At 63.9% G+C, this 55,387-nt stretch carries 48 protein-coding genes, 1 other RNA gene and 3 pseudogenes (1 of these 52 running past the window's edge); 27 read left to right on the plus strand and 25 right to left on the minus strand.

Annotated features, from left to right (window positions below):
* Positions 1–1,163 carry the 5' portion of a lytic murein transglycosylase gene (locus BRA1417_RS0108585; RefSeq protein ID WP_198034794.1) on the minus strand. The gene continues 235 nt to the left of window position 1, outside the view, so 1,163 of the gene's 1,398 nt are visible here — the first part of the coding sequence; it begins with the start codon at positions 1,161–1,163; its stop codon lies off the left edge, out of view.
* Positions 1,164–1,366: 203 nt separating this feature from the next.
* On the opposite strand from BRA1417_RS0108585, the gene BRA1417_RS0108590 reads away from it, so the two are divergent.
* The gene (locus BRA1417_RS0108590) at positions 1,367–2,242 is read left to right on the plus strand and encodes a UTP--glucose-1-phosphate uridylyltransferase (protein ID WP_027515491.1); all 876 of its coding nucleotides are present in this window, start codon (positions 1,367–1,369) and stop codon (positions 2,240–2,242) included.
* A gap of 30 nt (positions 2,243–2,272) precedes the next feature.
* On the opposite strand, the gene BRA1417_RS0108595 is transcribed toward BRA1417_RS0108590, so the two are convergent.
* On the minus strand, positions 2,273–3,769 hold the full coding sequence (locus tag BRA1417_RS0108595; protein ID WP_027515492.1) for a sensor domain-containing diguanylate cyclase: 1,497 nt from the start codon (positions 3,767–3,769) through the stop codon (positions 2,273–2,275).
* 144 nt (positions 3,770–3,913) lie between these two features.
* Here BRA1417_RS0108595 and BRA1417_RS0108600 point away from each other — a divergent pair, with 144 nt between their 5' ends.
* Positions 3,914–4,177 carry a hypothetical protein gene (locus BRA1417_RS0108600; RefSeq protein ID WP_027515493.1) on the plus strand — a complete coding sequence of 88 codons (264 nt, stop codon included), beginning with the start codon at positions 3,914–3,916 and terminating at the stop codon, positions 4,175–4,177.
* Positions 4,178–4,344: 167 nt separating this feature from the next.
* Here BRA1417_RS0108600 and BRA1417_RS0108605 read toward each other — a convergent pair whose 3' ends face one another.
* Both BRA1417_RS0108605 and BRA1417_RS0108610 read right to left on the minus strand, forming a co-directional pair.
* Entirely contained in the window at positions 4,345–7,221 is a 2,877-nt protein-coding gene (locus BRA1417_RS0108605; RefSeq protein ID WP_026232774.1) for an EAL domain-containing protein, read from the minus strand.
* Between the two features lie 154 nt (positions 7,222–7,375).
* A complete protein-coding gene (locus BRA1417_RS0108610) occupies positions 7,376–8,374 on the minus strand; it encodes an NAD(P)H-quinone oxidoreductase (RefSeq protein WP_027515494.1) in 999 nt (332 codons plus the stop codon).
* Between the two features lie 111 nt (positions 8,375–8,485).
* On the opposite strand from BRA1417_RS0108610, the gene BRA1417_RS0108615 reads away from it, so the two are divergent.
* Entirely contained in the window at positions 8,486–8,677 is a 192-nt protein-coding gene (locus tag BRA1417_RS0108615) for a DUF1192 domain-containing protein (RefSeq protein ID WP_027515495.1), read from the plus strand.
* 537 nt (positions 8,678–9,214) lie between these two features.
* The gene (locus tag BRA1417_RS0108620; RefSeq protein WP_027515496.1) at positions 9,215–9,724 is read left to right on the plus strand and encodes a DUF1465 family protein; all 510 of its coding nucleotides are present in this window, start codon (positions 9,215–9,217) and stop codon (positions 9,722–9,724) included.
* Positions 9,725–9,888: 164 nt separating this feature from the next.
* Here BRA1417_RS0108620 and rpmE read toward each other — a convergent pair whose 3' ends face one another.
* Positions 9,889–10,116, minus strand: coding sequence for a 50S ribosomal protein L31 (rpmE, locus tag BRA1417_RS0108625; RefSeq protein ID WP_007599895.1), 228 nt, complete (start codon positions 10,114–10,116; stop codon positions 9,889–9,891).
* Positions 10,117–10,360: 244 nt separating this feature from the next.
* Between rpmE and BRA1417_RS0108630 the strand changes: the two genes are divergently transcribed.
* Both BRA1417_RS0108630 and BRA1417_RS0108640 read left to right on the plus strand, forming a co-directional pair.
* Complete coding sequence (locus BRA1417_RS0108630) at positions 10,361–12,187, plus strand: ABC transporter ATP-binding protein/permease (protein WP_027515497.1); 1,827 nt, start codon at positions 10,361–10,363, stop codon at positions 12,185–12,187.
* A gap of 409 nt (positions 12,188–12,596) precedes the next feature.
* Entirely contained in the window at positions 12,597–12,968 is a 372-nt protein-coding gene (locus BRA1417_RS0108640; RefSeq protein ID WP_027515498.1) for a nuclear transport factor 2 family protein, read from the plus strand.
* Between the two features lie 118 nt (positions 12,969–13,086).
* Here BRA1417_RS0108640 and BRA1417_RS0108645 read toward each other — a convergent pair whose 3' ends face one another.
* On the minus strand, positions 13,087–13,506 hold the full coding sequence (locus tag BRA1417_RS0108645) for a nuclear transport factor 2 family protein (RefSeq protein ID WP_027515499.1): 420 nt from the start codon (positions 13,504–13,506) through the stop codon (positions 13,087–13,089).
* A 129-nt stretch (positions 13,507–13,635) separates the two neighbouring features.
* On the opposite strand from BRA1417_RS0108645, the gene BRA1417_RS0108650 reads away from it, so the two are divergent.
* Complete coding sequence (locus BRA1417_RS0108650; protein WP_027515500.1) at positions 13,636–14,205, plus strand: bifunctional transcriptional activator/DNA repair enzyme AdaA; 570 nt, start codon at positions 13,636–13,638, stop codon at positions 14,203–14,205.
* Between the two features lie 403 nt (positions 14,206–14,608).
* Here the strand turns inward: BRA1417_RS0108650 and BRA1417_RS0108660 are convergent, their stop codons facing one another.
* The 4 genes from BRA1417_RS0108660 to BRA1417_RS0108675 form a co-directional block, all read right to left on the minus strand.
* Entirely contained in the window at positions 14,609–14,830 is a 222-nt protein-coding gene (locus tag BRA1417_RS0108660) for a hypothetical protein (RefSeq protein WP_027515501.1), read from the minus strand.
* A gap of 111 nt (positions 14,831–14,941) precedes the next feature.
* Positions 14,942–15,391 (minus strand): GNAT family N-acetyltransferase, encoded by a 450-nt coding sequence (locus BRA1417_RS0108665; RefSeq protein WP_027515502.1) that lies wholly within the window; start codon positions 15,389–15,391, stop codon positions 14,942–14,944.
* A complete protein-coding gene (locus tag BRA1417_RS0108670) occupies positions 15,391–16,419 on the minus strand; it encodes a peptidoglycan -binding protein (protein WP_027515503.1) in 1,029 nt (342 codons plus the stop codon). The genes BRA1417_RS0108665 and BRA1417_RS0108670 overlap by 1 nt, the downstream gene beginning before the upstream one ends.
* A gap of 4 nt (positions 16,420–16,423) precedes the next feature.
* Positions 16,424–17,449: a flagellar motor protein MotA gene (locus BRA1417_RS0108675; RefSeq protein WP_027515504.1), complete on the minus strand. Its 1,026-nt coding sequence runs from the start codon at positions 17,447–17,449 to the stop codon at positions 16,424–16,426.
* Positions 17,450–17,668: 219 nt separating this feature from the next.
* On the opposite strand from BRA1417_RS0108675, the gene BRA1417_RS0108680 reads away from it, so the two are divergent.
* The 4 genes from BRA1417_RS0108680 (at position 17,669) to BRA1417_RS0108695 (ending at position 24,942) form a co-directional block, all read left to right on the plus strand.
* Positions 17,669–18,688, plus strand: coding sequence for a cyclopropane-fatty-acyl-phospholipid synthase family protein (locus BRA1417_RS0108680; protein ID WP_027515505.1), 1,020 nt, complete (start codon positions 17,669–17,671; stop codon positions 18,686–18,688).
* 228 nt (positions 18,689–18,916) lie between these two features.
* Complete coding sequence (locus BRA1417_RS0108685; protein WP_156948642.1) at positions 18,917–20,110, plus strand: efflux RND transporter periplasmic adaptor subunit; 1,194 nt, start codon at positions 18,917–18,919, stop codon at positions 20,108–20,110.
* 162 nt (positions 20,111–20,272) lie between these two features.
* Entirely contained in the window at positions 20,273–23,431 is a 3,159-nt protein-coding gene (locus tag BRA1417_RS0108690) for an efflux RND transporter permease subunit (protein WP_027515507.1), read from the plus strand.
* Positions 23,432–23,808: 377 nt separating this feature from the next.
* Positions 23,809–24,942 (plus strand): AAA family ATPase, encoded by a 1,134-nt coding sequence (locus BRA1417_RS0108695; RefSeq protein ID WP_027515508.1) that lies wholly within the window; start codon positions 23,809–23,811, stop codon positions 24,940–24,942.
* Between the two features lie 33 nt (positions 24,943–24,975).
* Here the strand turns inward: BRA1417_RS0108695 and BRA1417_RS0108700 are convergent, their stop codons facing one another.
* The 8 genes from BRA1417_RS0108700 to tkt all read right to left on the minus strand — a co-directional run bounded on the left by BRA1417_RS0108700 (position 24,976) and on the right by tkt (position 34,465).
* Positions 24,976–25,761, minus strand: a complete 786-nt coding sequence (locus BRA1417_RS0108700; protein WP_027515509.1) for an inositol monophosphatase family protein — start codon at positions 25,759–25,761, stop codon at positions 24,976–24,978.
* Between the two features lie 85 nt (positions 25,762–25,846).
* On the minus strand, positions 25,847–26,941 hold the full coding sequence (locus BRA1417_RS0108705; RefSeq protein WP_027515510.1) for a tetratricopeptide repeat protein: 1,095 nt from the start codon (positions 26,939–26,941) through the stop codon (positions 25,847–25,849).
* Positions 26,942–26,949: 8 nt separating this feature from the next.
* The gene (locus BRA1417_RS0108710; RefSeq protein ID WP_027515511.1) at positions 26,950–27,612 is read right to left on the minus strand and encodes a thiamine phosphate synthase; all 663 of its coding nucleotides are present in this window, start codon (positions 27,610–27,612) and stop codon (positions 26,950–26,952) included.
* A 3-nt stretch (positions 27,613–27,615) separates the two neighbouring features.
* Positions 27,616–28,656 (minus strand): class I fructose-bisphosphate aldolase, encoded by a 1,041-nt coding sequence (locus BRA1417_RS0108715; RefSeq protein WP_027515512.1) that lies wholly within the window; start codon positions 28,654–28,656, stop codon positions 27,616–27,618.
* 213 nt (positions 28,657–28,869) lie between these two features.
* Positions 28,870–29,937 carry a class II fructose-bisphosphate aldolase gene (gene fba / locus BRA1417_RS0108720; protein WP_027515513.1) on the minus strand — a complete coding sequence of 356 codons (1,068 nt, stop codon included), beginning with the start codon at positions 29,935–29,937 and terminating at the stop codon, positions 28,870–28,872.
* A 66-nt stretch (positions 29,938–30,003) separates the two neighbouring features.
* Positions 30,004–31,200 (minus strand): phosphoglycerate kinase, encoded by a 1,197-nt coding sequence (pgk, locus tag BRA1417_RS0108725; RefSeq protein WP_027515514.1) that lies wholly within the window; start codon positions 31,198–31,200, stop codon positions 30,004–30,006.
* Positions 31,201–31,325: 125 nt separating this feature from the next.
* Entirely contained in the window at positions 31,326–32,333 is a 1,008-nt protein-coding gene (gene gap, locus BRA1417_RS0108730; protein ID WP_027515515.1) for a type I glyceraldehyde-3-phosphate dehydrogenase, read from the minus strand.
* A gap of 146 nt (positions 32,334–32,479) precedes the next feature.
* A complete protein-coding gene (gene tkt / locus BRA1417_RS0108735; protein ID WP_027515516.1) occupies positions 32,480–34,465 on the minus strand; it encodes a transketolase in 1,986 nt (661 codons plus the stop codon).
* 402 nt (positions 34,466–34,867) lie between these two features.
* Between tkt and BRA1417_RS0108745 the strand changes: the two genes are divergently transcribed.
* The 5 genes from BRA1417_RS0108745 (at position 34,868) to BRA1417_RS0108760 (ending at position 37,545) form a co-directional block, all read left to right on the plus strand.
* Complete coding sequence (locus BRA1417_RS0108745; RefSeq protein ID WP_026232773.1) at positions 34,868–35,188, plus strand: DUF4164 domain-containing protein; 321 nt, start codon at positions 34,868–34,870, stop codon at positions 35,186–35,188.
* Positions 35,185–35,568: a cell division protein ZapA gene (locus tag BRA1417_RS0108750; protein ID WP_007599950.1), complete on the plus strand. Its 384-nt coding sequence runs from the start codon at positions 35,185–35,187 to the stop codon at positions 35,566–35,568. The genes BRA1417_RS0108745 and BRA1417_RS0108750 overlap by 4 nt, the downstream gene beginning before the upstream one ends.
* Positions 35,569–35,794: 226 nt before the next feature.
* Positions 35,795–35,954: non-coding RNA, 6S RNA (gene ssrS, locus BRA1417_RS42015), on the plus strand.
* A 192-nt stretch (positions 35,955–36,146) separates the two neighbouring features.
* On the plus strand, positions 36,147–36,743 hold the full coding sequence (locus BRA1417_RS0108755; protein WP_027515517.1) for a 5-formyltetrahydrofolate cyclo-ligase: 597 nt from the start codon (positions 36,147–36,149) through the stop codon (positions 36,741–36,743).
* Complete coding sequence (locus tag BRA1417_RS0108760; RefSeq protein ID WP_027515518.1) at positions 36,721–37,545, plus strand: TIGR00282 family metallophosphoesterase; 825 nt, start codon at positions 36,721–36,723, stop codon at positions 37,543–37,545. The genes BRA1417_RS0108755 and BRA1417_RS0108760 overlap by 23 nt, the downstream gene beginning before the upstream one ends.
* 190 nt (positions 37,546–37,735) lie before the next feature.
* On the opposite strand, the pseudogene BRA1417_RS46125 reads toward BRA1417_RS0108760, so the two are convergent.
* The 3 genes and pseudogenes from BRA1417_RS46125 to BRA1417_RS42205 all read right to left on the minus strand — a co-directional run.
* Positions 37,736–37,881, minus strand: a pseudogene (locus BRA1417_RS46125) (cytochrome c); the annotation flags it as partial.
* A gap of 173 nt (positions 37,882–38,054) precedes the next feature.
* A complete protein-coding gene (locus BRA1417_RS0108770; RefSeq protein ID WP_027515519.1) occupies positions 38,055–39,944 on the minus strand; it encodes an ATP-binding protein in 1,890 nt (629 codons plus the stop codon).
* A gap of 678 nt (positions 39,945–40,622) precedes the next feature.
* Positions 40,623–40,958: a hypothetical protein gene (locus BRA1417_RS42205; protein ID WP_245286150.1), complete on the minus strand. Its 336-nt coding sequence runs from the start codon at positions 40,956–40,958 to the stop codon at positions 40,623–40,625.
* A 178-nt stretch (positions 40,959–41,136) separates the two neighbouring features.
* On the opposite strand from BRA1417_RS42205, the gene BRA1417_RS45305 reads away from it, so the two are divergent.
* Positions 41,137–41,400 carry a hypothetical protein gene (locus BRA1417_RS45305; RefSeq protein WP_084462134.1) on the plus strand — a complete coding sequence of 88 codons (264 nt, stop codon included), beginning with the start codon at positions 41,137–41,139 and terminating at the stop codon, positions 41,398–41,400.
* Between the two features lie 1,104 nt (positions 41,401–42,504).
* On the opposite strand, the gene BRA1417_RS0108780 is transcribed toward BRA1417_RS45305, so the two are convergent.
* Both BRA1417_RS0108780 and BRA1417_RS0108785 read right to left on the minus strand, forming a co-directional pair.
* Entirely contained in the window at positions 42,505–43,929 is a 1,425-nt protein-coding gene (locus tag BRA1417_RS0108780; RefSeq protein WP_027515521.1) for a methyl-accepting chemotaxis protein, read from the minus strand.
* 109 nt (positions 43,930–44,038) lie between these two features.
* Positions 44,039–45,787 (minus strand): methyl-accepting chemotaxis protein, encoded by a 1,749-nt coding sequence (locus BRA1417_RS0108785; protein WP_027515522.1) that lies wholly within the window; start codon positions 45,785–45,787, stop codon positions 44,039–44,041.
* 206 nt (positions 45,788–45,993) lie between these two features.
* On the opposite strand from BRA1417_RS0108785, the gene BRA1417_RS0108790 reads away from it, so the two are divergent.
* The 7 genes and pseudogenes from BRA1417_RS0108790 to BRA1417_RS45310 all read left to right on the plus strand — a co-directional run.
* The gene (locus BRA1417_RS0108790; protein WP_027515523.1) at positions 45,994–46,740 is read left to right on the plus strand and encodes a YebC/PmpR family DNA-binding transcriptional regulator; all 747 of its coding nucleotides are present in this window, start codon (positions 45,994–45,996) and stop codon (positions 46,738–46,740) included.
* A gap of 71 nt (positions 46,741–46,811) precedes the next feature.
* The gene (gene ruvC / locus BRA1417_RS0108795; protein WP_007599969.1) at positions 46,812–47,339 is read left to right on the plus strand and encodes a crossover junction endodeoxyribonuclease RuvC; all 528 of its coding nucleotides are present in this window, start codon (positions 46,812–46,814) and stop codon (positions 47,337–47,339) included.
* Complete coding sequence (gene ruvA / locus BRA1417_RS0108800; RefSeq protein ID WP_027515524.1) at positions 47,336–47,953, plus strand: Holliday junction branch migration protein RuvA; 618 nt, start codon at positions 47,336–47,338, stop codon at positions 47,951–47,953. Before ruvC ends, ruvA begins: the two co-directional genes overlap by 4 nt.
* The gene (locus BRA1417_RS0108805; protein ID WP_027515525.1) at positions 47,950–48,480 is read left to right on the plus strand and encodes a hypothetical protein; all 531 of its coding nucleotides are present in this window, start codon (positions 47,950–47,952) and stop codon (positions 48,478–48,480) included. The genes ruvA and BRA1417_RS0108805 overlap by 4 nt, the downstream gene beginning before the upstream one ends.
* Positions 48,477–49,529, plus strand: coding sequence for a Holliday junction branch migration DNA helicase RuvB (gene ruvB, locus BRA1417_RS0108810; RefSeq protein ID WP_027515526.1), 1,053 nt, complete (start codon positions 48,477–48,479; stop codon positions 49,527–49,529). Before BRA1417_RS0108805 ends, ruvB begins: the two co-directional genes overlap by 4 nt.
* 129 nt (positions 49,530–49,658) lie before the next feature.
* Positions 49,659–50,576 carry a metallophosphoesterase gene (locus BRA1417_RS0108815; RefSeq protein WP_027515527.1) on the plus strand — a complete coding sequence of 306 codons (918 nt, stop codon included), beginning with the start codon at positions 49,659–49,661 and terminating at the stop codon, positions 50,574–50,576.
* Between the two features lie 38 nt (positions 50,577–50,614).
* Positions 50,615–50,728: pseudogene (locus tag BRA1417_RS45310) on the plus strand (acyl-CoA thioester hydrolase); the annotation flags it as partial.
* Here BRA1417_RS45310 and BRA1417_RS0108825 read toward each other — a convergent pair.
* Together BRA1417_RS0108825 and BRA1417_RS44675 are read right to left on the minus strand one after the other, a co-directional pair.
* Entirely contained in the window at positions 50,707–52,353 is a 1,647-nt protein-coding gene (locus BRA1417_RS0108825; protein ID WP_245286151.1) for a recombinase family protein, read from the minus strand. The pseudogene BRA1417_RS45310 and the gene BRA1417_RS0108825 overlap by 22 nt on opposite strands.
* On the minus strand, positions 52,331–52,552 hold the full coding sequence (locus BRA1417_RS44675) for a hypothetical protein (protein ID WP_198034936.1): 222 nt from the start codon (positions 52,550–52,552) through the stop codon (positions 52,331–52,333). The genes BRA1417_RS0108825 and BRA1417_RS44675 overlap by 23 nt, the downstream gene beginning before the upstream one ends.
* Positions 52,553–53,440: 888 nt before the next feature.
* On the opposite strand from BRA1417_RS44675, the gene BRA1417_RS0108835 reads away from it, so the two are divergent.
* From BRA1417_RS0108835 to BRA1417_RS0108850, 3 genes and pseudogenes are all read left to right on the plus strand, one after another.
* Positions 53,441–53,884, plus strand: a complete 444-nt coding sequence (locus tag BRA1417_RS0108835; protein WP_027515529.1) for a YbgC/FadM family acyl-CoA thioesterase — start codon at positions 53,441–53,443, stop codon at positions 53,882–53,884.
* A gap of 469 nt (positions 53,885–54,353) precedes the next feature.
* Positions 54,354–54,554 carry a hypothetical protein gene (locus tag BRA1417_RS0108845; RefSeq protein WP_027515530.1) on the plus strand — a complete coding sequence of 67 codons (201 nt, stop codon included), beginning with the start codon at positions 54,354–54,356 and terminating at the stop codon, positions 54,552–54,554.
* A gap of 11 nt (positions 54,555–54,565) precedes the next feature.
* Positions 54,566–55,005 (plus strand): annotated as a pseudogene (locus tag BRA1417_RS0108850) (IS5/IS1182 family transposase); the annotation flags it as partial.
* Positions 55,006–55,387: the final 382 nt, after the last annotated feature.

The following is a 55,387-nucleotide window of genomic DNA, read 5'->3' on the forward strand; positions in this document are numbered from 1 at the left end:
AGGCGATCGGCGAAATGGCCGATCGCCAGCGCATAAGCCTCCGCCGGATTGTACTTCATGATCACCCGGAAGTTCTGCAGCATCAGGAAGCCCGGTCCCTGCGCGCCGGCCGGCGCCAGCAGATAGGCCTTCTCGGCCGGATGCGGGAAGGGCTGGTTGGCCGGGCGCTTGAGGCCGAGCTTTTCCCATTGCGCCACCGTCATCGCCTTGGCGCGATCCGCCAGCATGTAGTTGAAGCCCTGGGGCACCACGACCTCGTAGCCCCAGGTCTGGCCGGCCTGCCAGCCGTCCTTCTTCAGATTGTTGGCGGTCGACGCAATCAGGTCGGAGGGATTGTCGACGACGTCACGCCGGCCGTCACCATCGCCGTCCACGGCGAAGCGCTTGAACGCGGTCGGCATGAACTGGGTCGGGCCGAAGGCGCCGGCCCAGGAGCCGCGCAATTGTTCGAGCCTGAGATCGCCGCGGTTGAGGATCTCCAGCGCGGAGAGGAATTCGTCCTTGAAGTAAGCCTGGCGGCGGCCGATGCAGGCGAGCGTCGCGGTCGATTGCAGCACGCTGCGGTCGCCCATCTGCGTCGAGTAGTTGGACTCGATGCCCCAGATCGAGGCGATGATATAACGATCGACGCCGGTGGCTTTTTCGGTGGCGTCGAACTGCGCCTTGTATTTGGCCAGGACCTCGCGGCCCTTGGCGAGGCGGTTGTCGTTCACGAGGATGTCGAGATAATCCCAGATCGACTTGGTGAACTCCGGCTGAGAGTCCATTAGGTCCATGATGCGCAGATCGGGCGCGAGGCCAGCCGTGAAGCGCTGGAAGTTGTCCTGCGTGATGTTGCGCCGTGCGGCATCGGGCCACATGCCCGCCACGCAATTGTTGAAATTGCCCGCGGCCTCTCGGATCGCGGCGGCCGTCATCAGCGGATGACCGGAGGCGCCGTCCTCGCCGGTCCAAGGTTGAACTCCCGTTGGAGCGCCGCTGGGCCCGGGCGCTGCTGGCGAAGGCGCCTGGTTCGGGCCGGAGAAAATACCGCCGAACAGATTTGACAGACCGTTCTGAGCCTGCGCGCTGGCGGGAAGCGGGAACAGCAGGGCGGCCGCAACCATCGTCGCACCGGTCACGGACCCGCCCCGTTTCGCCAGCTCTGCCATTGATTGCATCATGTCCACACCTGTCCGGCCAAAATCCGCCCTCAGGAGGCCTGGTTACGGTTGCCAACAGCTTAACAAAGGTGAAATTTTGATGGTGGCCTTTTTCTTAACTCTGTGAGGATGAGGCCCCACATCCGCCTTTGTTGGCGGCTGCAAACAAGCTAGCAAGATGCCATTGCTCCCTTCACGTGTTCCTCAGGTATTCGATCAATCCCATGAAAATCCGCAAAGCCGTATTTCCCGTTGCCGGCCTCGGCACCCGAGTCCTGCCCGCCACCAAGGCGATGCCGAAGGAAATGCTGACGATCGTCGACAAGCCGCTGATCCAGTACGTCTATGACGAGGCCAGGGAAGCCGGCATCGAGCACTTCATCTTCGTCACCGGGCGCAACAAAAGCGTCATCGAAGATCATTTCGACCGGATGTTCGAGCTCGATGCGACGCTGGCCGCGCGCGGCAAGAAGACCGAGCAGGACGTTCTGGCGCAGAACCAGCCCGAAGCCGGCGCCGTCAGCTTCACCCGCCAGCAGGCGCCGCTCGGCCTCGGCCACGCGGTCTGGTGCGCGCGCGACATCGTCGGCAACGAACCGTTCGCAGTCGTGCTGCCCGACGAACTCGTGCTCAATTCGCCCGGCTGCCTGAAGCAGATGATCGACACCGCCAGCAAGCTCGGCGAAAAATCCAATGTCATCGCGGTCGAGGCGGTGCCCGACCATCTGACCCATCAATACGGCATCTGCGGCGTCGGCAAACGCACCGGCAAGATGTTCGAGGTCGACGGCATGGTCGAGAAGCCGGCCAAGGGCACCGCGCCCTCCAATCTCTCGATCACCGGCCGCTACATCCTGCAGCCGGAGATCTTCAAGATCCTGGAGACCCAGGAGCGCGGCGCCGGCGGCGAGATCCAGCTCACCGACGCCATGATCGGCCTCGCCAGATCGCAAAAGTTCTACGGCGTCGAGTTCGAGGGCGAGCGCCACGATTGCGGCTCCAAGCCCGGCTTCCTCCGCGCCAACATCGCCTACGGCCTGAAGCGGCCGGAGCTGCGTGACGGTTTGATCGCGGAGATGAAGAAGTATCTGGGGCAGTAGCGCTAACGACGTCCCGGCTTCGCCGGGCCCTCACGCCACCAGCGACAGCTTCGGCAGGCTCGCGACCACCGACTGGTTGCGGCCGCCGGCTTTTGCGGCGTAGAGCGCCTTGTCGGCGGCGGCAACCAGCAGCGGCCAGTCCATGCCGGTGGTGGGAACGAGGCTCGCGATGCCGCAGGACACCGTCGAGCTTGTGTGGTCGTCGGACCAGCCCTGCACCTTGGCGCGGATCTTCTCGGCCACATTGAGAGCGTCGGCGACCGAGGTGCCCGGCAGCAGCACGGCGAATTCCTCGCCGCCATAGCGCGCGGCGCAGTCGCCGGCGCGGCTCACCGAATCGGAAATGCAGATGGCGATGCCGACCAGCACCTGGTCGCCGGCCTGATGGCCGAACGTGTCGTTGTAGGCCTTGAAGTGATCGGCATCGATCATCAAGAGGGCGATCGGTGTCTTCTGCCGCATCGCGCGGCGCCATTCGACGTCGATCACCTGGTCGAACTTGCGGCGGTTCTTCAGGCCGGTGAGCGCGTCGGTCGTCGCCATCTCCTCGAGCTTGCGCTCGGCCTCGGCGCGCCGGCCGATCTCGCGCGCGAGCACCAGCGTTGAGGCCAGCATGAACAGGTTCAGCGCGAGGACCACGGCACCGATGCGATAGGCTTCCCTCTGCCAGAGTTCGAACACGGCGCTCAGTGGCTTGCCCGCCACCACGAATAGCGGGCTGGTCCCACTGCTGCGGACATAGAGCCGCGGCGTGCCGTCGATCGGCCCCTGACCGGCGAATGCGCCGCCGACCTTCAGATTTTCGGCCTTCCAGACCGGCCGGGCGGCCAGATTCGTGCCGATCACGTCGAGATCAAACGGCCGCCGCATCATGACCGTACGGTCGCGCCTGAGCACGGTGATGGTGTCGTCGGGATCGAGGCTCAGCCGCTCGAACAATTCGTGGAAATAGCTGAAGCGGATGGATCCGGCGACGACGCCGAGGAAGCCGCCGTCGGTATCGCTGATGCGCCGGCTCAGCACGATCGAATAGGCGCCGCGGAACAGCATGGGACGGCTGATGAAGAGGCCTGCGTCGGGATTGTCCCGATGGACCTTGAAGTAGTCTTCCTCGCTCCGGTTTACCGGCGAGGGATCGAGCGTGGAAGCGTCGATGGTCAGCCGGCCGTCGGCGTCGAACACCTGGATCGCGCCGAAATGCCTCGCCGTGGTCGAATGGTCGAACAGGATGAGGTGACGGATCGGCTTCGAGACCGTGGCGATCTCCGGCAGCAGCATGTTGCTGGCGACCGCCTTGAGGGCCAGGTCGTAGATCTCGATGTTGCGGCTGATGTCGGATTCGATGGTCGTCGCCAGGTTTTCCAGCGTCTGACGGGCGAGCGCCTCCTCGCCGTGGCGCATGTCCAGCATGACGTTGACGCAAATGGCGGAAAAGCCGATCACCGTCACCACGGACGAGATGATCAGCAGCTTCGCCGAAAGCCGCCATGGCCGGCGGGCCGTGACGTCGCGCCATCGAGACAACATCGTTTGCTCCCGACATTAGTGAATGCGCCCGAAAGCTTGAGCAGTGTTTAAGCCGGGACGGCGCTGCCGGAATGAGTTAAAAATTGGTTTCCGCGGCTCACGTTTTTGGGCAAAGCGGGGCTTCGACCAGCGAAGAGGACAGCGGTGAACGACTACGACGCGTTGCGCGATTATCTGATGCGGCAGAAGCAGGCGGAATTCGTGCTGACCTATGAACAGATCGAAGAGATCATCGGCGCGGCCCTGCCGCGCGCGGCCAATCGTGCCTCATGGTGGGACAGCCTGCGCAGCCCGGACATCCAGATGCCGCAACGCGAAGCCTGCCTCGCCGCGGGTTTCAAGGCGATGCGGATGCCGGACGGTGCGAGCGTGCGGTTCACGAAGCTGAAGAGTGACCGGCGGCGCTAGCGGTGTGCGCTCTCTTCCCTTCTCCCCTTGCGGGAGAAGGTGGCGCGAAGCGCCGGATGAGGGGTTGCATCCGCGATTGAGAGAGTAGCATTCGGGGGGGAGATACCCCTCACCCCCGCTCGCTTTGCGAGCGGACCCTCTCCCGCAAGGGGAGAGGGAAAGAAGAGCTAGCTCGCCGCTTCCAGGCGCACTTCCGTGAGCAGGCGCATCGCGGCGTCGGCGTCCATGGGTTCGCCGAAGGCAAACCCTTGCGCGTATTCGCAGCCCATCTGGTAGAGCTCGACCGCGTCGGAATCGGTCTCGGCACCTTCGGCGACCACGTCCATGCCGAGATCGTGCGCGAGCGCGATGATGGACTTCAGGATCACCGGGCGGGTGCCGCGGTTGGTGGTGCGCACGAAGGATTGGTCGATCTTGATGGTGTCGAACGGGAAGCGCTGCAGATAGGCCAGCGACGAATGGCCGGTGCCGAAATCGTCGAGCGACAGCCCGGTGCCGAGCTCGCGGATCCGCGTCAGCATCTGCGCCGCGTGCTCCGGATTCTCCATCACCAGCGATTCCGTCAGTTCCAGCTTCAACGTGCCGCGCGCGACCGAGGAGCGCGACAGCACGGTGCGGATGTCGTGGATCAGATCGTGGCGCAGCAATTGCCGCGAGGAGACGTTGACCGATGCAAAGATCGGCTCGCGCGAGCGCATCGCGCGCTGCCAGATCGAGAGCTGCTTGGCGGTCTGGTCGAGCACGAACATGCCGAGGTCGATGATCAGGCCGGTCTCTTCCGCGATGGTGATGAATTCCGACGGCGCCATGCGTCCGAGCTTGGGATGATCCCAGCGCACCAGCGCCTCGAAGCCGGCCACTGAACGGTCTTCAAGCCGCACGATCGGCTGGTACAGGATCGTGAGCTCCTGCCGCTCGATGGCACGGCGCAGTTCGCTCTCCAGCGTCAGCCGGTCGGTCTTTCGCGCGCGCATCGCGGACTTGTAAACGTCGATGCGGTCGCCGCCGATGCGCTTGGAGTGATACATCGCAAGCTCGGCGTCCTTGATGATCTCGTCCGTGAGCTGAACTTGCGGATCGGACAAGGCAAGGCCGATCGATGCCGTGAGAAAGATCTCGCGTTCGTTGAAGGCGATCGGCGCGCGGATGGTCTTGCGGATGGTCTCGGCGAAGGCGGTGATGCGGGCGGGGTCCTGCTCCGAGAGCAGGATCAAGCCGAACTGGTCGCCGGCGAGCCGCGCCAGCGTATCCTGCGGCTTCAGGATGCGGGTGAGGCGGCGGGCCAGCGTCAGCAGGATGGAATCGCCGACCGCGATGCCGACGGAATCGTTGACCTGCTTGAAGCGGTCGAGGTCGATCACCATCAGCGTCGGCCGCAGCGTCGGCATGGTCTTGGCAAAATGCGCGACGGCGCCGAGCCGGTCCATGAACAGCTTGCGGTTGGGCAGGCCGGTAAGATTGTCATGCACGGAATCGTGCAGCAGGCGCTCCTCGGCGTTGCGCAGCTCGGTGACGTCGGTGAGGGTGCCGACCACGCGCGAGACCTCGCCGTCGGAGCCGACCACCGGGCGCGCCTTCAGCGCGAACCACATGAAGTGACCGTCCGGCGTGCGCAGGCGGAAATCCTGCACCAGGCGGCCGCGGCGCTGGTCGAGCACGCTGTCGAGCGCGGCGCGGAAACGGTCCTGATCGAGCGGGTGCAGCACTTCCAGCCAGGAGGCGGCCGGGCCTTCCAGCGTGCCGCGCTTGAGGCCGAGCAGGGCCTCGGTCTCAGGACTGGTGAAGACCTTGTCGGCGGAAACGTCCCAGTCCCAGATCAGATCGCCGGAACCGGCCAGCGCCAACGCGCGGCGCTCGATGTCGGAGACGACGCCGGTGGTGGCGCCGCCGCCGGCGAACGCATGTTGCATCACCGTGAAGCCGATCAGCATCACGATCAGCACGAGGCCGCCGAGCAGCGCAGGGCCGACGATGTCGTTGGTGACGGAGCCCGCGACCGTCATGCCGGCCGCGACCACCCAGACCACCAGCAGGAACCAGGTCGGGATCAGCAGCACCGCGCGGTCGAAGCCGTGGGTGGAGAGATAGACGATCAGCGCGAAGCCGGCGAAGGCAATCAACACCAGCGATATGCGCGCGATGCCGGACGCCACCGCAGGGTCGAACAGGGCCAGCGCAACCAGAGAGCCCAGGAACGCGAGCCAGCCCACCGTGATGTGGGAATAGCGCACGTGCCATCGACTGAGATTGAGATAGGCGAACAGGAACACCAGCAGCGTCGCCGCCAGGATCGCCTCGCCCGCCGCGCGCCAGATGCGCTCGGCGTTGTTCGACATGTCGAGCACCTTGCCCCAGAAGCCGAAATCGACGCCGATATAGACCAGCACCGCCCAGGCCAGCGCCGCGGCGGCCGGGAACATGATGCTGCCCTTGACCACGAACAGGATGGTCAGCACCAGCGCCAGCAAGCCGGAGATGCCGATCACGATGCCCTGGTACAGCGTGAACGAGTTGACCTTGTCCTTGTAGGATTCCGGCTCCCACAAATAGAGCTGCGGCAGCTTGTCGGTGCGCAGCTCCGCGACGAAGGTGACGACGGCGCCGGGATCGAGGGTAACGCGGAAGACGTCGGCGGTCGGGCTCTCCTGCCGCTCCGGCCGGTCGCCGGTCGAGGGCGTGATGGTCGCGATGCGCGACAGCCCGAGATCGGGCCACAGCAGCCCCGAGGAGACGATGCGGTAATGCGGGGCGACGATCAGGCGGTCGAGTTGGTCGTCGGTGTTGTTGGCGAGCGCGAACACCACCCAGTTCTGGCCGCCTTCGCGGGCGCGCACCTCGATGCGGCGGACGATGCCGTCGGTGCCGGGCGCGGTCGAGACCTGGATGCGGTCGGCGTCGCTGCGCTGATGCTCGAGCACGCCGGTGAGGTCGATCGCGGGCGCGTCACCGCGGACGCTGACAGCGTCCAGCGCGCGCGCCGGGAACGCGCAGACGAGAATCATGAGGCCCAGCGCTATGGGCGCGAGGCACCTGATCAGACGCAAGGTCAGTTCTCCGCGTTCGACGCAAACTGTTCGGTGCAGGCTCTTCGGTGCACGGCGTTTTCCGAACGGAACAAGGTGGTTCGGTGCGTCGCGATAGATGCCACGAAAGCAAGGAAAATCAAAGGGTTTCCGGCTTGGCCTGTGGGCCGCTGGCCTAGACCTCCAACACAATTTTGCCAATATGTGCCGAGGTTTCCATCCGCCGGTGCGCATCGGATGCCTTTTCCAGCGGGAAAGTGCTGTCCATCAGCGGCTTGACCCGGCCTTCGCGTAAAAGCGGCATCACTTTCGCCTCGATCGCGGCCACCATCGCCGCCTTGTCCGCATTACTACGGGGGCGCAGCGTCGAGCCGGTATGGGTCAGGCGCTTCACCATCACCTTGGCGATGTTGACGGTGACCTTGGGCCCGTTGAGGGTCGCGATCTGCACGATGCGGCCGTCGAGCGCGGCGGCGTCATAGTTGCGATCGACATAGTCGCCGGCGACCATGTCGAGGATCAGATTGGCGCCGGCATTGTTCGTCTCCGCCTTGACCACGGCGACGAAGTCTTCGTCCTTGTAGTTGATGGCACGATCCGCGCCGAGCTTGAGGCAGGCATCGATCTTGTCCTGCGATCCCACGGTGACGATCACCTTGGCGCCGAACGCTTTTGCGAGTTGGATCGCCATGGTGCCGATGCCGGACGAGCCGCCATGGATCAGCAGCGTCTCGCCGGCCTTCAGCCCGCCGCGCTCGAACACGTTGTGCCAGACCGTCATCAGCGTTTCCGGCAGCGCGCCGGCTTCCTTGATCGACAGCGACGGCGGCACGCTCATCGCCTGGCCGTCCTGCGCGATGCAGTACTGCGCATAACCGCCACCGGCGACGAGCGACATCACCTTGTCGCCGATCTTGTGCCGCTTGGCGTTGCTGCCGACGGCCACCACTTCGCCCGCGATCTCGAGGCCGGGCAGGTCGCTGGCGCCGGGCGGCGGCGGATAGGCGCCGGAGCGCTGCGCCACGTCGGGCCGGTTGACGCCGGCGGCCTGCACCTTGACCAGGATCTCGTCGGGCCCGGGCTGCGGCAGCGCCCGCTCTTCCGGCACCAGCACTTCCGGTCCGCCGGGTTTCGAGATGGCGACCACGGTCATTTGCGCGGGCAGCTTGTCCATGATGTGTCCTTGAGCAAAGGTGCGGGATGGAACGAGGCCATTGCTTAGCCAGCGCGGTGCAGGCTGGCAACCGCCTCAGCCGCTTGTGAAGCGAACGCAGGAGGAACCAGGATGGCGATGGAAGACGACGACCGCCCGCGCAAGAAGATCAGCCATGACATCGGACAGGATCTCTCACTCTTGTCGGTGGAGGAACTGACCGAGCGCATCGCGCTGCTCAAGGGCGAGATCACAAGGCTGGAAGAAGCCACAACAAAGAAGCGCGCCTCGCGCGATGCGGCCAACAGTGTTTTCAAGAAGTAGGCTCGAAACAATAGCTGTCGTCCCGGCGGAGGCCGGGACCCATACGCCGTGCGAGCAGTTTTCCGAAGACTCGGAGTTGCCGGCTCGCGCGACGACTTCTCCCTGTGGCTATGGGCCCCGGCCCCCGTGCGCAATTGCGCACTAGGCCGGGGCGACGGGGAGAGTTCGTTCCGCGCACCCACTCGGCCACTGACCGACATGGCTAACGAATCCTCAAAATAATCGCTCGTTTACTCCACATTAAGCTTTCGAGTTTATGACTTGGAACTGTCCTTGTTTGGACACCGAGTGGCTCCTGTCCACTCTGTTTGACGCCTCCCTGTTATCAACTTTCAAAGCCGCCGGTTTTCCGGCGGCTCTTTTTTTGTGCCCGGCTCCGGCTTTTGCGTCTCGCCGCGGTTGAATTCCGGGCAAAGACCCGCGGAAACCATATCCGCGCTTGTCACTGGACTCGGCGTCCCGCCCGCGCAATGATTTGTTCATCATAAGCCGGCGCCAAAGCCGGGCAGTCAGACAGTTGCGTAAGGGGCGTTAACCATGGAACGTTTGCAAGCCGAAGGCGCTCTCGTTCAACTCAGCGAGCGGTTCACCAATTCTGCGGCGTTCGGCATCCTGTTCCGCGAGGGCATGGACCTGGTGGAAGAGACCGCCGCCTATCTCGATGGCGCCGGCCGCACCGAGGCCAAGGCGCTCGATCGTGCCGTCAGCCTCACCTATGCGACCGAGAGCATGCGTCTGACCACCCGCCTGATGCAGCTTGCCTCGTGGCTGCTGCTGCACCGCGCAGTCAAGGAAGGCGAGATGACGCTGGGCCAGGCCAATCGCGAAAAGACCAAGGTCAAGCTCTCCGCCGCCGATCCCGGCTCAACCGACAGCATCGAGAAGCTGCCGTCGCAGCTCCAGGACCTGATCCATCGCTCGATGAGCCTTCAGACCCGCGTGCGCCGGCTGGACACCACCATCCACACCCCGCCGGTCGATCATTCCTCGATCGGCAACCCGCTGGTGCCGCATCTCAACGCGCTGAAGGCGGCGTTCGAGCGGTAAGCCCCGTCATTGCGAGCGTAGCGAAGCAATCCAGAAATCCCTCCGCGGAGACAGTCTGGATTGCTTCGTCGCAAGAGCTTCTCGCAATGACGAGCGTCCCCCAAAACAAAAAAACGCCCCCGGCTCTCCGGGGGCGTTTTCGTCTCCAGCCGCGAGGGGCCGGATCAATCCTTTTTGAGGAAGCCCGAAAACTTCTTCTGGAAGCGCGAAACGCGACCGCCGCGATCCATCAGCTGGGCGTTGCCGCCGGTCCAGGCCGGGTGCGACTTGGGGTCGATGTCGAGGTTCAGCGTGTCGCCTTCCTTGCCCCAGGTGGAGCGGGTCAGGTACTCGGTTCCGTCGGTCATCACGACCTTAATCGTATGATAGTTCGGGTGAATTTCGGCTTTCATGGCAATTCCTCGGCGCCCCGGCGCCTCACTTGAGTGGCTATCGAATGACGGATTTGGCGCGGTCTATACCCCACAGGCCCCTGTAAAACAAGCCATTCCAGGGTCTTGGCAAGGTCTTGGCTAGCCCTTTGGGGTTTTGGGTAGGGGACCGGGCGGCCCCCTAAGGGACATCCCGGATTTGCCACTCCCGCTCGCCCGGCCTATCTGGAGCGGAGCACCTCTCTTTGTCTTTTGGTCGGATCTCATGAGCGCAGTAGAACGGCTTGAAACCGGGCCCGCGGAAGCCCCGTCGATCGAGGCCGACCTGATCGAGGCGCCGGCGAAGAGCCGCGCGAAGCTGCGGCCGCTGCTGGCGCTTGCGCCCTATGTGGCGCGCTATCGCGGCCGGGCGGCGCTGGCCTTTGTCGCGCTGACGATCGCGGCGCTGACCACCTTGCTGGTGCCGGTGGCGGTGCGCAGGATGATCGATTTCGGCCTGACGCCTGAGGGCATCGAGCTGATCAACAGCTACTTCTCGGTGATGATCGCCGTCGTTGCCGTGCTCGCGCTGGCGAGCGCTGCGCGCTACTACCTCGTGATGACGATCGGCGAGCGCATCGTCGCCGATCTCAGGCGCGACGTCTTCGCCCATCTGCTGTCGCTGTCGCCGGCCTTCTTCGATTCCGCGCGCAGCGGCGAGCTGGTGTCGCGCCTGACCGCCGACACCACCCAGATCAAATCCTCCGTCGGCGCCTCGGTCTCGATCGCGCTGCGCAATCTGATGATGTTCTTCGGTGCCGCCGCGATGATGGTGATCACCAGCCCGCGGCTATCGGGCTTCGTGCTGCTGGCCATTCCCCTGATCGTGCTGCCGCTGGTCGCCTTCGGGCGCTGGGTGCGGCGGCTGTCGCGCAATGCGCAGGACACGCTGGCCGAGGCCTCCGCCTATGCGAGCGAGCTCGTCGGTGCGATCCGCACCGTGCAGGCCTATACCAGCGAGAGCCTTGCCGAAAAGCGTTTCGGCGGCGAGGTCGAACAGGCCTATGAAGCCGCGCGCACGTCCACGCAGGCGCGTGCCGTGCTCACCGCCATCATCATCTTCATCGTGTTCGCAAGCGTGGTCGCGATCCTCTGGATCGGCTCGCACGACGTGCTGACCGGCACCATCACGCCGGGCCGGCTCGGCCAGTTCGTGCTCTATGCGGCTTTCGCCGCGGCCGGCCTCGGCCAGCTCAGCGAGGTCTGGGGCGAGATCTCGGCGGCATCAGGCGCTGCCGAGCGCCTGTTCGAGATCCTGCATGTGCAGCCCGACATCACCGCGCCCGCGTCGCCGCGCGCGCTGCCGGTGCCGGCGCGCGGCGAAGTCGGCTTCGATCATGTCAGCTTCGCCTATCCGGCGCGGCGTGACGTCAATGTGCTGGATGCCGTCTCGTTCACCGTGCGCCCCGGCGAGAAGGTTGCGATCGTCGGTCCGTCCGGCGCCGGCAAGAGCACGATCTTCCATCTGCTGTTGCGCTTCTACGATCCGCGCAGCGGCGCGATCTTGCTCGACGGCGTGCCGGTCAAATCCGCCGATCCGCGTGACTTCCGTTCGCGCATCGCGCTGGTGCCGCAGGAATCCAACGTGTTCGCGGCCAGCGCCCGCGACAACATCCGCTTCGGCCGGCCCGATGCCACCGATGCCGAGGTCGAGCGCGCGGCCGAGCTCGCGCACGCCGCCGAGTTCATCCGGCGCCTGCCCGAAGGTTTCGACACACCGCTCGGCGAGCGCGGCGTGACGCTGTCCGGCGGCCAGCGCCAGCGCATCGCCATTGCGCGCGCGATCCTGCGCGATGCGCCGCTGCTGCTGCTCGATGAAGCCACCTCCGCGCTCGATGCCGAAAGCGAGACGCTGGTGCAGACCGCGCTGGAAGAGCTGATGCGCCACCGCACCACCCTCGTCATCGCGCACCGCCTCGCCACCGTCTTGTCCTGCGACCGCATCCTGGTGATGGACCAGGGTCGGATCGTCGAGCAGGGCACGCATGCGGAGCTGGTGGCCGCGAACGGACTCTATGCCAGGCTGGCGAGGTTGCAGTTCGAGGGGGCGTGAGGCGGAGTAGTTCGGACTGCTGCCCCACTCACAGTGTCATCGCCCGCGCAGGCGGGCGATCCAGTACTCCGAGACGGAAGTGATCAACCGATAAGCCGCGGCGTACTGGATTCCCCGCCTGTCGCGGGGAACGACAGCGGAGATATTGACGCTTCGCGCCCCATCGTCTTCCTTCATGCGGGCGGATGAAGAATGCTTGTCAACTCGCGAAGAGCACGATCCGGATCGGCCGTATCGCGAAGTTGGTCGGGCTGCTTTCCAACCGCGCGCAGCGTGAGCGCGGAACGATTTTTACCGAAGGTTGTTGAGGCTCAAGTCATCCGATGTCGTTTCCTGGCATGAGGCCAGCAAGGGAGGCACTTCGTCCGGTCGGCCTTTCGTTCGGTCGAACTCTAAAAGGAAAAATGACATGACGAAAAGCACGCTCGATCTGGCACGTGCCAGGCTAAAGGCATACGCCGACAAGGATCTGACAGCGATCGAAGCGCTTCTTGCGGACGATTATCACTTCTCAAGTCCGATCGACAATGAGTTGGATCGTGCGACGTATCTGCGCCGCTGCTGGCCCAACAGCGAAAAGACCAGTTCGTTCGATGAGGTCATCGCGACCGAGGATGGAAACCGAGCAGTCATCGTCTATGAGGCGGCAGCTGCAGGAGGTCACCGGTTTCGTAATTGTGAGGTAACCACCGCTCGCGGAGACAAAATCGTTCGGGTGGAAGTCTATTTTGGATGGGACATACCTCACAAAGCTCCGAAGGGCGGCTTCATCGAAAAATGATGCGAGGGTCACGCTTAGCAGGATCGGGGGGCGAGGACGCGCTTTTTGCAAGGGCCCGACTGCGATAACCGCCATTGGCTTCCCCCGATAGACATCGGCTTCCGACCCAAAGCAGTTTTCAAAGCGGCTCGAAGATCATCTGCCAGCCCTTTCGGGTGTCCATATATTCGCGAACCAGCTTGATGCGGTCGTCCGAAAGGACGAAGACGAAGCAATAATCATTCTCGTAGGGCTTGCCTCCAGGAAGTGTGGCCCGCATCCGCTCCTCGACCACCACAGTGTCACCATCGGCATGAAGGCCCAGAAAAGAGATCTCGACGTTCGAGAACAGATGATGCATTTCCGTGGCAATGAAGCGTGCGATTTGGTCCGGTCCAATCATGTGGTCGGTGTGCTTGAGAGCGACTGCAGTGGCATTTCCGGCCGGCGCGATCCATTCGGCATCGGGAGTAAACAGCTCCGCGATCAAGCCGGCATCACGGGTTTTGAAAGTCTTCCAGGCATTGATGACGATCTCTTTAGGATTCGTGCTGTTCATTTTTGCTTCTCCAAGTGCTTAGCGGATCTGGGCTCTCTTATAGGAAGAGCGCATCGACATCGCTGGCCGGAATCGGACCTGATCATCCCAAGGCTGTTCTTTTGGCGGCGGTCTACGGTAAAATGAGTCATGCTCAGTTTTGAGGTATGCAACACCGCGCGCTTGCAGCGTGATCCGCGCTATGACGGCCGCTTCTACACGGCAGTGAGGACCACGCGAATCTACTGCCGTCCGGTTTGTCCGGTGAAGCAGCCGTTGACCCGTAACGTGGCGTATTATCAAACTGCGGCGGCCGCCGAGGCTGCGGGATACCGGCCTTGCCTGCGTTGCCGTCCGGAGACCGCGCCCTTCTGTGCTGCCTGGAATGGCACGCGCTCGACAGTCGCGCGTGCCTTGAAATTGATCGATGGTGGCGCGTTGGACGACGGTTCGGTTGCTGCACTCGCCGATCGGCTCGGGGTAAGCTCGCGCCACCTTGCGCGTCTGTTCGAGCGGTATGTCGGGGCCAACCCCCAGCAGGTAGCAAAGACCAGGCGTGTACAGCGGGCGAAGCGCCTAATTGATGAGACAGATGATCAATTGGCCCAGATCGCCTATCGGGCTGGCTTTGGCAGCGTGCGCCGGTTCAACGCCGCCTTTCGCGAGCTCTATGGACGCTCTCCGTCCAGCATTCGCCACCGCCGCAAAGTATCCGCGTGAGACAGGCATCGCCAACGTTGGTCAGCTCGTGGCCTTAGCCGACTGCTCATCAGCTTTTTCTTAAGTCCGATAGGGCAGCCCGCGCCCTGAGCCGCGTGGATGGACCTTGCAGTTCCCCCGGATGTAGCGCCTAATCATGTATCGCCGGCCAAAGGCTCGTCCGTAGGCGTCGGTGCCTGAGAGATGATTTGCGCTCCCGCCTCAACGGGAGTGCGCCTCATGGCCCAGTTATTCAGCAAGGAAACCCGCGAACTCCTGGAGCGGGCGCAGCGCGCGATCGATGAGTCGATCCGCCTTCGCGAAGACAGCCACCGCGCGATCCGCAAAGCCGAAAGCTGGCAGTTCGATCTTGAACTCCGCTTGAAGCGAGAGCGCGTAGGGGCGAGTTACGCGACAGCGCCGCTCATCGACACTTCGGCGACAGCGCCGGCACGTTCGGCCACGGCCAGTTCTTCCAGCTCCCGTCCTCATCAACGCAGGCCGATGGCCCAAGGCCGTTTGTCGGAGCACTCGTCGTCTTGACCGGCGTGGCGAGGCGCTGGTCGACATAGCTCGTCGAGATATATCCGGCGACGATGACGCCGAGCAGGACCGAAGACCCCTTGGCCAGATCGCTCAGTTTCATCGGTCATCTCCATCCGCTTGCCGGCGCAACTCCCCGGCACAACGACTAGCCGACGTCCCGGGATCCCGACGTGACGGGCGTCACGCCCGCCAGAATCAAGGTCGCCAGAATCTAAGGTTGCCACATCATCTTCAGCACCGGCCGGCCCGAGGTCGGGTTCACCTCGTCGCCGGCATGCGCAAAGCCGTTGCGCTCGTAGAACCGGATGGCGCGGCTGTTGTCCTTGTTGACGAGCAGCATCACGCCCGCCGGTGACAGGCGCTTGGCATCATCCACCAGCAGCCGCGCCGCGTCCGAGCCCCAATGCGCGGGATCGACCACGAGCTGGTCGAGATAGCCGTCGCCGTCGATGGTGACGAAGCCGGTCAGTGCGCCGTCCTGCTCCGCCACGACGATCGACGCCTTCGGCACCAGATCCTTGCGCCAGCGCTCGCGCCACCAGTCCAGGCGTGCCGCGAAGTCGATCTGCGGATAGGCCTGCTGCCAGGTGCGATGCCAGAGGTCGATTGCGGCGGCCTCGTCCTCGGGTCGGTAGAGACGGAGGTGGAGAGCGGCGCTCACTACCGCTCCGTCAGCTTCAGCTCGATGCGGCGGTTGCGCTTGTAGGCTTCCTCGGTGTTGGCGGTGTCGAGCGGCTGGAATTCGCCGAAGCCGGCGGCGACGAGGCGCTGGGCGGGCACGCCGAGCGAGATCAGATATTGCACCACCGAGATCGAGCGGGCGGCCGAGAGATCCCAGTTCGACTTGAAGTTCGGACCGTTCACCGGGCGCACGTCGGTGTGGCCGTCGACGCGCAGCACCCAGGGGATCTCGTTCGGGATCTTCTTGTCGAGGTCGATCAGCGCGTTCGCGAGCGTGTCGAGCTCGGCGCGGCCTTCGGGCAGCAGCACCGCCTGTCCGGTGTCAAAGAACACTTCGGACTGGAACACGAAGCGGTCGCCGACGATGCGGATGTCGGGCCGGTTGCCGAGGATCGCGCGCAGGCGGCCGAAGAATTCCGAGCGGTAGCGCGACAATTCCTGCACGCGCTGCGCCAGGGCGACATTCAGGCGAGATCCCAGATCGGCGATTCGATTTTGCGATTCCTTGTCGCGCTTCTCGGAGACGTCGAGCGCTTCTTCCAGTGCCGCCAATTGCCGCCTGAGCGCGCTGATCTGCTGGTTCAGCACCTCGATCTGCGCCAGCGCACGCGCCGAAACCGCCTTCTCGGAGTCCAACGCCTTGCCGAGCTCGGAGGATTTGCCTTGCGCGTCGTTGCCAGCCGCGGCGAGCCCCTCATAGAGGCCCTTGATGCGGTCGCGCTCGCTCTCGGCCGAAGCGAGGCCGGCTTTCAGCGACGAGACCTGGTCGTCGAGCGTGAGCTTGCCGAGCTTCTCCAGCGACAGCAGTTCGTTGAGCTGCGCGATCTTGGCGTTGAGCAGCTCCAGTGCCTTGTCCTTGCCGGTGACCTCCTGCGACAGGAAGAACTGCACCACCAGGAACACCGACAGCAGGAACACGATCGACAGCACCAGCGTCGACAGCGCGTCGACGAAGCCGGGCCAGTAGTTGAAGGAGGTATCGCCGCGGCGGCCGCGCGCCAGTGCCATGTCGCTAACCCTTCTCGGGCTGACGCGCGATGCGCTCCAGCAGGCGCCGGATCTCGCGGTTCTGCTCGCCCTGGCCGTCGGCCCATTCGCGGATCATCTGCTGCTCGGTCCGCATATGCGAGACCAGCGCCTGGATGGCTTCGGCGAGGCTCGCCATCGCCGCGGTGGTGCCGCGGCTGCCGCTGCCTTCCTCGAGCACCGTGCGCAAGCGCTCGACGACGGCCTGAAGCTCGCCGCTGGCAATGCCGCCGCCACCGCCGCTGGCGGCGACAGCCACTTCGCCACTGCCATATTCGCGCACGGTGGTGGCGAGCCAGTCTTCGAGATCGGTGTAGAAACGGTTCTGCGCCTGGCTCGATTGCAGGTCGAGAAAGCCCAGGATCAGCGAGCCGGCGAGGCCGAACAGCGAGCTCGAGAACGAGATGCCCATGCCGCCGAGCGGGGCGGCCAGCCCCTCCTTCAGCGTGTCGAACAGGGCGCCGGAATCACCCCCGACCTTGAGCCCGTCGATCACCTTGCCGACCGAGCCGACCGTCTCGATCAGGCCCCAGAAGGTGCCGAGCAGGCCGAGGAAGACCAGAAGCCCGGTCATGTAGCGGGAGATGTCGCGGGCCTCGTCGAGGCGGGTCGCGATCGAATCGAGCAGGTGCCGCATGGTGGTCTGGGTGATCGACATCCGCCCGGTGCGCTCGCCGCCGAGGATCATCGCCATCGGCGCCAGCAGCTTGGGGTGGCGGGCGGGCGCAAGGCCGGGATCGGCGATGCGGAAATTGTTGACCCAGGAGACTTCGGGGTAGAGCCGGATCACCTGGCGGAAGGCCAGGATGATGCCGATGAACAGCACGCCGCCGATCAGGGCATTGAGCCCGGGATTGGCGAAGAAGGCCTGGATGATCTGCTTGTAGAGCACCACCCCCACCAGGGCGCAGAGCACCAGGAAGACCAGCATCCGCACCAGGAAGACGCTGGGCGAGGAAAGCTTGGTGTATTCGATGTCGATGGAAGAGCGGGGCGAGGCGCCTGGCGGCATGGCCGGTATCATCCGTTAACTTGCTTGCGGGGCGCACTATGGCACAGCGCCGGCCCAAAAAAAGCGCCGGATGCGCCGATTTCGGGGAGAGCTGGGGAACCCAAAGCGGAAACCGGGCTTTGGTAAGGACGTACTTTCCAAATCGTCCGCATTCCACAGGTTCAAGTCGCACTTTCCCCCTGCCGCCCAAGATCTGGCGCCCAAAGACGGAGTCGTCGCATGAGCGTCGTGTCCGCGATCATCGGGACTGCCGAACGGGTGCCGCTGCCTGATGTCGTGATCCGCGCGGCGATCCAGCGTCTGTGCTCGCGTACGGTGACCCGCCTGTCCGCGCTGGGCGGGGCGGACGATGCCACTTTCGCCGGGCGGATGATGCTGCGGCCGATCGCCGAGGACGCGGATGCCGGCCATGACAAGGTGCCCGCTTCGTTCTTTGCGAAGGTGCTCGGTCCCAACCGCAAATACTCCTGCTGCTTCTACAAGACCGACGCGACCACCTTGCAGGAGGCCGAGGAGGAAGCGTTGCGCCAGACCGCCGAGCATGCCGCTCTCGCCGACGGCCAGACCATCCTCGAGCTCGGCTGCGGCTGGGGCTCGCTGTCGCTGTGGATGGCGCGGCAGTTTCCGCACGCCAAGGTGACGGCGGTGTCGAGCTCGCAGGCGCAGCGCGCCCATATCGAAGAAGAGGCGCGGCTGCGCGGTCTCCTCAACCTGCGCGTGGTCACGGCGGACATCAACGTGTTCGCGCCCGACGGGCAATTCGACCGCATCGTGTCGGTCGAGATGTTCGAGCACGTGATGAACTGGCACAAGCTGATGACGCGCCTACGGTCATGGCTCGCGCCGGAGGGGCGCTTCTTCATGCACATCGTCGCCCATCGCTCCGGCTCTCACCTGTTCGACCGGGCCGATCGCGACGACTGGATCGCGCAGCGCGTCTCAACGGGCGGGCTGATGCCGAGCCATCACCTCGTCAGGCAATTCGACGATATCTTCACGGTCGAGAAGGAATGGTGCTGGAGCGGCACGCATTATCAGCGCACCGCCAACGACTGGCTCGCCAATTTCGACACGCATCGCTGTTTCATCGAAGCGGCCTTGCGCAACATCCATGGCGAGGAGACCGGCCTGCGGATGCGACGCTGGCGCTGGTTCTTTCTCGCGACCTCGGGCCTGTTCGGCTACGCCGACGGAACCGAGTGGGGCGTCAGCCACTACCGGATGAAGGCGGCGGGGTAATTGCGATGTTCCGTCGCAGCACGCGGCGGTGGAACCAGACTCACAATCGGGTGAGGCGCAAAAAGCACCCTGAACTCAGTACCATAGACCGTGTGACATTGAGCCGCCCGCAGCGCGCGTTGCGTCGCAGCAACTCCCGTCTATTTTGACCGCGTCGGCCGCGCGGAAATCGCCCAGAACGGGCGCCGCGGCGTGATTGGTTTCAACAATATCGGGGCACCCCACATCATGTCAGGACTTCGCGCGCGATCGGCATGCGTTGCAATGATGCTCGCGGCCTTTACGCCGCTGTTGGCAGGCTGCGACGAATCCAGCTCCGCCATTTCAGCCGCCCAGCCCAACGACCCCGACGTCAGCATCGTCATCGTCAAGCCGCAGCCGCGCGCCGTGGTGCGCGAGCTGCCGGGCCGCATTGCGCCGACGCGGGTCTCCGACGTGCGGCCGCGCGTCTCCGGCATCGTGGTCGAGCGCCTGTTCCGACAGGGCAGCGAGGTGAAGGCCGGCGATCCGCTGTACCGTATCGATCCGCGGCCGTTCGAGGTCGAGGTGATGGCCAACGAGGCCGCGGTCGCCAAGGCCGAGGCCGCGCTGATGCAGTCCCAGCAGCAGGCCCGCCGCATCGCCACGCTCACGGCCCAGCGCGCCGCACCCGAAGCCGAGAACGAGAAGGCGATCGCGGCCGAGCGCCAGGCCCATGCCGAGGTCGAGGGCCGCAAGGCCGACCTCGCGCGCGCCAAGCTCAATCTCGATTACGCCACCGTGCGGGCGCCGATCGACGGCGTCGTCGGCGCCGCGCTGGTCAGCGAGGGGGCGCTCGCGGTCCAGAATGAGACCAATCTGGCCACCATTCAGCAGCTCGACCCGATCTATGCGGACTTCACCCAGTCGGTGAACGAGCTCAACCAGCTCCGCCGCGCCTTCGAGAGCGGCGACCTCGAGCGCATCGCGCCCGATGCCGCCAAGGTGCATCTCGTGCTCGACGACAACACCCTCTACTCGCTCGACGGCAAGTTGCTGTTTTCGGATGCCAAGGTCGACGCCAATACCGGTCAGGTGACCTTGCGCGGTGAGTTCCGCAATCCCAAGCGCGAGTTGCTGCCGGGCATGTATGTCCGCGTCCGCATCGACCAGGGCCTCGACAGCGACGCGATCGCGGTGCCCCAGCAGGCGATCCAGCGCAATGGCGGCGGCGGCAGCGAGGTGTTCGTCGTCAAGGACGACAATCGCATCTCGGTGCAGCCGGTGCGCACCGGTTCGGTCCAGGACGGAATCTGGTTCGTCACCGACGGCCTGAAGGCCGGCGACAAGGTCGTGGTCGAAGGCTTCCAGAAGTTCGCCGCCGGCGACAAGGTCAAGCCGCAATCCTGGTCGGAAGCGGATGCGACCGCCGATAACCGGCACGCCCAGAAGCTGATGCGGTAACGTTCGGGCGTCGCGACTGTCTTGATCCCTCATCCTGAGGAGCCCGCAAAGCGGGCGTCTCGAAGGATGGCCGCGGGCGAGAGCCGGGCCTCTATGGTTCGAGACGGCGCTTCGCGCCTCCTCACCATGAGGGACTAGTGAAACAACGAGGTTAAAGCGGTAATGGCGAGCTTCTTCATCGACAGGCCGATCTTCGCCTGGGTTGTCGCGCTGTTCATCTGTCTGGTCGGCGCAATTTCGATTCCGCTGTTGCCGATCGCGCAATATCCGATCATCGCGCCGCCGTCGATCTCGATCTCGACCAGCTATCCCGGCGCCTCGCCGGAAAACCTCTACAACAGCGTCACGCGGCTGATCGAGGAGGAGCTCAACGGCGCCTCCGGCATCCTCAATTTCGAATCGACCAGCGACTCGCTCGGCCAGGTCGAGATCATCGCCAATTTCGTGCCGGGCACCGACACCAGCGCCGCCTCGGTCGAGGTGCAGAACCGCATCAAGCGCGTCGAGGCGCGGCTGCCGCGCGCCGTGATCCAGCAGGGCATCCTGATCGAGGAAGCCTCCAGCGCGGTGCTCCAGATCATCACGCTGAACTCGACCGACGGCAGCCTCGACGAGGTCGGGCTCGGCGACTTCATGATCCGTAACGTGCTCGGCGAAATCCGCCGCATCCCCGGCGTCGGCCGCGCCACGCTGTATTCGACCGAGCGCAGCTTGCGCGTCTGGGTCGATCCGGCCAAGCTGGTCGGCTATGGCCTGACCGCCGACGACGTCAACAAGGCCATTGCCGCGCAGAACGCGCAGGTCGCCTCGGGCAGCATCGGCGCCGAGCCGTCGACCTCGACCCAGCGCACCTCCGCGCTGGTGCTGGTCAAGGGCCAGCTCTCGTCCCCAGATGAATTCGGCACCATCATCCTGCGCGCCAATGCCGACGGCTCGACCGTGCGGCTGCGCGACGTTGCGCGCATCGAGGTCGGCGGCCTCAGCTACCAGTTCAACACCCGTCTCGACGGCAAGCCGACCGCCGGTCTTTCCGTGCTGATGTCGCCGACCGGCAACGCGCTGGCGACCGCGAGCGCCGTCGAAGAGAAGATGAAGGAGCTGTCCCGCTTCTTCCCGGCCAATATCGGCTACGAAATTCCCTACAACATCACGCCCGTGGTCGAGGCCTCGATCAAGAAGGTGCTGTCGACGCTGGTCGAAGCCATCGTGCTGGTGTTCGTGGTGATGTTCCTGTTCCTGCAGAACATCCGCTACACCATCATTCCAACCATCGTGGTGCCGGTGGCGCTGCTGGGCGCCTGTACCACGCTGCTGCTCGCCGGCTACTCCATCAACATGCTCTCGATGTTCGGCATGGTGCTCGCGGTCGGCATCCTCGTCGACGATGCCATCGTCGTGGTCGAGAATGTCGAGCGCATCATGGCGGAGGAGGGGCTGCCGCCGAAGGAAGCCACGCGGAAAGCGATGTCGCAGATCACCGGCGCCATCATCGGGATCACGCTGGTGCTGATGGCCGTGTTCGTGCCGATGGCGTTCTTCCCGGGCTCGGTCGGCATCATCTATCGCCAGTTCTCCGTGACCATGGTCGCCGCGATCGGCTTCTCCGCCTTCCTCGCACTGTCGCTGACGCCGGCGCTGTGTGCGACCTTGCTCAAGCCCGTCGCTGCCGGTCATGGCCATGCCAAGAAGGGCGTGTTCGGCTGGTTCAACCGCATGCTCGACGGCAGCAAGGAGGGTTATTCCCGCACCGTCGGCTTCTCGCTGAAGCGCACCGGCCGCTTGATGCTGGTCTATGTCGCGCTGCTCGCCGGCCTGTCCTGGGCCTTCGTCAATCTGCCCGGCGGCTTCCTGCCCGTCGACGATCAGGGCTTCGTCACCACCGACGTGCAGACGCCGTCGGATTCGTCCTATGGCCGGACCGAGGCGGTGATCGAGAAAGTGGAAAAATATTTGGCGCAGCGCCCGGGCGTCGACAACGTCACCTTCCTCACCGGCTTCAGCTTCTCCGGCCAGGGCATGAACACCGCGCAGGCCTTCATCACCCTGAAGGACTGGTCGGGGCGCGGGCCGAAGGATTCGGCAGCGGCGATCGTTACCGACATCAACCGCGATCTGTCGTCGTCGATCCGCGACGCAAAAATCTCCGCGCTGCAGCCGCCGCCGATCGACAATCTCGGCAACTCCTCGGGCTTCTCGTTCCGCCTCCAGGATCGCGGCCAGAAGGGTTATCCGGCCTTGATGCGCGCCGCCGATCAGTTGATCGCGGAGGCCAATGCGAGCGCGGTGCTTCAGAAGGTCTATGTCGAAGGCCTGCCTGAGGCCGGCGTGGTCAATCTCGTGATCGACCGCGAAAAGGCCGGCGCTTTCGGAGTCACCTTCGAGGACATCAACAACACGATCTCGACCAATCTCGGCTCGAACTACATCAACGACTTCCCGAACCGCGGCCGCATGCAGCGCGTCGTGGTGCAGGCCGATGCCCGCGACCGCATGCGGACCGAGGACATCCTCAACTACAACGTCAAGAACAGCCGCGGCCAGCTGGTGCCGTTCTCGTCCTTCGCGACCGTGGAATGGGCGCGCGGACCGACGCAGATTACCGGCTTCAACTATTATCCGGCGGTGCGCATCTCGGGCGAGGCGAAACCCGGCTTCACCTCGGGCGATGCCATCGCCGAGATGGAGCGGCTTGCCGGCAAGCTGCCGCGCGGCTTCGGCTATGAATGGACCGGGCAGTCGCTCCAGGAGAAGCTGTCGGGCTCGCAGGCACCGTTCCTGCTCGGGCTCTCGGTGTTCGTGGTGTTCCTGTGCCTGGCCGCGCTGTACGAGAGCTGGACCATTCCGCTCGCGGTGCTGCTCACCGTGCCGCTCGGCATCGTCGGCGCGGTGGTCGCAGCGATGCTGCGCGGCCTGCCCAACGACGTCTATTTCACCGTCGGCCTCATCACCATCATCGGCCTCGCGGCCAAGGACGCGATTTTGATCATCGAGTTCGCCAAGGATCTGCGGAAAGAAGGCAAGCCGCTGGTGGACGCCACCATCGAGGCCTGCCGCCTGCGCTTCCGCCCGATCCTGATGACCGGCCTCGCCTTCATCTGCGGCGTGCTGCCGATGGCCATTGCACACGGCGCCGGCGGCGCCAGCCAGCAGGCGCTCGGCAGCATCGTGATGGGCGGCATGATCGCGGTGGTGATTTTGGCGCTGCTGATGGTGCCGGTGTTCTTCGTCTCGGTGCAGCGCGTGCTGGGCGGGGATCGGGAGAAGGTGGCGGAGGGGCCAGAGATGTATGGGCCGCCCGCGCCGGTAAGAGCCGGCCACTGAACCTATGGTTTGCAGATGGGGTGGCATCGGCAGTGGGCTCCCTCTCCCGCTTGCGGGGGAGGGCTGGGGTGGGGGTGTCTCCGCGTCGGGATTGTTGAGCATTGCGGAGGTTGTCCCTTTGTGGTGAGAGCCCTCACCCGCCGCGCGCGGGACGATGCTGCGCATCGCCCGGGGCGCGTCGGCCTCTCCCGCAAGCGGGAGAGGCGGAGCAAGCCGCGCGCGGTCTTCGTGCAATTCATATGCGATTGCCCTGACCGAACGCCCGATCGATCGGCTTGATTTCCCGGCGGCCTCAATCCAGACTGCATCCCTGGATTGAAACAACGTATTCGCACCCCGCCCGCGAATGCCAGGCACCCGCCGATTGAGAGCATGTGATGCGTCCGTCCGACATTGCGATCTCGAATTATCGCTCCATTCGGCGGCTCTCCATACCCATCCATCCCTTGTCCGTGTTCGTTGGCGAGAATGGAGTCGGCAAATCCAATCTCTACAAGTCCTTGTCGCTGTTGCGCGACGCGGCGACCGGTCAGATCACCCGCACGATCGCCGATGAAGGCGGGTTGAATTCGGTCTGCTGGTCCGGCATTCGCAAGCGAGGCGAAGATGGCCGGCTGCGGCTGTCGGCCACATTCGACAGCATGAGCTATTCCATCGAGCTCGGGTTTCCCAGCCCGCTTCAGGCCGCGTTTTCCGGCGAGCCGATGATCAAGACCGAAATTATCGAGGCGACGCACGGCAAACGAACGGTCAAGCTGATGGAGCGCATCAATTCGCTCATCAGCGTCCGCGGCGAGAGCGGCGCCTGGAACGCGCACAAGGACGCGGTGCTGCCGTCAGAGACCGCGCTTGCGGCTTTTTCCGATGGCAAGCAATGCCCGGAAATCGACCTGATCAGAAATGCAATGCTGGGCTGGCGATTCTATCATGACTTTCGCACCGATCCGGCGTCGCCGATCCGAAAGCCTTGTCTCGCGATCGCAACGCCCTCGCTCAGCGCCGATGGAATCGATTTGGCTGCCACCCTGGCGACGCTCTATGTCATTCGGGAAGACGCCAACGATTTGCAGGACGCGATCCAGGATGCATTCCCAGGTGCCGAACTCCGCGCATGGGAAGAAAATGGCAGGTGCGAATTCGCTCTGCAATTGCCGGATATGCCGCGGCCGTTCAGGGCGCACGAACTATCCGACGGGACGCTGAAATACATCTGCCTGCTCGCGGTGTTCATGGGCTACCGGCTGCCGCCGTTCATTGCGCTGAACGAACCCGAGACCAGCCTGCATCCGTCGCTGCTGGCGCCGCTGGCCCGGCTCATCGCCAAGGCATCGCGCCGCGCCGACATCTGGATCGTCACCCATTCGGAACAGCTGATGGACGCACTGCGAAGCGAGAGCTCGATCCCGCTCCGCCGGGTCATCAAGTCGAAAGGCGCCACGGCCATCGAAGGCCTGACCATCGGCGGTGAATATCGCGAGGAGGACGACGAGGACGAGGACGACGATTCCTGAACGTCGTAGATCGAGCCGTCGTGCTACTGCGGCCTACTTCCTTAGAATCTTCACCAATTCCCCGTGCACGAACTCATTCCCGCACACCACATTCCCGGTCACCAGGGCATCGCCCGGCGTGTCGATGTCGGTGATCGTGCCGCCGGCCTCGCGCAGCATGATCATGCCCGCCGCGATGTCCCAGGATTGCAAATTGCGCTCCCAGTAGCCGTCGAGGCGGCCGGCGGCGACGAAGGCGAGGTCGAGCGAGGCGGCGCCGAAGCGGCGCAGGCCGGCGACGCGTTCCTGCATCGCGGTCATCTCGCGGCGGAATTCCTCGTGGTCGCCGCGGCCGATATGCGGCAGGCCGCAGGCCACCACGCATTCGTTGAGCTGGCGGCGGCCGGCCACGCGCAGGCGCTGGTCGTTGAGGAAGGCGCCCTTGCCGCGCTCGGCGATGTAGAGCTCGTCATTGGCGGGGTTGTAGATCACGCCGGCGATGATCGTGCCCTCGCGCGACAGCCCGATCGAGATCGCAAATTGCGGGATGCCGTGCAGGAAGTTGGTGGTGCCGTCGAGCGGATCGACGATCCAGGTGTGGCTCTTGTCGGAGCCCTCGCGCGTGCCGCCTTCCTCGCCGATGAAGCCGTAGCCGGGCCGCGCCTTGGCGAGGTCCTGGTAGAGGATCTCCTCGGCGCGCTTGTCGGCCAGCGAGACGAAATTCGCCGGCCCCTTCAGCGAGACCTGGAGATGCTCGATCTCGCCGAGATCGCGCTTGAGGCTGCGGCCGGCGCGGCGCGCGGCCTTGACCATGACATTGATAGTTGCGGAATACAGCATGAGCTTCCGGTCTTGATCGGGGGAAATGGCGTGAAATCGCGCCTGTTTGAGGGATGGGGTGCCCTGCGGGCGCCTCAACGTCAAGTCATTTGGCCCCGAGCCATTTCCTGGCAGCGGCCTCGGCCTTGGCCCGGTCCTCGGCCGGCAAATCCGACAATTGCTTGTCCAGCTCCGGATCGCCCTTGCCGGCGGTCTTGGCCACCAGATGCCATTTGAAGCCCTCGACCTTGTCCACGGCCGTGCCCATGCCGTTGATCAGCACCCAGGCCAGCCGGTTCTGCGCGATCGCGCTGCCTTGGCGGGACGCCTTGCGGAGCAGGGCTACGGCCGCCGGCTGGTTCTTCGGCGTGCCGGTGCCGTTGAACAGCGCGATGGCGTATTCGACCTCGGCATCGACATTGTCGGTCAGCGTGGCGACCTGGAGCAGACGCACCGCTCGTTCCAGGTCCTTCGGCACGCCGGTGCCTTCCTTGTAGAAGGTCGCGAGCGCGTATTGCGCCTCGGGCAGGCCGGCATCAGCCGCCTGACGCAGCAGCTCGGCGGAGCGCTTGACGTCCTGCGGCAGGGTCTGGCCGTCGAGATAGAGCAGCGCGAGGTTATAGGCCGCCTTGGGCTCGCCGAGCTTGGCGGCGGACGCCATCAGCTTGACCGCCTCGTTCTTGTCGACCGGGCCGCCGCGGCCGGACATCCTGAGCATGGCGAGCGCGAACATCGCCTCGCGGTCGCCGGCGTCGGAGGCGCGCTTGTACCATTGCTGCGCCTTGGCGTAGTCGCGCCGAATGCCCATGGCGTTGGAATAGAGCTCACCCAGCATGGTCATCGCCTTGGCGTCGCCGGTCTCGGCACGGGCCGTGGCGAGTTCGAAGGCGGTCTTGTACTGGCCGCGCTGATAGGCGCCGTACACCAGATCGACGTTGGGATTGTCGGCCGGAGGCGCCGGAATCACGGTCGCGGCCGGAGCAGGCTTTGGGGAAGCTGAGGGCTTGGGCGACGCTGAGGGTTTGGGTGCCGGCGCCGCTTCCTTCTTCTTGGTGATGGTGTGCGGCGTGGCCTTCGGCTTGTCCTTGGTTTTCTCGGCCGGCGCGCTCGGCGTTGCCACCGGCGGCGTGATCTGGAGCTGCGCGGCCGCGGGCACTGTGAGCAGCAGCGTGGCCAGGATGGTGATGCGCGGGAGCTTCATGACGGGCGCTAGCCGTGCTCCTGTTCTGCAAGCGCAGTCGCATGAGCCTTCTTGATCGCAGCGTCGGCCTCGATCAGCGCCGCCTTGGGTCCGCGCGGATCGGTCCAGATGAAGTCGCCGACCAGCACGAAATCGGCGCCGCTGGCGGCGAATTCGTGGGCCTCCTCCAGCGAGATGGCAAAGCCGACGCAGGGCGGCTCGAACAGCTCGGCCCACCAGTCCAGCCGCTCGGCAATCGCTTGCGACGACGGCCGCTGGCCCTTTGCGTCGGGCTCGCCGAACAGAACGTAATCCGCGCCGATCTCGCCCGCATCCATGGAATGGTGCCGCGTCGTCAGCCCGCCGACTCCGGCGATGCGATCGGGCTTCAGCGATGGCAGCGCCTCTTTCAGCGCGGCGATGCCGGGCAGGTGCGCACCGTCGGCGCCGCCGCGCGCGACGAGCTCAGGATGGCCGTCGACGAGCAGGGCTGCCCCCGCTTTCTGAACCGGCGGCGCGAAGGCCTTGATCCGCGAGATCATGGTGCGCTGATCGGTCACCTTCAGCCGCAACAGCACCGCCGCGACGTCGGCGGCGTCGAGCAGGCCGGGCAGCTCGGCCAGAAGCGAAGCGGGATCGTCGACGACGGGCGTCGCGAGATAAAGGCGCGGCGGAGGAGATTTGTTCGACAAGATCTAGGCCGCTTTCTTTTCCAGGCTGCTTTGCCATTCGCCTTTGGAGGCGAGGCCATTCATGCGCGCGCGGTGACTGAATGCGCTTTGTCCGGCCGCGACGTTCTCGGCCTTGCCGGACCAGGCCTTCTGCGGCGCGGCCTGGAGGGCGCGGCCGTAGGAGAAGGTCAGGCCCCAGGGCAGCGGGCCGAGCTTGTGCATGGCGTTGAGGTGCGCCGTTGCCTCTTCGTCCGACTGGCCGCCGGAGAGGAAGGCGATGCCGGGCACCGCGGCGGGCACGCACGCCCTGAGTAGCCGGATCGTCTTCTCCGCGACCTCCTCGAGCGAAGCCTGCTTCGGGCATTTCTTGCCGGAGATGGCCATGTTCGGCTTCAGCACCATGCCCTCGAGCGCGACGCGCTGCACACGTAATTCCTGGAACGTCTTGTTGAGCACACGGCTCGTCACCTCATAGCAGCGATCGATATCGTGATCGCCGTCCATCAGCACTTCGGGCTCGACGATCGGCACGATCTGCGCGGCCTGGCACAGCGCCGCATAACGCGCCAGCGCGTGGGCGTTGACGCTGATCGCGGTCATCGAGGGGATGCCCCGGCCGTCAGTGCCACTGCCGATGTCGATCACCGCGCGCCATTTGGCGAAGCGTGCGCCGCGCTCGTAATATTTCTTCAAGCGTTCGGCGAGCTTGTCGAGCCCGACGGTGACGAGCTCTCCCGGGCACATCGGCAGGGGTTGCGTGCCTTCGTCGACCTTGATGCCGGGAATGGCGCCGCTCTGTTCGATCAGCTTGACCAGCGGCGTGCCGTCCTTCGCGTTCTGCCAGATCGTCTCGTCATAGAGGATGACGCCGGAGATGTACCGGCTCATGGCTTCGTTCGAGCGGAACAGCATCTCGCGATAGTCGCGGCGGTTCTCCTCGGTCGATTCCACGCCGATCGCGTCGAAACGCTTCTTGATGGTGCCGGAGGATTCGTCGGCGGCAAGGATGCCCTTGCCGGGCGCGACCATGGCGGTCGCGATCCTGTTGAGCTCAGTCAGATTCATCGAGATGTCCTCCCAAAACGATTCTGCCCTTGCCGGTGAAAATAGACCGTTCTCGGGCAAATGCCGAGTTAACGTTCGTCGCAGGGGCGCCGCTGTCATTCCGGGATGCGCCGAAAGGCGCAGGCCCGGAATCCATAACCCCAGGCTGTGGTTATGGATTCCGGGCTCACGCTCCGCGTGCCCCGGAATGACGGAAGGATGTGGTTGAGGGCCTTACGCCACCTTCGGGGCGAGCTCGCCCTTGGCGTAGCGCTTGGCCATCTCGGCCGTCGTCAGCACCTTCTTGATCTTGGAGGCTTGGCCTGCGGTATTGAATTCCTGGAGCCGCTGCTTGCACAGCTTGGTCATCGCTTCCATTGCGGGCTTCAGGTACTTGCGCGGATCGAACTCTTCCGGATTGTCCTTGAGCACTTTCCGGATCTGGCCGGTCATCGCCATGCGGTTGTCGGTGTCGATGTTGATCTTGCGCACGCCGTTCTTGATGCCGCGCTGGATCTCGGCCACCGGCACGCCCCAGGTCGGCTTCATCTTGCCGCCATAGGCGTTGATGATGTCCTGGAGGTCCTGCGGCACCGACGAGGAGCCGTGCATGACGAGATGCATGTTCGGCAGCTTGCGGTGGATCTCCTCGATCACGTTCATGGCGAGGATGTCACCATCGGGCTTGCGGGTGAATTTGTAGGCGCCGTGGGACGTCCCCATCGCGATCGCGAGCGCGTCGACCTGGGTCTCCTGGACGAACTTCACGGCTTCATCCGGATTGGTCAGGAGCTGGTCGTGGTTGAGCTTGCCCTCGGCGCCGTGGCCGTCTTCCTTGTCGCCCATGCCGGTCTCGAGCGAGCCGAGCACGCCGAGCTCGCCCTCGACCGAGATGCCGCCGAGATGGGCCATCTCGGTCACGGTCTTGGTGACGCCGACATTGTAGCCCCAGTCGCCGGGGGTCTTGCCGTCGGCCTTGAGCGAGCCGTCCATCATGACGGAGGTGAAGCCGGCCTGGATCGCGGTCATGCAGGTTGCCGGCTCGTTGCCGTGGTCGAGATGCACGCAGACCGGAATGTGCGGGTAGATCTCGGTCACCGCGTCCATCATGTGCTTGAGCATGACGTCGTTGGCGTAGGAGCGCGCACCGCGCGAGGCCTGGATGATGACGGGCGCGTCGACCTGGTTGGCCGCGTCCATGATCGCCAGTGCCTGCTCCATGTTGTTGATGTTGAAGGCCGGGACGCCGTAATCGTTCTCCGCCGCATGGTCGAGCAATTGACGCAACGTGATCCGAGCCATCTGTGTTTTTCTCCCGTTTGGGCCTGCAAGGCCACTGCTGAAGGCGGCTGACGACTTGCCGACCGATTACTTGGTGCGCAGAACTTCGACGCCGGGCAGGGGCTTGCCTTCCATCCATTCAAGAAATGCGCCACCGGCGGTCGAGACATAGGTGAACTGAGCGGCCACATGGGCCTGGTTGAGGGCCGCCACGGTGTCGCCGCCGCCCGCGATCGAGACCAGCTTCTTGGCCTTGGTGCGCTCGGCGGCATGCTTGGCGGCGGACATCGTGCCGCGGTCGAACGGCTGCATCTCGAAGGCACCGAGCGGTCCGTTCCAGACCAGCGTCGCCGCATCGTCGATCGCGGCATGAACACGCGCGATCGACTGCGGACCGACGTCGAGGATCATGCCGTCGGCCGGGATCGCGTCGAGGCCATAGGCATGCGACGGCGCGTTGGCCGCGAAATGATAGGCGACGGTGGCATCGACCGGCAGGATGATGGCGCAGTTGGCGGCTTCCGCCTTTTCCATGATGCGCAGCGCGGTCGCGGCGAGATCCTTCTCGGCCAGCGACTTGCCGATGCCGACGCCCTGGGCGTGCAGGAAGGTGTTGGCCATGCCGCCGCCGATCACCAGCGCGTCGACCTTGGTCACGAGGTTTTCGAGCAGGTCGATCTTGGTCGAGACCTTGGCGCCGCCGATGATCGCGATGACGGGCTTGGTCGGTGAGCCCAGCGCCTTCTCCAGCGCGACCAGCTCGGCCTGCATGGTGCGGCCGGCATAGGCGGGTAGTTTGTGGCCGAGGCCTTCGGTCGAAGCGTGGGCGCGGTGCGCGGCCGAGAACGCGTCGTTGACCCAGATGTCGCCTAGTTTTGCGAGCTCCGCGACAAAGGCCGGATCGTTCTTCTCTTCCTCTTTGTGGAAGCGGGTGTTTTCCAGACAGAGGATGTCGCCGTCGTTCAGCGCCGCCACGGCCTTGGCCGCAGGCTCGCCGATGCAGTCGTCGGCAAACGCAACGGGCTTCTTCACGACCTTGGCGAGCGCCTCGGCCACGGGCTTGAGCGAGTCCTTGCCATCGCGCCCTTTCGGCCGGCCGAAATGCGCGAGCAGGATGACCTTGCCGCCCTTGTCCGAGATTTCGGTGATGGTCGGCGCGACGCGCTCGAGCCGGGTCGCGTCGCTGACGCGGCCGTTCTCCATGGGCACGTTGAGATCGACGCGCAGCAGCACGCGCTTGCCCTTCACGTCGACGTCGTCGAGGGTGCGGAATTTGTTGGTCATCTCTGGGCTCTCTTGTCCCGGGCCTCTAGGAGGTCGTTCCGGGGCGCGCGCAGCGCGAACCCGGAATCCCGTCATTCCGGGTCTGGTCCTTCGGACCATCTCGGAATGACGAAAGCGCTGCGGAGTTAGATCACCTTCGCCATCGCGACGGCGGTGTCCGCCATGCGATTGGAGAAGCCCCACTCGTTGTCGTACCAGGACATCACGCGCACCAGCGTGCCGTTCTGCACCTTGGTCTGGTCCATGTGGAACGTCGAGGAGTGCGGGTCGTGGTTGAAGTCGATCGAGACGTTCGGCGCGGTGGTGTAGCCGAGGATGCCCTTGAGCTGCTGCTCGGAGGCACGCTTCATCGCCTCGTTGATTTCCTTCGGATCGGTGGCGCGCTTGGCGACGATCTTGAGGTCGACGACCGAGACGTTCGGGGTCGGAACGCGGATCGCGACGCCGTCGAGCTTGCCCTTCAGTTCCGGCAGCACGAGGCCGATCGCCTTGGCGGCGCCGGTCGAGGTCGGGATCATCGACATCGCAGCCGCGCGGCCGCGGTAGAGATCCTTGTGCATGGTGTCGAGCGTCGGCTGGTCGCCGGTATAGGCGTGGATCGTGGTCATGAAGCCGGTCTCGATGCCGACGAGGTCGTTCAGCACCTTGGCGATCGGCGCGAGACAGTTGGTGGTGCAGGAGCCGTTGGAGACGACCAGATGTTCCCGGGTCAGCGTGTCGTGGTTGACGCCGTAGACGATGGTGGCGTCGGCGCCGTCGGCGGGCGCAGAAACGAGAACGCGCTTGGCGCCGGCGGTCAGATGCGCGGAGGCCTTGTCCTTCGAGGTGAAGATGCCGGTGCATTCCATCGCGATGTCGATGCCGAGATCCTTCCAGGGCAGCTTCGAGGGATCGCGCTCGGCGGTCACCTTGATCTTGTTGCCGCCGAGGCTGATCGTGTCGCCATCGACGGTCACGGTGCCGGGGAAGCGGCCATGGACGCTGTCGAAGCGAAGCAGATGCGCGTTGGTCTCGACCGGGCCGAGGTCGTTGATGCCGACGACCTCGATGTCCTTGCGGCCGGACTCAGCGATGGCCCGCAGGATGTTGCGGCCGATGCGGCCAAAACCGTTGATTCCGACGCGGACTGCCATGTTTCGTCTCCTTCAATGACCGTTGTCATCCCGCACAACGCGCTAACGCGCCTGCGAGGGTTTTTTTAGGGCGGACGCCCGGTTCGGCCGGGCGGGGCTTGATCATATGAGAGTTAGGTAGTCCTTTTTTTCGGCAATCTCAACTCTCAGGAAACGCGTTTCAGAACGGCGTTAACCGCGGCCTCGGCGGTAATGCCAAAGTGCTGGAATACCTTGTTGAGAGGGGCGCTGGCGCCGAAGGAGTGCATGCCGATAAACTCGCCATCCTGGCCGATCACGGCGTCCCAGCCCCAGCGCACGGCGGCCTCGATCGCGACCTTGACCGGGGCCTTGCCGATGATCTCGTCGCGGCGCTCCTTTGGTTGCGCTAACAGGAGCTCGAGCGAGGGAACCGAAACCACCCGGGTCGGAATGCCGCGCTCGGCGAGCTGCTTCTGGGCGGCCACGGCCATCTCCACTTCGGAGCCCGAGGCGAACAGCGTTGCCTTGGCTTCGCCCTCGGCGGCCACCAGCTCGTAGGCACCGAACCGGCACGGGCTCTCGTTCGGTGCGGTGGTGCGCAGCTGCGGCAGGTTCTGCCGGGTCAGCGCCAGCACTGTCGGACCGTCGATGCGGTTGAGCGCGAGCTCCCAGCACTCGGCAACCTCGATGGAATCGCACGGGCGGAACACGCGCATGTTGGGAATGGCGCGAAGTGCGGCGAGATGCTCGACCGGCTGGTGGGTCGGGCCGTCTTCGCCGAGACCGATGGAATCATGGGTCATGACATAAACGACCCCGGTCCCCATCAACGCGGCGAGCCGCATCGCGGGTCGCGCATAATCCGTGAACACCAGGAAGGTCGCACCGTTCGGCGCGAAACCGCCGTGCAGGAAGATGCCGTTCATCGCCGCGCACATGCCGTGCTCGCGGATGCCGTAATGGATGAAGCGGCCCTTCGGCGTCTTGGCCGAGAACGCGGTTGCCGACTTCGCCTTGTTGTTGTTGGAGCCGGTGAGATCGGCCGAGCCCGCCAGAAACTCCATCGGCATCGCGCCGGCAATCACTTCGATCACGGCTTCGGAGGATTTGCGGGTCGCCGCATTCATCGGCTTTTCCAGCAGCTCCTTCTTGTAGCCCTTGAACGCCTTTGCCAGCGCGGCTGGGCGCTCGTGGCGCAGGCGACGCTCGAACTCGGCGCGCTTGCGGCTGCCGAGTTCACCGAGCCTTGCTTCCCATTCCTGGCGTGCAGCCGCGCCACGGCTGCCAGCCGCGCGCCAGGCTTTCAGCACGTCGTCGGGCACCGAGAACGGCTCCAGCGAAATGCCGAGATTTTCCTTGGCAGCCTTGAGTTCGTCGGCACCGAGCGCTTCGCCGTGGACCTTGTTGGTGCCGGCTTTGTGCGGCGCGCCGAAGCCGATGGTGGTGCGGCACGCAATCAGCGTGGGCTTGTTTGATTTCTGCGCGCGCGTGATCGCGGCCGATATCGCGGCCTGGTCGTGGCCGTCGATCTTCTCGGCTGCCCAACCCGCCGACTTGAACCGCTTCACCTGATCGACGGAGTCGGAGATCGAGGTCGGACCGTCGATCGAGATGCCGTTGTCGTCGTAGAGCACGATCAGCTTGTTGAGCTTCCAGTGCCCGGCCATCGCGATCGCTTCCTGCGATACGCCTTCCATCAAATCGCCGTCGGAAGCGATCACATAGGTATGGTGATCGACGATCTTTTTGCCGAACTCGGCGGCGAGCATCTTCTCGGCGAGCGCCATGCCGACGGCGGTGGAAATGCCCTGGCCGAGCGGACCCGTGGTGGTCTCGATGCCCTTGGTGTGGCCGTGCTCGGGATGTCCCGGGGTCAGCGACCCCAACTGGCGAAAGTCCTTGAGCTGGTCGATCGTCATCTCGGGGCTGCCGATCAGATACAGCAGCGAATAGATCAGCATCGAGCCGTGCCCGGCCGAGAGCACGAAGCGGTCCCGGTCCGGCCAGTCCAGCGCGGTGACGTCGAATTTCAGGAATTGCGTGAACAGCACGGTCGCCATGTCGGCGGCGCCCATCGGCAGGCCGGGATGACCCGATTTCGCTTTCTCGACGCCGTCCATGGCAAGGCCGCGGATCGCATTGGCCATACGGTTGTGATCGACCTGCGTCATGTCTGAAAATCCGTCTGAAATGAGGCGCTTGTGGCTGGATTTGGCCGCGCCGGAAGGAGCCTTTCGGCCGCTGGGGTCGCGGCTGGGATAGCATCTCGGTTCCGGCAGGCCAAGGCAATCAAACGCCGGTTTGGCCGTAAAAGTTGCTTACGGCATGATCCGGAAAAGTGGAGGCCGGTTTTCCGGCCAGATCATGCCCGGCAGGAACTGATAGATCGGGATGAAGTCCATCCGATCTATCGGTGCATAGTTTCGTGGCGGCGTTGCGCTCCGCTAGCTTGCCACGTAAATTTCTGCTTCTAACCGCTTGCCGAACCGAGTCTTTTGCCGGACGGCAAGCTCCAAGGTAAATGCCCAAAGGAAAAGCCCAAGGGCAAGGCCACAGGTTCCGCCGCTGACTGCATGAACGATCGCGTATCCAACAGCTCTGCCATGACCGAGTCCTCGGCCGTCGAGATCGAGATCGCAACCCGCAGGCTCATGGCGGCGCTCGACTCGCTCGAAAGCGCCGTGGAGCGGCGGCGCGATGCCGATCGCGACGAGAACGAGCTCGCGGCGCGGATTCAGGCGCTGGGCGCGGACCGCTCGCGGCTTGCCGACGAGCTCGACGGTGCGCTGGTGAAGGCGCGCAAGCTCGAGCGCTCCAGCCGCGAGATCTCCGATCGGCTGGATTCCGCGATCGTCACGATTCGCTCGGTGCTCGATACCGGAGAGGATGGATGAGCCACATCAACGTCACCATCAACGGCCGGCAATACCGCATGGCCTGCGAGGAAGGCCAGGAGGTGCGGCTGCTCAAGCTCGCCGAAAGCCTGGAGACGCGGATTCAGTCGCTGCGCGGAAAGTTCGGCGAGATCGGTGATGCCAGGCTCACCGTGATGGCGGCGCTGACCGTCTGCGACGAATTGGTCGATGCCGGCAATCGCATCCGGACCATGGAGCAGGAGCTGACGGAATTGCGGGATTTCCGCAACGCCGCCGTCGAGCGCGCCCGGCTGACCCAGACCGCGGTCGTGAACGCACTGAACTCTGCGGCCGAGCGCATCGAGAAGTCGACCCAGGTCCTGAACCGCACCGTCGGCAACGGGATCGCCATCGGCTAGGGCTGCGGCCACCCGCCTGGTGCGCTCCCTCCCCCGCTTGCGGGGGAGGGTTGGGGAGAGGGTGTCTCCAAAGAGAGATTCTCAACGAGGAGAGAGCCCTCACCCGCCGCGCGCGGGACGATGCTCCGCATCGCCCGGCGCGCGTCGACCTCTCCCGCAAGCGGGAGAGGTGCAGCAACTGCAAGCGGGGCTGGCGATTCGTCAGCATCGTTGTTACATTGCCCGAGCGGGGCTGCGACGCGCGTCAGGAGCCATTATCCCCGGGGCCTTATCGATCCTTTAGGGAACTGTCCCTGGCCGGGCCCGTGGGCTCGGACATATGGTGCCCACCTACTTTCGTAGGGAACTCCGGGATCGAGTGCTTCAACGGCGTTCGCGGCTTCGCACTTTTGTTTGCTTGGCAATGCGTTCTTGTCGAATGGTCCACGACAAACCGGCAGTGTCATGCCCCGGCTTGACCGAGGCATCCAGTACGCCGCGGCGTCGATGTTTGATGACTGGCGTCTCTGGAATACTGGATCGCCCGCCTCCGCGGGTGATGACGGCGGAGCAAGGCTCAGCCTTCGGAGCAAGCGCGCATGACCAACACCAAAGCCGAACTCCGCGCCAAAGCCCTCGCGGCGCGCGATGCGCTGAGCGACAAGAAACGCACCGCCGCCGCCGCCAAGCTCGCCAAGCGCGGGCTGCCGTTCCAGCTTCTACCCGGCAGCATCGTGTCAGGCTATTCGCCGATCCGCAGCGAGATCGATCCGATGCCGCTGCTGAAGGAGCTGGCCGAGCAGGGCGCCAGGCTGGCGCTGCCTTGCGTCACCGCGCGCGGCCAGTCGCTGATCTTCCGCATCTTCCATCCGAACGATCGCCTGATGCTCGGCCCGCTCGGCATTCCCGAGCCGTCGCCTGGGGCCGCTGAAGTCATTCCCGACATCATGCTGACGCCGCTCGCTGCCTTCGATCGTCTCGGCCATCGCATCGGCTATGGCGCGGGGCATTACGACCACACCTTCGCGCATCTGCGAAAAGCCAAGAATATCGTCGGCATCGGGCTCGCTTTTGCAGCGCAGGAGATCAAGGCGGTTCCGGCACTAGCCCACGACGTGGCGCTGGATTATGTGCTAACGGAATCCGACGTATTCGATTTCCGGAGTTCTGAAGTTGCGCATTCTGTTCGTGGGTGATGTCGTCGGCCGTGCCGGGCGCAATGCCATCGCCGAATATCTGCCCGGCATGGTCAAGGACTGGTCGCTCGATTTCGTCGTCGTCAACGGCGAGAATTCCGCCGGCGGCTTCGGCATCACGGAAGCGATCTATCAGGAGTTTCTCGACGCCGGCGCCGACGCGGTGACGCTCGGCAATCACTCCTGGGACCAGCGCGAAGCTCTCGTGTTCATCGAGCGCGCGGAGCGCCTGGTGCGTCCCGCGAACTATCCGCGCGGCACGCCCGGCCGCGGCGCCGCGTTGGTCGAGACCAAGAACGGCAAGCACGCGCTCGTCGTCAACGCTTTGGGCCGCGTCTTCATGACCCCGTTCGACGATCCCTTCGCAGCCCTTGAGCGCGAGCTCGGCGCCTGTCCGCTCGGCGTTGCCGCGGACGCCATCGTCGTCGATTTCCATTGCGAGGCGAGCAGCGAGAAGCAGGGCATCGGCTTCTTCTGCGACGGCCGCGCCAGCCTCGTCGTCGGCACCCACACCCATGTGCCGACGGCCGACCACCAGATCCTGTCGGGCGGCACCGCCTACATGACCGATGCCGGCATGACCGGCGACTACGATTCCATCATCGGCATGCAGAAGGAGGAGCCGCTGCGCAGGTTCACCTCCGGGATACCCTCGGGCCGCTTCGAGCCGGCCGCAGGCGCGGCGACGCTCAGCGGCGTGGCCGTGGAGACGGATGATGCGACGGGCTTGGCACTGCGTATCGCGCCAGTGCGCGCAGGCGGCAGGCTGGAGCCGACGACGCCGAAGTTCTGGTTGAGCTGAAGCGCAGCGCCGGATCCCGCTGCACCTTCTCCCCTTGCGGGAAAAGGTGGCGCGAAGCGCCGGATGAGCGGTTGCTTCCGCGAATTCAAATGCGAGTTGGACGCGCGGAGAGAACCCCTCACCCGGCTTCGCTTCGCGAAGCCACCCTCTCCCGCAAGGGGAGAGGGTGCAGCGTCAGTCGGCGCGAGACCTACTCCGCCGTCTGCTCCCCAACTCCGCAACGTCCTTCGCCGTCAGCTTTGAACCCTTCGCGCCGAACCGCGCTGTCACGTAGTTCGCCACCGCTGCGATCTCGTCGTCGCTATACGCATTGCCGAACGCCGGCATCGAGAGCGCGTCGCGTCAGGCCATGACGTTCACGAATTTGTGCGACGAGCACTTCTGAAGCGATCAATTGCAGCGGCCCATTTTTGTGCCCTCTCCCCTTGTGGGAGAGGGCAGCGACGGTGGTAGACGCAGGCTCACTCGGGTGAGGGGTCTGTCTCCGCGTACGGGCGCGCCGTTTTGGATCAACCGACAACGGGAAGCCTGATCGTGAACGAGGCACCGCCGTGCTCCCGATTGCTCGCTGATATGAACCCGTTGTGCGCTTCGATAATGGTGCGCGCAATGGACAAGCCCATGCCCATGCCTTCCGCCTTGCTGGTGTAAAACGGCTCGAAAACCTGTTTCAATTTGTCCTCTGGAATGCCGGGTCCGCGATCTGACACGGATAGCTCGGCAAACTGATCGGCGCGCGCAGTCCGGATGCTGATAGAGCGGCTTTCGTCAGACGTGTCCTTCATAGCCTCGACCCCGTTCAGCACAAGGTTCAAAATGACTTGTTGAAGCTGAATGCGGTCGCCGAGGATCGCTAGCGCGTCGGACGTGATCACGTTGACCATTTCGAATTTTCGGCTGACGGTTAGCGCGGAAAGAAATCTGACCGTCTCTTGCGCAACCTCATTGAGGTCCAATTGCTTCAATTCGAACGGCGCCTTTTTTAGGAGGCTGCGCATCCTGCGAATGACCTCGGTGGCACGCCGGTCATCCTTTAAAATATCGTTCACAATTTCCCTGAGTTCAACGACATCGGAAAGTGCGGCGATATCGGGACGCTGCGATTGCAGGATCGCGGCTGCGGTTTCGGCGTTCGTCAGAATAGACCCAAGCGGCTGGTTGATCTCGTGAGCAATCGAGGCGGTCAGTTCGCCAGCGGTCGCGAAGCGATTGACGTGGGCCAGTTCAGTCATGCGCTGCCGCGACTGCACTTCGGCGAATTGACGTCGGCGATGCTCAAATAGCAAAAGCGCGATCAGTCCTGCTTGCGCGAGGACAAGCGCGATAGTGAACGTGATTTGCCACCAATATCGCTCCCACAAATTGGGCTCGCGGAAGTAAACCGTGCTGTCAGGCGGCAGTCTGTTTTGGGGAATTCCCCAGCGCTGCAGTTGTCGCCAGTCAAACATAGGCGCGGCCAGCTGGACAAAGGTCGGCTTGATGTCGGCAACATTTTCGCCATTAAGGATGCGAAGCGCGACTTCCGCCGCCTGCTTGCTTTGTCTGGCGACAACCTGCATTGGTCCACCGACGATGCCCTCTCCAAAAAAACTTTCGTCGTGAAAAAAGATGGGTGCATTGGCTACACTGTAAAATCGGGCAAACGCAGTGTTGCCCTCATGCGCCACTCCCGCCGCATCGACATTCAAGCCAATCCAGAAAATAGCACTGTGCGGCGGAAGGTTGCCCGCATCCTTGAGCATGTCTTCGAACGAGAGCTCGTTGTACCATCGAAAATGGACACGATCCGCGAACCGCGCGGTGGACTTGGCGACCTCGTTACGCCACCAGGTTTCGCTCGGCGAAGCACCGACTACGATGGCAATCGTCGTTGTTTGAGGTAGGACCTGCAGGATATTTTCAAAGAAAACAGCGTCGTCGTTCGTGATTGCCACGACGGCGTCGTACTTGGTCAATTTATCGAAGTCGACGCGGCGTCGCTCTACCAGAGTGTACAGCATCGGCGTGGTTGGAAAGAGGTCTTTGCGATGAGCCTGCACGAAATTGGCAGCAGGCGCACCGATCGCGACGATCAGGTCGGGCGGCTGGTCTAGATTGAGGGAACGAAGATACTCGACAAAGGGGGCGTCTGACTTGTCGCTGCTTCGCCGGGCATTCAGCAGCGATTGGTCTTGAAATTCAATGGATGCCCGTCGGCTCAGCTCGGCGCGAAGGGCTTCCGAATAATCGGTCCAAGGTCTGAACCTGAGACCGAATGAATGCAGCATCAGTACTCGTTTTGCCTCTGGATCAGCTGCCGGACTTTGGCCTGTCGTCGCTATCAACAATGCGATGGTCAACGCAGCGGTGAGGCTCCGCACGCGACAGGTTCGCCATGAGCGAGACAGCCAGAAAAGCATCGCACTCCGAGCCCCGATCCAAGTGGAGTACCGTATCCGCTCGATTAGATTATCAACAAGCGGAGACAAGGGGAACTGCGGGGCAATTCTGATGATGAGTTCTGAGGTCGCCACATTGGGAGCGACCTACCTTCAGCCGCCATAGCTCGGACATACGATGGGCAACGGTGCTGCCCCCGGCTTGCGCTTGGGGCGGCCATAGCAGTACCAGCTAACGCAATTCTGCACCCGGCCGCTGGCCATGTCGCACTTGTTGCACCTATCGACGCAATCGTCGTAGGTCACCCCCGGTCGGATTTGCTCCATCAGCGTTGGCTCTTTGGTCTTTTGCGCCAAGGCTGGGCCGGTCACTAAGACGAGAAGCAGCAATCCAATTGCGCAACGCATTGCCTGTGTCTTCCCCTGTGTCCGCGGAGCATCCTCCGCGCGCGGCCTGCTTCCTTGATGTGGATCAAGCCGGACCGAACGAGGGGCAGCCTCTTTGTCGTTTCCGTCCGCAAATGCTTCCGCTCTTAGGGCCGAAAACGTCCATTCACGCGACGCGGTCGCGCGGTCCCTGCGATAGGCCGCGTCGCCCAGTTCCTGCAGACCGATGACGCAGGATCGCCATCATCGGACGGTCACCGTCAGCGCTTGCGCGCACAGAGGACAACCCGCGCTATCGCGCGTCGCCACGGATTAATAGGCGCAAATATAGTTCCCGTAAGCATCGTAGCAGCTGCGGCGGTACGCAGCAGTGCCAAGGGCAGCCGCGCCTACCGCTGCCGCTCCCACACCGTAACCGCGATAGCCGTAGCCGCGATAGCCGCCCCGATAGCCGTAGCCACGGTAACCTGCGCCGCGCACTGCAACAGCGCCGCCGCCCCGCGGTCCTCGAACTGCGACCGCACCGCCGCGGTAACCGCCGCCACCCCGATAGGCACCCCCGCCGCGCCGAGCCTCGGCATCATCGGGGATCAAGCAGGCGGTGAGCAAAACGAAAGCGGCAAGAGAAGCGAGAATATAGCGGAGCATGACGGAACCCTTCCATGAATTCACTAGGCCCCGCTCGCGAGATTGCGGCTCACTCCGCGCGTGAGCTTGATGTAGATCAATCGAACCCGCGCACTGCGACGCCTACGCTATGCTCGGCCGCATCTGAGGCGGCTTCCGTCACCGTTCGGTGACGCAAGTGCGAAGAGGGAGGTCCGCCATGCATCCGAGGAAGCTTCTTTCGATCAAGTCAGCGACGGTCGCGGGCATTGCCGCCAGCGGCCTGCTTGGACTTGCAGCCCTGTCGCTTAGTCCAACCCCGGCCAAGGCGGTGATCTACTGCCAGTACGTAGAATATCCGGCGGGCTGCGTTGCCCGGGCAGGCGTCGTGCTCAGGCCGCGCCCGGTGGCACGGGCTGCAGTTCGCCATAACGCCGGTGGCAATGCGAATGGTGGCGTCAATCGCGTTGGAGCCAGGCGATAAAGGCCGGTTTCGCAAGCCAGGAAGAAGCCGCCATCGTTTCATCCCGCTGGCGGCTTTTCTTTCTCTGGCGGGATAGGCGACCGGTACCGCCGGGGCAGCATTAGGGCATGAAACACACTTGGTACGTCACTTTTGAAGTGCCGCCGGACGGCACACTGTCAAGACGGCGACATCCTCGCCTAACCAACACGTTTGAAAGCGAAGCGGCAGCCAAGGATTTTGCGCGAACCAAATTCAACGACGGACTGATAGTCACTGCAGGGACTATCATCCCTCACTTTCCGAGAGTGTCGATCCCATCGACGGAAATCCCAAAATGGCTTGAAGCACCGACCCAACTTGATCCAGATCAATAACTCGGCCACCGACACTGGTGACATGCTCTGAGGGGGCAGCAACCGGGAGCCTGAACATGAATGAACGTTCGGAGCCGAAACAGGTCTGTCGTCGCAACGCGCTAACCTTCCTTGGATACGCAGGGGTGTTTGGGCTTTTGGCTTCGTCCGCAATTTTTGCGGCCTCAGAGGCTGTTGCTCAAACCACCGCGCCAGCCGCCGCGCCTACCACGCCGCCAGCGGACGCGCCGAAGTCAGGTACAGAACGCCGACAGGAGCGGCGCAGCGGGCGAACCGAGCGGCGACAGGAACGCCGCACCGGCCGCACAGAGCGGCGCCAAGCGCGGCGTACAGGACGCGACGAGCGACGGGACGCTCGCGGCGGCACCCCGGCCGCTGCGACGACCACAGAGCAAAAGAAGTAGTCCGTTCATCGGGCAAAGCACAGCGACCGGGCCGCCTCAACGGAGGCCCGGAAGGCCCTACAGCGCGCGGCCAGCGCCGGCTACAGAAAGCGGGCGGGGCTATCGAAATTGGCTTCTCTCGCGAGGGGAGAAGAGGGAGGGGATAGAAATTTCGGAATAATAGCACTCTACGCCTGTTTTGCCCGACGGCGCAACGGCCTCAACAGGCGCCTACTAGACCGACGGATTCATCAGGCGCTTAAGCCATTGATTCTGCTCGCCCCTGCTACTGTGCATGGGGTTGTTTTCGAGGTTTTTGATTCAGGCGGCCATGCGTCGCCGCTGCAAGCGCGTTGCGACGGCCGTCAGCTCTGACGAAAGCCCATCCGGAAGGCGCCCCAATGCTTGCCGCGGATCATGATCGGCGAGGACAGGTCCTTCATCAGCACGAACTGCCCGCCGCCCATGTCGCGGCGATAGGTCTGCAGCAGGAACGGCTTGGTGTTGGCCGCGACCTTCTGCACCGCGCGATCGGTGAACAGGCGGCGGTTGCGGCAATTGGCGTTGTTCCAGACCGGGTCCTTGCCCTGCGGCAGGCGGTAGTTCGGGTTGTGGGTCGGCAGATAGCCGCCCTTGGCCCAGGCGACGCAGAACACGATGCGGGGATCGGACTTCTGGATCGGATCCTGGATCGCGGGTAGCACGCGGTCGGTGAAGTCGACATAGTTAGTGTTGTACTGCTTGGGATCGGTGCCGGGGATTTCCCGATAGTTCTCGTCCATGAACTGGTCGAGCGTGATCTCGCCGCGGCCGATGGCGGCTTCGAACTCGTCGGAGATCCGCTTTGCGGTCTCGACGACGGTGCGGATCAGCGGCGCATCCGATGTCTCCACGCCGCTGTCGGCGATCAGTGCGATCAGGCCTTCGGACGTATCGAGCAGTTTGGTCACGCGCTGATCGGCGTTCTTGAGATCGCGCGAGGAGAGGTCGACGCCCTTGGCGAGCTCGTTGAGCTCGCTGATGACGGTGTCGCAATGTCCGAGATTGGAAGTCGCCGCGCGCGTGACGCTGCCGATCTCCGCTTCCACGGAAGCGAAGCCCTGCTGGACCCGCGAGATGATGCCGGAGATGCGCTGGGCGCCTTCGCCGGCCGTCTTCGCGCGCTGCGAGGCATCGCTGCTCTCCCCGATCAGGCCTTCGATCTGGCCGTCGAGATCGCGCACGGTGTCGGAGATTTGGTGTGTGGCCTGGCGGGTGGCTTCCGCGAGGTTCTTGACCTCGCTTGCGACCACCGCGAAGCCGCGGCCGGCATTGCCGGCGCGTGCCGCCTCGATGGTGGCGTTGAGCGCGAGCAGGTTGGTCTGCTTCGCGATCGCCTCGATCGAGCCGGACACTTTTGCGACTTGTGCCAGCGCGGAGCCGACGGCGCTCAAGCGCGCCTCGATCCGCTCCACGGCTGCAACGAGTTCGGAGATGTGGCTCACCGCGGCGTCGACTGCGCCGCGCGACTGCGCGATCTCGCCGACGGCCGCTGACGTGGTGGTTTGCACCGCCTGCGACGCATTGGCGATGTCGTGATTGGCCGACACCATCGTCTCGGCGGTTTCCTGGAGGTGATGAAACCGTTCCGATTGGTTCGCGACGCGGCTGGCGACTTCCTGGACGTTGCCGGCGATGTCAGCGAGTTCCACACCGAGGCCGCCGATGCGATCGGCGAGCTGATCGATCAGCCGTTCGGCAAGCGTTCGGTTGGAGCCGGTGTCCAGTACTGCAAGTTGTACGACGGACATGTCTTGAGAGTCCTCCAGTCAGAGCCGTTCGCCGGCTCTCCGCGGCATTCCCATTCCAATTCCGGTCTTAAGAGGTGATTCGCGCGTTGGCGTCTTGCCTGAGCGCGCACTAGAGCTTGTAGGCCGTCCTGAATCCGCCCCAGTGCCGGCCCTGCACGCGGATCGGAACGTCGATCTCGCGCATCATCACCGTATTTCCGTTGCCCATGTCGCGCGCATAGCTCTGCACCAGATACGAGCGCAGGTTGCGCGCGGCGGCCAACCCCGCCGGATCGTTGAACATCCGCCGGTTGCGGCTGTTGGCCGTGTTCCAGGCCGGATCACCCGGCCGCTGCGGATGCGAGTAGATCCTGTTGTGCACCGGCAGGAAGCCGTTGCGATCGACCATGGCGCAGAACGCCAAGCGCGGGTCCTTTGCCAGAAAGGCTTCTTGGAACGCCGGCAGCGTGCGGTCGGCCCAGTCCAGATATTTGGTGCGGTACTGCTGCGGATCGGTTCCGGCGATTTCGGCGTAGTCAGTGTCGAAGAGGTCGTCGATCTTCACCTCGCCGCGGGCAACCGCCTGCTCGAAGATCGCGGTCAGCGCGTTGCCCGCCTCCATGGCGCGGGTGACGGACTCGGTGTTTTCCTCGTGGATCGACCAGAGCCTGTCCTCGATCTTCTCGCGGAGCGCGGCATCGGGATTGACGAAGTGCGCGCGGGCGCCGGCCTTGGATTGCTCGATCACGCGCAGGCGGCAAGCGCCGACGCCTTCGAGAGCGCCTTCGATCATGGCTTGCGATGCAAGGCGGCCCGCCTCCGCGCCGCCGATCAGCACGCCGTCCATCGATATCTCGTAGACCGGCAGCACGCCGCGGGCGGTTTCGAGCTTCAGATAGCAGGGCAGCCGCTCGGTCTTGCGGCGGTCGTCGTGCTCGCTCTGGCGCAGCAGCACGGCACAGCGCGATTTCAGTTTCTGTGCGAAGGCGGTCACGGCCTTGCCTGCGCTGGCGACGTTCTCGCCGTGGCTCTCGGCCGCCTTGGTCGCAGCATCGATCTCGGCTGCGCTTTCGCCAACCGAGATGATGAACTCCGACGCGCTTGTCGCGTTGCCGGAGACTTCGCTGGTGGTCGCGTTCTGTTCGGCGACCGCGCCGTTGACGGTCTCGAACACCGGGCGGATGGCCTCGATCGCCTGCGAGATGCGGTGCACCGCGTCCGCGGAGCCGGCGGCGTCGCGCTGCAGCGCGTCGATCTTTTTGGTGATCTCCTCCGTCGCGCCCTGGGTCTGCACCGCGAGTGCCTTGACCTCGGTGGCGACGACCGCAAAGCCTCTTCCCGCCGCGCCCGCACGCGCGGCCTCGATGGTCGAGTTGAGCGCGAGCAGCGTCGTCTGCCGCGCGATCTGCGCGATCAGGTTGACGACGTTGCCGATGGCGGCCGAGGATTCGCGCAAGCGATCGACGTTGGCGCGGGCTTCCTGTGCCGCGGCGCTGGCCTCGTCGGCGAGCTTGCCGGCCTCGCGAACCTGCGCCCCGATGCCCAGCGCCGACTGGGTGAATTTGTCGGCGGCATGGGCGAAGGTGGAGGCATTCGATTGCGCGGCGTTGGTCCGGCCGGTGAGGGCGTCAGTACGGTCGCGGATGGCGGCAAGCGTCGTGGCGGTTGCCTCGGCGCCGCCGGCCACCGAATTGGCGGCGCGCTCGAGCTGGCGAATCATGGCGCCCAGCTCGAGTTCCAACAGTTCCAGGATTTCCTTGGCCGAATCGCTTTCGACGGCCGCGGCAGGCTCGGAATGGGCCGCCGGCTGTGCAGTCTGCGGGGCAGCCGCGGTTGCAGCCATGTCCGGCAGACGCTTCCGAAATAGTGCGAACGCCATCAGGTCTCTCTTGTAGGGGGACGGTCGGAGGCTATTTTCGCAGGCTGGAATGAAATCAGGGTTAACGATGCCTGACATCTAGGCAGGGGCCCATACGGTGTTACCTTAAAGTCGTAGAGCCTCTTTCTTTCCAGGGGGGGGGCGGCCTATAAGGCCGCGCTTCCCACGCTCACCTTGGCGCACGATTCCCCTAGAGAAGATCACGCATGGCCGGACATTCCCAATTCAAGAACATCATGCACCGCAAGGGGCGGCAGGATGCCCAGAAGTCGAAACTGTTCGGCAAGCTGGCGCGGGAAATCACCGTCGCGGCCAAGCTGGGGACGCCCGACCCCAACATGAACCCGCGCCTGCGTGCGGCCATCACCGCGGCGCGCCAGGAGAACATGCCGAAGGACAATATCGAGCGCGCGGTCAAGAAGGCGCTCGGCAATGATGGCGAGAACTATGACGAGATCCGCTACGAGGGTTACGGGCCTGGCGGCGTTGCCGTCATCGTCGAGGCGCTGACCGACAACCGCAACCGCGCGGCTTCCGACATCCGCTCCTTCTTCACCAAGTCCGGCGGCAATCTCGGCGAAACCGGCTCGGTGTCCTTCATGTTCGACCGCACCGGCATCGTCGAATACGACCGCAGCGTCGCCTCCGACGATGCGGTGCTGGATGCCGCGATCGAGGCCGGCGCCGACGACGTGATCTCGAGCGAAGGCGGCCACGAGATCTACGCCTCGACGGAAGGCTATCGCGACGTCGCCAAGGCGCTGGAAGCCAAGTTCGGCGAGCCGCGCAAGGCCGCGCTGATCTGGAAGCCGCAGAACACGGTCGCGGTCGACGACGAGACCGGCGAGAAGCTGTTGAAGCTGATGGACCTGCTCAACGAGCACGACGACGTCCAGCACGTCTACGCCAATTTCGAGGTGTCGGACGCGCTGCTGGCGAAGATGGGCGGGTAGGGGGCCACTTCCCCTGTTACTTCCGTTCTGTTTCTGTTTCCCCCACGGCGGCCAGCCGCTATCACTGGCCCATGACGACGCTCCCGATTCGTGGCCCCGTTCGCATCATCGGCATCGACCCTGGCCTGCGCCGTACCGGCTGGGGCGTGATCGAGGCCGAGGGCAACCGCCTGATCTACGTCGCCTGCGGCTCGGTGGAGCCGCCGGACGATTTGCCGCTGGCGAGCCGGCTGCTGGCGATCCATGAGGGGCTGGCCGCTGTCCTGTCCGGTCACAAGCCGATGGAAGCCGCGGTCGAACAGACTTTCGTCAACAAGGACGGCGTCGCGACGCTGAAGCTCGGGCAGGCCCGTGGCGTCGCCATGCTCGCGCCCGCGATGTTCGGCATCAGCGTTGCCGAATACGCGCCGAACCAGGTGAAAAAGACGGTGGTCGGCGCCGGCCACGCCGACAAGCAGCAGATCGCGATGATGCTCAAGATCTTGCTGCCCAAGGCCGATCCGCCGTCCGCAGACGCCGCCGACGCGCTCGCCATCGCCATCACCCACGCCCATCATCGCCAGAGCACCGCGCTGCGGCTGAAGGTGGCCGGCTTATGATCGGTAAGCTCAAGGGCCTGATCGATTCCTACGGCGAGGATTTCGTCATCCTCGACGTCGGCGGTGTCGGTTATCAGGTGCATTGCTCGACGCGCACGCTGCAGCATCTGCCCTCGCCGGGCGAGGCCGCCGTGCTGTCGATCGAGACCTATGTTCGCGAGGACCAGATCAAACTGTTCGGCTTCCGCAGCGACCAGGAGCGCGAATGGTTTCGCCTGCTCCAGACCGTGCAAGGCGTCGGCGCCAAGGTCGCGCTCGCCGTGCTCGGCACGCTACAGCCGTCCGACCTCGCCAACGCGATCGCCTTGCGCGACAAGGCCGCGGTGGCGCGCACGCCCGGCGTCGGCCCCAAGGTCGCCGAGCGCATCGTCACCGAACTGAAGGACAAGGCGCCGGCCTTCGCCAATGTCGATCCGGCGGTCGTGCACCTCGCCGGCGCCGTCGACGACCAGCGCGCGCCGAGGCCCGTGGCGGACGCGATCTCAGCGCTGGTCAATCTCGGCTACGGCCAGCCGCAGGCGGCGGCCGCGATCGCATCGGCCTCGCGCAGCGCGGGCGAGAGCGCCGAGACTGCGCAGCTCATCCGGCTGGGCCTGAAGGAGCTGTCGAAGTGAGTGCGGCCCGCGCCAATCCCGTCGCCGTTGTTTTTCGTCGCCTTTCGCGCGTGGCCGGTATCGTCGTGATCTTCTCCATTGTGGGGCCGCTGACGGTCGCCGCGCTGGTTTCGGTGATGGTGACGATGCTCGGTGCCGCGGTGCTGCAGATGTTTCTTGCGCTCCTCGAGCTGGAGGCACTGCGCACCCTGGTTTCGGTCGCGATCGTGCTGCTGGCCATCGCCACGATTCTCGCCTCGTTCCTTCCTGCAGTCGCCGCCGGCTTGCTATTCGCGCTGGCCGCGGTCTACGCCGACCTCAACATGATCTGGATGGCGTGGCTCGCCGCAGCCGTGGCCGCCGCCGGCTTCGTCGGGTTGGGCATGTTCGTTGTGCCCGCCGAAACCTCGGCGGTGATCTTGCCGAGCGTCCGTTCCGCGCCTAAGGCGCTGAAGCTTTCCGCCATGCTCGCCATCGTCGCTGTCATCCCGGCCAGCCTGTGCTGGTGGCTCGCGAAACCGCTGCACCGTGTTATCCTGCCCGCATGAGCACTCCCCCCCGCATGGTCACGCCCGAGCGCCGCAGCGATGATGTCGGCGACACTGCGCTGCGCCCGCAATCGCTGTCCGACTTCGTCGGCCAGCAGCAAGCGCGCAAGAACCTCTCGATCTTCATCGAGGCGGCGCGCAAGCGCGGTGAGGCGCTGGATCACGTGTTGTTCGTCGGTCCCCCCGGCCTCGGCAAGACCACGCTGGCGCAGATCGTGGCCAAGGAGCTCGGCGTCGGCTTTCGCGCAACGTCAGGCCCGGTGATCGCCAAGGCCGGCGATCTCGCAGCACTCCTCACCAATCTCGAAGAGCGCGACGTGCTGTTCATCGACGAGATCCATCGCCTCAGCCCTGCGGTGGAAGAGGTGCTCTATCCCGCCATGGAGGACTTCCAGCTCGACCTCATCATCGGCGAAGGCCCGGCGGCGCGCTCGGTGAAGATCGAGCTGTCGAAATTCACCCTCGTCGGCGCCACCACGCGCGCCGGCCTGCTCACCAATCCCTTGCGCGACCGCTTCGGCATTCCGATCCGGTTGAATTTCTACACGATCGAAGAGCTTGAGAGCATCGTCACCCGGGGCGCACGCGTGCTCAGCGTCGGCATGAGCGCGGATGGCGCCAACGAGATCGCGCGACGCGCGCGCGGCACGCCACGTATCGCCGGCCGGCTGTTGCGCCGCGTGCGCGATTTTGCCTCGGCGGCCGATGCCGACAGGATCGATCGCAAGATTGCCGACCACGCGCTGAGCGCGCTCGAGGTCGATGCCGCCGGCCTCGACGCGATGGACCGCCGTTACCTCACGACCATCGCGCAGAACTATGGCGGCGGCCCGGTCGGCGTCGAGACGATGGCCGCCGCACTGTCCGAGCCACGCGACGCGATCGAAGACATCATCGAGCCCTATCTGATCCAGTGTGGCTATCTGCAGCGGACCCCGCGCGGCCGCCTGCTCACCTCGCACGCCTTCCGCCACCTCGGCATCAGCGAGCCCTCGCGCGATGCGGCGGCACAGTTCGGCCTGTTCGGCACCGACGAGAGCGACGACTGATCTGCGCAAGTGCAGCCTGCTCGGGCCGTCATGAATTTCCGGTCATCTCGTGCAGAGGGTCTGCACAAACGCACCCCATTTCCGCTCCAATAGGGTCGCATCAACAAACTGCATCACGATCGGGCTGCCATGATCACGCGCCGTCATTTCTTCCGTTCCATCGGCGGCCTCTCCGCCCTCGGCGTCTCGACCGCGGCCTATGGCGTCGGCGTCGAGCCGATGCTGCGGCTTCGGGTCACCCGCTATCATCCAACCCCGCGGCAATGGCCGGCGGATTTCCCGCTGAAGATCGCCGTAATCGCCGACATCCACGCCTGCGATCCCTGGATGTCGCTGGAGCGGATCGAGGCCATCGTCGATCGCACCAATGCGCTCAACGCGGATATCATCGTGCTGCTCGGCGACTATGTCGCCGGCCTGCACCAGGTCACGCGCATCATTCCGGCCAGCGAATGGGCCAAGGTGCTGGCCGGCCTGAAAGCGCCGCTCGGCGTCCATGCCGTCATGGGCAATCATGATTATTGGGCGGACAGGACCGTGCAGCAGGCCGGGCACGGGCCGACGGTCGCGCATCGCGCGCTGGAGGCGGCCGGCATTCCCGTCTACGAGAACGACGTCGTGCGGCTTGCCAAGGACGGCCGCGCGTTCTGGCTCGCCGGCCTTGGCGATCAGCTCGCCTTTCTGCCGGCGCGACGCTTCCGGAGCACGGGACGCTTCGGCGCCGACGATCTCGACGCGACGCTTGCCAAGGTCACCGATGATTCGCCGATCATCCTGCTCGCGCATGAGCCCAATATCGCGCCGCGCGTGCCCGCCCGCGTCGCATTGCAACTGTCCGGCCACACCCATGGCGGCCAGGTCCGCCTGCTCGGCTGGTCGCCGGCGGTTCCGCCGCAGCACGGCCTCCGGCTCGCTTATGGTCATGTCAGGTTGAAGTGCGACGTCATCATCTCCGGCGGCCTCGGTTGCAGCATCATGCCGCTCCGCGTCGGCGTGCCGCCTGAGATCGTCGAGGTCAGGCTGGGACGGGGGCCTTTGATCGTCTAGCCGCGCTTGCGCAGCCGGCCGTTTTTGCGCAAAACGGGCTGGTTACCGAAAGCGAAGAGGGTCGTGACGTGACAGCTCATCTCGACGGCGAGATCCGCGACGGCCGCCACCACATGCAGGTTCGCGTCTACTACGAGGACACGGATTTCTCAGACTGGACGTTGTCGTAACAGCTCAACGTGCTGATGTTCCCTGTTTTGGGACAGTTTTCTGGGAAAAGCTGCGGGCTGAAAAGGGCTGCGGCGTTCAAGTACGGGGTGTACTCGTAGGGCATCCGCTTGCGCGCCGGATGCACTATAATGCAGTTGAGCAGGTTGCGGAAAGCGACACGAGTCTCGATCGCCTTCGGATTTGTCTTGAGCGCGGTGACCAGTCTCTTTGCCTCCGAACAATATCGGTCACCAAACCTCGGATGATCGAACGGGATCACGTTTTCGCCACCGTTGCCGAGCAACCGCAGGCGCTCCTCGAGAGTTTCCCGCTCCGCGTCACATTCATCTATCCGCTTGACTAACTCATCCGGCTTGCGACGGCTGTTCGCGATCGCATATGACAAGCGTTCGATCTCAGTGTTCAGCACATGGCACCGACGCTCTAGGTTAGAGCGTTCGCTGGTCTTTTGCGGATTTCTCTTCTGCTCCTCCTTCCAGGCACGCATCGCCTCTTCAATGGCTTTCGGAGAAAGCAATCTTACTTCCATTTTTTCCGCAACGTCCTTCAGTAGAACGTCCATATCAAAGCTGCGGGTATGCTCGCAGGTGCTTCGCTGATGCGCGTTGGCGCATGCGGCGCGTGGTCCACCATTCCGGGAGGACTGAGCGATTCGCATATGGCCATAGCAAACGCCGCACCGAAGGACTCCTGCAAGCGGATGCTCGTTGTTGCGCGGGACCACGGGTCGGCGCCGCGGCTTGCCGGTAGGTCCGAACAGGTGGATAGCGCGCTCACTGCGAACCTTCTGCGCTCTCTCCCAGAGCGCTTGGGGAACGATCCGCAGCTCGGCGTTTTTGACGATGATGTGGCGTTCTTCAGGATTGCGGCGCTTCTGCTTCTTCTGCGTTTCCGGATTGAGAATTGTTGAGCGAACATTCCAATGTATTTCGCCGATATACAGTTCGTTGCCGACAATGCCGCGACCATGGCGGCCGCCAGTGATGCACTGATGATTCCAGGTGGTACGACCAGCCTTGTTCTTATGACGAGTGGCCCCAGGCGTGGGCACGCCTTCGCGGGTAAGATCGGCGGCGATATCTCGCGTTGAACGGCCCGACGTATACTCGATGAAGATACGGCGCACGATCTTCGCTTCGCTCTCATCGATCATCCGCTCGCCAGGCGCGCCCGGCCTTGGCCGATAACCATAGGCGTATGAGCCGGGAATTCTTCCGTTGCTGACAGCGTTATCGTGCCCGCGCCGAACCTTGTCGGCGAGCTGTGGCTTGTAGATCGTATTGTAGAGACTTGCGATGCTGATGTCAGTCGCCGTCGCATAAACGCCCTTCTGATCCATCAGCTCAACGCGGTTGAACTCAAACACCTGCTTGAGCCGCTGGATTGTGGCGGGATCGCGCGACAAGCGGTCGAAATGCTCGACGATGATCACGTCGAAGTCTTGCTTTCGCACACCTTCGAGCAAACGCTGATAGCCATCGCGCTTGTCTTCGGTAAGGCCAGATTTTGCAGCGTCGACAAATTCACCAACGACATCGAGGCTATTGCGTGCGGCGACCTTCCGGCAGAGTAATAGCTGACCGTCAATCGAGGTCACTTTTTGCATGTCGCTCGAGTAGCGAGCGTATATCGCGGCCCTCTTTTGTTGTGATCGTGTCGCCATCCCGTTCCCCTATCGACTGCCCCGAAACGCCTTGTTCATCCCGCGCAAGCTGCCGTCCAATGGCACGCGCCAGCTCAAGCCAAATTTCCTCATTGTTGGGATTGTCCCAACTTTGCAGGTGAGAAGGATCAAGCGGTCGCATGATCGCCTTTTGGCCCCGAGGCGAGTGGATTCGGATAGGCATTGCAGCCAAGCCTTCACAAGCTACCGTAAATTTCTACCGCGCGCTATGAATAGGCGGCTGGGATCACGTGCGGCGTTCGCATGCTCCGTTCGGAGGCTCGATCGAAGCCCCTGCATTCGGCTTTCGCCTGATGCGGATCGCCATCCGGCAGCAGCCTCAGTCGGCAAGCGCCATGACCTGACAAGAGTCACGACAGGGCGACGGATGACTTTTGCTCCCGCAGCTCTCATGGAAGTCTCAATTGGCAATGGCGAGTCTATTCATGTTGACTGTTGCAGTCGTGAATGAAAATGAGATTCTTCGAATGTAGGGCGCGAGCGCGTCGCTAGCGAAGCTAATCGTAAGCCGGAGGGAATTTGCTAAGCAAAGCGGAGTAGAAATACTTGTGTCTGAGGGTGCGAGACATCCGATTGATCCGGTTCATAGGCATGACGATCCGTTTTCGCAGTCATTACACGACGAACGTCATTGAATGGGACGCAAGGCATGTCGGAGTCGCACCGACCCACTGGCCTGCGACTCTGGGACCGGATGGATCTAACTGCTCGCGCGCCTGCGACTGCGAATCCTCTGCCAACTCCTGGCAACCATCGGAGCGGTCATCTGCACCGCTGCGGGAGACGACGCCAAAGCAGCTGACTGCTATTGGACCTGCCCTAACATTCCAAATATCATATCGAACAACGTACCAGCACTGCGGGCGAGAACCCCTTCGGCGCTTGCCCGCCCGATGCGCACAGCGCGAACGAGAGGGCGCTGCAATGCCCAAGATTTTGATGATTGCTTGGAAAAGAGCGTCCGTGCCGGAGAACGAGTTCTCAAAAACCCAACAAGGGGAATCGCACTGTGACAGCCTCTCTTGACGGCGAAATTCGCGATGGACGCCATCACATGCAGGTCCGCGTCTATTTCGAAGATACGGATTCCGGCCAAATTGTGTATCACGCAAATTTTTTACGCTTCATGGAACGCGGCAGGACGAATTACTTGCGCCTGCTCGGAACCAGTCAGCACGCGCTGCTGCAAGAGGCGCGGAACGATGCGCCCGGCTTTGCCTTTGTCGTCCGGTCGATGACAATCGATTTTCTAAGGCCGGCAGTCTTGGACGACGTGCTTGACGTCGTTACTCTCCCGCAAGAGGTGAGAGGCGCGTCAATTACCTTACTGCAGGAATGCAGGCGCGCAGAGGATCTCTTGGTCACGGCGCGTGTACGTGTGGCGTTTATCTCATGCGGAAAAGCGCAGCGTATCCCGAACGCGCTGCGGCTTGCTATAGAAGGGCATAAATGAAATCTGCTCGTAATTCAAGCCTTGGCCGTCCGGCGACAAACGAAGAGGTGCGTCGCGCCGCGGATCGGAGGCGCATAACTCCTCTGCGCTGTAGCGTGCAAATCGGACAGACCGGATGCGCTGTGGGCAAGCTCGCAGCACGCCGTGCCCGTGCTCACTTGGCCCCGTGTGCAAAGAAAAGACGAAGGTCGGCGTGAAGGCGCGCCAGCGCCCGGGCCTTTCCAAACGTCTGGATGCCGCGCTCGCCGTGGATGAATTTGGCAGCACCGGTGGTCATACCCGCGCCAGCACCGCATTAATGCGTGCTTGAACTTCGGGCACATAACGAATCTCTCCGGCATCAAATCGCCGGCAAAACTTACATCTGAGCGAGTTCACGCATCGGACCAGCGGATAGGGTCAACTGATGGAGAGTTGCGCCTTAATGTAGCTGTGCTAGTACGCCCACTTTCGAATCGAGGAGCTAAGAGTGGCGAAGAAGGCAAAGAAGACGGCTACGAAGAAGAAACCTGTGCGTCGTGAATACACGAAGGCTGACGAGAAGGAGCTGCGCGCTCATTCGAAAGCGAAGACTCCGGTTGCGAAAATCGCGAAGCTCACAAAGCGCTCCGAAGGCTCACTCCGTCAAAAGGCGGTCAAGCTTGGAATCCGACTCGGTCACCAGCGCTAGAAGGCGGCATCATGATCGTGCTGCACGCCAGGTCGCTGCCTGATAATCCCTACGACGGTCATACCCTGCGTGACGTCATCGACCGCACCGAGGCACTCACCGGCTGTCCGATCGAGCGGGCCTATGTCGATAAGGGATATCGCGGCCACGACACGCAAAATCCCCGTCGTGTCTTCATTTCGGGCCAGAAGCGCGGCGTGTTCGGCGCCATCAAGCGCGAGCTCCGGCGCCGCTCCGCCATCGAGCCCATCATCGGACATCTGAAGGCCGAAGGTCACCTTGGCCGCTGCTATCTCAAAGGCCGCGCCGGCGACGCCGCCAACGTCGTGCTCTCAGCAGTCGGCCACAACTTCCGCCGGTCCTCGCCTGGCTCAGAGAACTCTTGTGCCTCTTCCTGATCCAGCTATCGCATACGCTTGACCGTCCACTCCCGCTCGATACGGCTTCTTAACGGACGACTACCTACGACCGCGACGAGGACTACGACGAGGACCACGCAGGAGAGACAGGATTTTGGGAGCTGGGCACCGGAAAGCCGACAAACGGCTCTATCCATTCGAACACTCGGCACGGAAGTGCGGCTGAACTGGCGCGTCGCGGACACATCGCCATCCATCCGACTGTGGGTTGGTGCGCACGCGAAAAAAGGAAGGGCGCTATGGCAAATCGGTCCGCTATTCCTTGATTGTCTCGATTTACACGCCTCAGCAGGAAATAGACATCTATACGCCTGTTGCCGTGCAGGTGGGTATTGAAGTTCCAATTGAGATCTAGCCTATCGGCGCGGTATGCCCCAACGCGACGGCATGTTTACGCTGGCTTGGAGTAAGAGC

Source organism: Bradyrhizobium sp. WSM1417 (assembly GCF_000515415.1).
In the GTDB taxonomy this organism is placed as follows: Bacteria; Pseudomonadota; Alphaproteobacteria; order Rhizobiales; family Xanthobacteraceae; genus Bradyrhizobium.

What these genes read in the sequence shown, in the direction of transcription:
- BRA1417_RS0108590 (WP_027515491.1), top strand. Translation starts at nt 1,367, where the DNA reads ATGAAAATCCGCAAAGCCGTATTTCCCGTTGCCGGCCTCGGCACCCGA.
- BRA1417_RS0108595 (WP_027515492.1), bottom strand. Translation starts at nt 3,769, where the DNA reads ATGTTGTCTCGATGGCGCGACGTCACGGCCCGCCGGCCATGGCGGCTT.
- BRA1417_RS0108610 (WP_027515494.1), bottom strand. Translation starts at nt 8,374, where the DNA reads ATGGACAAGCTGCCCGCGCAAATGACCGTGGTCGCCATCTCGAAACCC.
- BRA1417_RS0108615 (WP_027515495.1), top strand. Translation starts at nt 8,486, where the DNA reads ATGGCGATGGAAGACGACGACCGCCCGCGCAAGAAGATCAGCCATGAC.
- BRA1417_RS0108620 (WP_027515496.1), top strand. Translation starts at nt 9,215, where the DNA reads ATGGAACGTTTGCAAGCCGAAGGCGCTCTCGTTCAACTCAGCGAGCGG.
- rpmE (WP_007599895.1), bottom strand. Translation starts at nt 10,116, where the DNA reads ATGAAAGCCGAAATTCACCCGAACTATCATACGATTAAGGTCGTGATG.
- BRA1417_RS0108630 (WP_027515497.1), top strand. Translation starts at nt 10,361, where the DNA reads ATGAGCGCAGTAGAACGGCTTGAAACCGGGCCCGCGGAAGCCCCGTCG.
- BRA1417_RS0108640 (WP_027515498.1), top strand. Translation starts at nt 12,597, where the DNA reads ATGACGAAAAGCACGCTCGATCTGGCACGTGCCAGGCTAAAGGCATAC.
- BRA1417_RS0108645 (WP_027515499.1), bottom strand. Translation starts at nt 13,506, where the DNA reads ATGAACAGCACGAATCCTAAAGAGATCGTCATCAATGCCTGGAAGACT.
- BRA1417_RS0108650 (WP_027515500.1), top strand. Translation starts at nt 13,636, where the DNA reads ATGCTCAGTTTTGAGGTATGCAACACCGCGCGCTTGCAGCGTGATCCG.
- BRA1417_RS0108660 (WP_027515501.1), bottom strand. Translation starts at nt 14,830, where the DNA reads ATGAAACTGAGCGATCTGGCCAAGGGGTCTTCGGTCCTGCTCGGCGTC.
- BRA1417_RS0108670 (WP_027515503.1), bottom strand. Translation starts at nt 16,419, where the DNA reads ATGGCACTGGCGCGCGGCCGCCGCGGCGATACCTCCTTCAACTACTGG.
- BRA1417_RS0108675 (WP_027515504.1), bottom strand. Translation starts at nt 17,449, where the DNA reads ATGCCGCCAGGCGCCTCGCCCCGCTCTTCCATCGACATCGAATACACC.
- BRA1417_RS0108680 (WP_027515505.1), top strand. Translation starts at nt 17,669, where the DNA reads ATGAGCGTCGTGTCCGCGATCATCGGGACTGCCGAACGGGTGCCGCTG.
- BRA1417_RS0108685 (WP_156948642.1), top strand. Translation starts at nt 18,917, where the DNA reads ATGTCAGGACTTCGCGCGCGATCGGCATGCGTTGCAATGATGCTCGCG.
- BRA1417_RS0108690 (WP_027515507.1), top strand. Translation starts at nt 20,273, where the DNA reads ATGGCGAGCTTCTTCATCGACAGGCCGATCTTCGCCTGGGTTGTCGCG.
- BRA1417_RS0108695 (WP_027515508.1), top strand. Translation starts at nt 23,809, where the DNA reads ATGCGTCCGTCCGACATTGCGATCTCGAATTATCGCTCCATTCGGCGG.
- BRA1417_RS0108700 (WP_027515509.1), bottom strand. Translation starts at nt 25,761, where the DNA reads ATGCTGTATTCCGCAACTATCAATGTCATGGTCAAGGCCGCGCGCCGC.
- BRA1417_RS0108705 (WP_027515510.1), bottom strand. Translation starts at nt 26,941, where the DNA reads ATGAAGCTCCCGCGCATCACCATCCTGGCCACGCTGCTGCTCACAGTG.
- BRA1417_RS0108715 (WP_027515512.1), bottom strand. Translation starts at nt 28,656, where the DNA reads ATGAATCTGACTGAGCTCAACAGGATCGCGACCGCCATGGTCGCGCCC.
- fba (WP_027515513.1), bottom strand. Translation starts at nt 29,937, where the DNA reads ATGGCTCGGATCACGTTGCGTCAATTGCTCGACCATGCGGCGGAGAAC.
- pgk (WP_027515514.1), bottom strand. Translation starts at nt 31,200, where the DNA reads ATGACCAACAAATTCCGCACCCTCGACGACGTCGACGTGAAGGGCAAG.
- gap (WP_027515515.1), bottom strand. Translation starts at nt 32,333, where the DNA reads ATGGCAGTCCGCGTCGGAATCAACGGTTTTGGCCGCATCGGCCGCAAC.
- tkt (WP_027515516.1), bottom strand. Translation starts at nt 34,465, where the DNA reads ATGACGCAGGTCGATCACAACCGTATGGCCAATGCGATCCGCGGCCTT.
- BRA1417_RS0108745 (WP_026232773.1), top strand. Translation starts at nt 34,868, where the DNA reads ATGAACGATCGCGTATCCAACAGCTCTGCCATGACCGAGTCCTCGGCC.
- BRA1417_RS0108750 (WP_007599950.1), top strand. Translation starts at nt 35,185, where the DNA reads ATGAGCCACATCAACGTCACCATCAACGGCCGGCAATACCGCATGGCC.
- BRA1417_RS0108755 (WP_027515517.1), top strand. Translation starts at nt 36,147, where the DNA reads ATGACCAACACCAAAGCCGAACTCCGCGCCAAAGCCCTCGCGGCGCGC.
- BRA1417_RS0108770 (WP_027515519.1), bottom strand. Translation starts at nt 39,944, where the DNA reads ATGCTTTTCTGGCTGTCTCGCTCATGGCGAACCTGTCGCGTGCGGAGC.
- BRA1417_RS42205 (WP_245286150.1), bottom strand. Translation starts at nt 40,958, where the DNA reads ATGCTCCGCTATATTCTCGCTTCTCTTGCCGCTTTCGTTTTGCTCACC.
- BRA1417_RS45305 (WP_084462134.1), top strand. Translation starts at nt 41,137, where the DNA reads ATGCATCCGAGGAAGCTTCTTTCGATCAAGTCAGCGACGGTCGCGGGC.
- BRA1417_RS0108780 (WP_027515521.1), bottom strand. Translation starts at nt 43,929, where the DNA reads ATGTCCGTCGTACAACTTGCAGTACTGGACACCGGCTCCAACCGAACG.
- BRA1417_RS0108785 (WP_027515522.1), bottom strand. Translation starts at nt 45,787, where the DNA reads ATGGCGTTCGCACTATTTCGGAAGCGTCTGCCGGACATGGCTGCAACC.
- BRA1417_RS0108790 (WP_027515523.1), top strand. Translation starts at nt 45,994, where the DNA reads ATGGCCGGACATTCCCAATTCAAGAACATCATGCACCGCAAGGGGCGG.
- ruvC (WP_007599969.1), top strand. Translation starts at nt 46,812, where the DNA reads ATGACGACGCTCCCGATTCGTGGCCCCGTTCGCATCATCGGCATCGAC.
- ruvA (WP_027515524.1), top strand. Translation starts at nt 47,336, where the DNA reads ATGATCGGTAAGCTCAAGGGCCTGATCGATTCCTACGGCGAGGATTTC.
- ruvB (WP_027515526.1), top strand. Translation starts at nt 48,477, where the DNA reads ATGAGCACTCCCCCCCGCATGGTCACGCCCGAGCGCCGCAGCGATGAT.
- BRA1417_RS0108815 (WP_027515527.1), top strand. Translation starts at nt 49,659, where the DNA reads ATGATCACGCGCCGTCATTTCTTCCGTTCCATCGGCGGCCTCTCCGCC.
- BRA1417_RS0108825 (WP_245286151.1), bottom strand. Translation starts at nt 52,353, where the DNA reads ATGCAAAAAGTGACCTCGATTGACGGTCAGCTATTACTCTGCCGGAAG.
- BRA1417_RS44675 (WP_198034936.1), bottom strand. Translation starts at nt 52,552, where the DNA reads ATGCGACCGCTTGATCCTTCTCACCTGCAAAGTTGGGACAATCCCAAC.